This is a genomic window from Pseudomonas duriflava (assembly GCF_007830155.1).
Taxonomy (GTDB): domain Bacteria; phylum Pseudomonadota; class Gammaproteobacteria; order Pseudomonadales; family Pseudomonadaceae; genus Chryseomonas; species Chryseomonas duriflava.
Map to the genome: position 1 here is coordinate 1 of NZ_VLKY01000021.1, position 47,277 is coordinate 47,277.

At 53.4% G+C, this 47,277-nt stretch carries 60 protein-coding genes and 2 pseudogenes; 26 read left to right on the plus strand and 36 right to left on the minus strand.

Translation table 11 applies throughout. From position 1 onward, the window contains the following. Positions 1–58: 58 nt before the first annotated feature. Positions 59–526, plus strand: coding sequence for an Hsp20 family protein (locus IQ22_RS20390; RefSeq protein WP_145143353.1), 468 nt, complete (start codon positions 59–61; stop codon positions 524–526). A 168-nt stretch (positions 527–694) separates the two neighbouring features. Further along, positions 695–2,644, plus strand: coding sequence for an alkaline phosphatase D family protein (locus tag IQ22_RS20395; protein WP_145145449.1), 1,950 nt, complete (start codon positions 695–697; stop codon positions 2,642–2,644). On the opposite strand, the gene IQ22_RS20400 is transcribed toward IQ22_RS20395, so the two are convergent. From IQ22_RS20400 to IQ22_RS20410, 3 genes and pseudogenes are all read right to left on the minus strand, one after another. Next, positions 2,641–3,288, minus strand: coding sequence for a nucleoside/nucleotide kinase family protein (locus IQ22_RS20400; protein ID WP_145145451.1), 648 nt, complete (start codon positions 3,286–3,288; stop codon positions 2,641–2,643). The two genes, IQ22_RS20395 and IQ22_RS20400, sit on opposite strands and share 4 nt — an antisense overlap. A 348-nt stretch (positions 3,289–3,636) precedes the next feature. Further along, positions 3,637–4,593, minus strand: coding sequence for a cation diffusion facilitator family transporter (locus IQ22_RS20405; protein WP_145145453.1), 957 nt, complete (start codon positions 4,591–4,593; stop codon positions 3,637–3,639). 222 nt (positions 4,594–4,815) lie between these two features. Then, positions 4,816–5,539 (minus strand): annotated as a pseudogene (locus IQ22_RS20410) (IS5 family transposase); the annotation flags it as partial. Here IQ22_RS20410 and IQ22_RS20415 point away from each other — a divergent pair. Beyond that, positions 5,539–5,923: pseudogene (locus IQ22_RS20415) on the plus strand (dioxygenase family protein); the annotation flags it as partial. The pseudogenes IQ22_RS20410 and IQ22_RS20415 sit on opposite strands and share 1 nt — an antisense overlap. A 93-nt stretch (positions 5,924–6,016) precedes the next feature. Here the strand turns inward: IQ22_RS20415 and IQ22_RS20420 are convergent. From IQ22_RS20420 to IQ22_RS20445, 6 genes are read right to left on the minus strand one after another with little or no spacing between them, the layout of a single operon-like run. Next, positions 6,017–6,349, minus strand: a complete 333-nt coding sequence (locus IQ22_RS20420) for a Na+/H+ antiporter subunit G (RefSeq protein ID WP_145145455.1) — start codon at positions 6,347–6,349, stop codon at positions 6,017–6,019. A gap of 10 nt (positions 6,350–6,359) precedes the next feature. After that, positions 6,360–6,629 carry a K+/H+ antiporter subunit F gene (locus IQ22_RS20425; RefSeq protein ID WP_145145457.1) on the minus strand — a complete coding sequence of 90 codons (270 nt, stop codon included), beginning with the start codon at positions 6,627–6,629 and terminating at the stop codon, positions 6,360–6,362. Next, a complete protein-coding gene (locus IQ22_RS20430; RefSeq protein ID WP_145145459.1) occupies positions 6,614–7,111 on the minus strand; it encodes a Na+/H+ antiporter subunit E in 498 nt (165 codons plus the stop codon). Before IQ22_RS20430 ends, IQ22_RS20425 begins: the two co-directional genes overlap by 16 nt. Then, positions 7,108–8,610, minus strand: coding sequence for a monovalent cation/H+ antiporter subunit D (locus IQ22_RS20435; RefSeq protein ID WP_145145461.1), 1,503 nt, complete (start codon positions 8,608–8,610; stop codon positions 7,108–7,110). Before IQ22_RS20435 ends, IQ22_RS20430 begins: the two co-directional genes overlap by 4 nt. Further along, a complete protein-coding gene (locus IQ22_RS20440; protein WP_145145463.1) occupies positions 8,607–8,930 on the minus strand; it encodes a Na+/H+ antiporter subunit C in 324 nt (107 codons plus the stop codon). The genes IQ22_RS20435 and IQ22_RS20440 overlap by 4 nt, the downstream gene beginning before the upstream one ends. Next, a complete protein-coding gene (locus tag IQ22_RS20445) occupies positions 8,930–11,719 on the minus strand; it encodes a monovalent cation/H+ antiporter subunit A (RefSeq protein WP_145145465.1) in 2,790 nt (929 codons plus the stop codon). Before IQ22_RS20445 ends, IQ22_RS20440 begins: the two co-directional genes overlap by 1 nt. A 322-nt stretch (positions 11,720–12,041) precedes the next feature. Here IQ22_RS20445 and IQ22_RS20450 point away from each other — a divergent pair, with 322 nt between their 5' ends. Both IQ22_RS20450 and IQ22_RS20455 read left to right on the plus strand, forming a co-directional pair. Further along, positions 12,042–13,115: a metallophosphoesterase gene (locus IQ22_RS20450; RefSeq protein ID WP_145145467.1), complete on the plus strand. Its 1,074-nt coding sequence runs from the start codon at positions 12,042–12,044 to the stop codon at positions 13,113–13,115. Continuing rightward, positions 13,112–15,070, plus strand: coding sequence for an AAA family ATPase (locus tag IQ22_RS20455; RefSeq protein WP_145145469.1), 1,959 nt, complete (start codon positions 13,112–13,114; stop codon positions 15,068–15,070). The genes IQ22_RS20450 and IQ22_RS20455 overlap by 4 nt, the downstream gene beginning before the upstream one ends. A 101-nt stretch (positions 15,071–15,171) precedes the next feature. Here the strand turns inward: IQ22_RS20455 and IQ22_RS20460 are convergent, their stop codons facing one another. The 5 genes from IQ22_RS20460 to phbB all read right to left on the minus strand — a co-directional run bounded on the left by IQ22_RS20460 (position 15,172) and on the right by phbB (position 20,123). After that, on the minus strand, positions 15,172–15,384 hold the full coding sequence (locus tag IQ22_RS20460) for a hypothetical protein (RefSeq protein ID WP_145145471.1): 213 nt from the start codon (positions 15,382–15,384) through the stop codon (positions 15,172–15,174). Between the two features lie 32 nt (positions 15,385–15,416). Beyond that, positions 15,417–15,692 carry a hypothetical protein gene (locus tag IQ22_RS20465; RefSeq protein ID WP_145145473.1) on the minus strand — a complete coding sequence of 92 codons (276 nt, stop codon included), beginning with the start codon at positions 15,690–15,692 and terminating at the stop codon, positions 15,417–15,419. Between the two features lie 642 nt (positions 15,693–16,334). Further along, complete coding sequence (phaC, locus tag IQ22_RS20470; RefSeq protein WP_145145475.1) at positions 16,335–18,038, minus strand: class I poly(R)-hydroxyalkanoic acid synthase; 1,704 nt, start codon at positions 18,036–18,038, stop codon at positions 16,335–16,337. Positions 18,039–18,145: 107 nt separating this feature from the next. After that, positions 18,146–19,324, minus strand: a complete 1,179-nt coding sequence (locus IQ22_RS20475) for an acetyl-CoA C-acetyltransferase (RefSeq protein WP_145145477.1) — start codon at positions 19,322–19,324, stop codon at positions 18,146–18,148. A gap of 58 nt (positions 19,325–19,382) precedes the next feature. Next, on the minus strand, positions 19,383–20,123 hold the full coding sequence (phbB, locus tag IQ22_RS20480) for an acetoacetyl-CoA reductase (RefSeq protein WP_145145479.1): 741 nt from the start codon (positions 20,121–20,123) through the stop codon (positions 19,383–19,385). Positions 20,124–20,560: 437 nt separating this feature from the next. Here phbB and IQ22_RS20485 point away from each other — a divergent pair, with 437 nt between their 5' ends. Beyond that, entirely contained in the window at positions 20,561–21,688 is a 1,128-nt protein-coding gene (locus IQ22_RS20485) for an AraC family transcriptional regulator (RefSeq protein WP_145145481.1), read from the plus strand. A 42-nt stretch (positions 21,689–21,730) separates the two neighbouring features. Here the strand turns inward: IQ22_RS20485 and IQ22_RS20490 are convergent, their stop codons facing one another. Next, positions 21,731–24,574 (minus strand): DUF3141 domain-containing protein, encoded by a 2,844-nt coding sequence (locus IQ22_RS20490; protein WP_145145483.1) that lies wholly within the window; start codon positions 24,572–24,574, stop codon positions 21,731–21,733. 271 nt (positions 24,575–24,845) lie between these two features. Between IQ22_RS20490 and phaP the strand changes: the two genes are divergently transcribed. After that, the gene (phaP, locus tag IQ22_RS20495) at positions 24,846–25,409 is read left to right on the plus strand and encodes a phasin family protein (protein WP_145145484.1); all 564 of its coding nucleotides are present in this window, start codon (positions 24,846–24,848) and stop codon (positions 25,407–25,409) included. Positions 25,410–25,465: 56 nt separating this feature from the next. Here phaP and phaR read toward each other — a convergent pair whose 3' ends face one another. The 3 genes from phaR to IQ22_RS20510 all read right to left on the minus strand — a co-directional run bounded on the left by phaR (position 25,466) and on the right by IQ22_RS20510 (position 27,121). Next, positions 25,466–25,990 carry a polyhydroxyalkanoate synthesis repressor PhaR gene (gene phaR, locus IQ22_RS20500; protein ID WP_145145486.1) on the minus strand — a complete coding sequence of 175 codons (525 nt, stop codon included), beginning with the start codon at positions 25,988–25,990 and terminating at the stop codon, positions 25,466–25,468. Between the two features lie 353 nt (positions 25,991–26,343). Next, complete coding sequence (locus IQ22_RS20505) at positions 26,344–26,832, minus strand: hypothetical protein (protein ID WP_145145488.1); 489 nt, start codon at positions 26,830–26,832, stop codon at positions 26,344–26,346. 61 nt (positions 26,833–26,893) lie between these two features. Next, positions 26,894–27,121, minus strand: coding sequence for a carbon storage regulator (locus IQ22_RS20510; protein ID WP_145145490.1), 228 nt, complete (start codon positions 27,119–27,121; stop codon positions 26,894–26,896). A 243-nt stretch (positions 27,122–27,364) separates the two neighbouring features. Between IQ22_RS20510 and IQ22_RS23885 the strand changes: the two genes are divergently transcribed. Further along, positions 27,365–27,496, plus strand: a complete 132-nt coding sequence (locus IQ22_RS23885; protein ID WP_280177105.1) for a hypothetical protein — start codon at positions 27,365–27,367, stop codon at positions 27,494–27,496. A gap of 335 nt (positions 27,497–27,831) precedes the next feature. On the opposite strand, the gene IQ22_RS20515 is transcribed toward IQ22_RS23885, so the two are convergent. The 14 genes from IQ22_RS20515 to IQ22_RS20580 all read right to left on the minus strand — a co-directional run bounded on the left by IQ22_RS20515 (position 27,832) and on the right by IQ22_RS20580 (position 36,082). Beyond that, positions 27,832–29,007, minus strand: coding sequence for a site-specific integrase (locus tag IQ22_RS20515; RefSeq protein ID WP_145145492.1), 1,176 nt, complete (start codon positions 29,005–29,007; stop codon positions 27,832–27,834). 206 nt (positions 29,008–29,213) lie between these two features. Continuing rightward, positions 29,214–29,954 carry a hypothetical protein gene (locus IQ22_RS20525; protein ID WP_145145496.1) on the minus strand — a complete coding sequence of 247 codons (741 nt, stop codon included), beginning with the start codon at positions 29,952–29,954 and terminating at the stop codon, positions 29,214–29,216. A 2-nt stretch (positions 29,955–29,956) separates the two neighbouring features. Next, positions 29,957–30,214, minus strand: coding sequence for a hypothetical protein (locus IQ22_RS20530; protein WP_244309328.1), 258 nt, complete (start codon positions 30,212–30,214; stop codon positions 29,957–29,959). Between the two features lie 157 nt (positions 30,215–30,371). Next, positions 30,372–31,121, minus strand: a complete 750-nt coding sequence (locus IQ22_RS20535) for a hypothetical protein (protein WP_145145498.1) — start codon at positions 31,119–31,121, stop codon at positions 30,372–30,374. Next, positions 31,118–31,381, minus strand: coding sequence for a hypothetical protein (locus tag IQ22_RS20540; protein ID WP_145145500.1), 264 nt, complete (start codon positions 31,379–31,381; stop codon positions 31,118–31,120). The genes IQ22_RS20535 and IQ22_RS20540 overlap by 4 nt, the downstream gene beginning before the upstream one ends. Before the next feature lie 109 nt (positions 31,382–31,490). Further along, entirely contained in the window at positions 31,491–31,817 is a 327-nt protein-coding gene (locus tag IQ22_RS20545) for a phiTE_015 family protein (protein ID WP_145145502.1), read from the minus strand. 717 nt (positions 31,818–32,534) lie between these two features. Continuing rightward, complete coding sequence (locus IQ22_RS20550; RefSeq protein WP_145145504.1) at positions 32,535–33,032, minus strand: hypothetical protein; 498 nt, start codon at positions 33,030–33,032, stop codon at positions 32,535–32,537. A gap of 58 nt (positions 33,033–33,090) precedes the next feature. Continuing rightward, complete coding sequence (locus IQ22_RS20555) at positions 33,091–33,495, minus strand: single-stranded DNA-binding protein (RefSeq protein ID WP_145145506.1); 405 nt, start codon at positions 33,493–33,495, stop codon at positions 33,091–33,093. 27 nt (positions 33,496–33,522) lie between these two features. Beyond that, complete coding sequence (locus tag IQ22_RS20560) at positions 33,523–34,137, minus strand: ERF family protein (protein ID WP_145145508.1); 615 nt, start codon at positions 34,135–34,137, stop codon at positions 33,523–33,525. Positions 34,138–34,254: 117 nt separating this feature from the next. After that, positions 34,255–34,758, minus strand: coding sequence for a hypothetical protein (locus tag IQ22_RS20565; RefSeq protein ID WP_145145510.1), 504 nt, complete (start codon positions 34,756–34,758; stop codon positions 34,255–34,257). Next, the gene (locus tag IQ22_RS20570; RefSeq protein ID WP_145145512.1) at positions 34,755–34,970 is read right to left on the minus strand and encodes a hypothetical protein; all 216 of its coding nucleotides are present in this window, start codon (positions 34,968–34,970) and stop codon (positions 34,755–34,757) included. The genes IQ22_RS20565 and IQ22_RS20570 overlap by 4 nt, the downstream gene beginning before the upstream one ends. Then, positions 34,967–35,092 carry a hypothetical protein gene (locus tag IQ22_RS23890; RefSeq protein ID WP_280177106.1) on the minus strand — a complete coding sequence of 42 codons (126 nt, stop codon included), beginning with the start codon at positions 35,090–35,092 and terminating at the stop codon, positions 34,967–34,969. The genes IQ22_RS20570 and IQ22_RS23890 overlap by 4 nt, the downstream gene beginning before the upstream one ends. After that, positions 35,092–35,418: a hypothetical protein gene (locus IQ22_RS20575; RefSeq protein ID WP_145145514.1), complete on the minus strand. Its 327-nt coding sequence runs from the start codon at positions 35,416–35,418 to the stop codon at positions 35,092–35,094. Before IQ22_RS20575 ends, IQ22_RS23890 begins: the two co-directional genes overlap by 1 nt. A 370-nt stretch (positions 35,419–35,788) precedes the next feature. Then, positions 35,789–36,082, minus strand: a complete 294-nt coding sequence (locus IQ22_RS20580) for a hypothetical protein (RefSeq protein ID WP_145145516.1) — start codon at positions 36,080–36,082, stop codon at positions 35,789–35,791. Positions 36,083–36,288: 206 nt separating this feature from the next. Between IQ22_RS20580 and IQ22_RS20585 the strand changes: the two genes are divergently transcribed. Beyond that, positions 36,289–36,528 (plus strand): DUF1654 domain-containing protein, encoded by a 240-nt coding sequence (locus IQ22_RS20585; protein ID WP_145145518.1) that lies wholly within the window; start codon positions 36,289–36,291, stop codon positions 36,526–36,528. 93 nt (positions 36,529–36,621) lie between these two features. Here IQ22_RS20585 and IQ22_RS20590 read toward each other — a convergent pair whose 3' ends face one another. The 3 genes from IQ22_RS20590 to IQ22_RS20600 all read right to left on the minus strand — a co-directional run bounded on the left by IQ22_RS20590 (position 36,622) and on the right by IQ22_RS20600 (position 39,219). Further along, positions 36,622–37,188 (minus strand): hypothetical protein, encoded by a 567-nt coding sequence (locus IQ22_RS20590; protein WP_145145520.1) that lies wholly within the window; start codon positions 37,186–37,188, stop codon positions 36,622–36,624. 11 nt (positions 37,189–37,199) lie between these two features. Beyond that, entirely contained in the window at positions 37,200–38,192 is a 993-nt protein-coding gene (locus tag IQ22_RS20595; RefSeq protein ID WP_145145522.1) for a hypothetical protein, read from the minus strand. 127 nt (positions 38,193–38,319) lie between these two features. Beyond that, positions 38,320–39,219 carry a LexA family transcriptional regulator gene (locus tag IQ22_RS20600; RefSeq protein WP_145145554.1) on the minus strand — a complete coding sequence of 300 codons (900 nt, stop codon included), beginning with the start codon at positions 39,217–39,219 and terminating at the stop codon, positions 38,320–38,322. A gap of 104 nt (positions 39,220–39,323) precedes the next feature. Here IQ22_RS20600 and IQ22_RS20605 point away from each other — a divergent pair, with 104 nt between their 5' ends. The 14 genes from IQ22_RS20605 to IQ22_RS20665 all read left to right on the plus strand — a co-directional run bounded on the left by IQ22_RS20605 (position 39,324) and on the right by IQ22_RS20665 (position 44,824). After that, positions 39,324–39,527, plus strand: coding sequence for a Cro/CI family transcriptional regulator (locus tag IQ22_RS20605; RefSeq protein ID WP_145145524.1), 204 nt, complete (start codon positions 39,324–39,326; stop codon positions 39,525–39,527). Between the two features lie 23 nt (positions 39,528–39,550). After that, on the plus strand, positions 39,551–39,766 hold the full coding sequence (locus IQ22_RS20610) for a hypothetical protein (RefSeq protein ID WP_010794618.1): 216 nt from the start codon (positions 39,551–39,553) through the stop codon (positions 39,764–39,766). 19 nt (positions 39,767–39,785) lie between these two features. Next, complete coding sequence (locus IQ22_RS20615; protein WP_010794617.1) at positions 39,786–40,007, plus strand: hypothetical protein; 222 nt, start codon at positions 39,786–39,788, stop codon at positions 40,005–40,007. Positions 40,008–40,076: 69 nt separating this feature from the next. Next, the gene (locus tag IQ22_RS20620) at positions 40,077–40,892 is read left to right on the plus strand and encodes a replication protein (protein WP_145145526.1); all 816 of its coding nucleotides are present in this window, start codon (positions 40,077–40,079) and stop codon (positions 40,890–40,892) included. Further along, on the plus strand, positions 40,892–41,560 hold the full coding sequence (locus IQ22_RS20625; protein ID WP_145145528.1) for a replication protein P: 669 nt from the start codon (positions 40,892–40,894) through the stop codon (positions 41,558–41,560). The genes IQ22_RS20620 and IQ22_RS20625 overlap by 1 nt, the downstream gene beginning before the upstream one ends. Further along, positions 41,557–41,697 carry a hypothetical protein gene (locus IQ22_RS23225; RefSeq protein ID WP_158635469.1) on the plus strand — a complete coding sequence of 47 codons (141 nt, stop codon included), beginning with the start codon at positions 41,557–41,559 and terminating at the stop codon, positions 41,695–41,697. The genes IQ22_RS20625 and IQ22_RS23225 overlap by 4 nt, the downstream gene beginning before the upstream one ends. Next, entirely contained in the window at positions 41,694–41,891 is a 198-nt protein-coding gene (locus IQ22_RS20630; RefSeq protein ID WP_145145530.1) for a hypothetical protein, read from the plus strand. The genes IQ22_RS23225 and IQ22_RS20630 overlap by 4 nt, the downstream gene beginning before the upstream one ends. Beyond that, the gene (locus IQ22_RS20635; protein WP_145145532.1) at positions 41,888–42,592 is read left to right on the plus strand and encodes a DNA-methyltransferase; all 705 of its coding nucleotides are present in this window, start codon (positions 41,888–41,890) and stop codon (positions 42,590–42,592) included. The genes IQ22_RS20630 and IQ22_RS20635 overlap by 4 nt, the downstream gene beginning before the upstream one ends. Next, positions 42,589–42,780, plus strand: coding sequence for a hypothetical protein (locus IQ22_RS20640; protein WP_145145533.1), 192 nt, complete (start codon positions 42,589–42,591; stop codon positions 42,778–42,780). The genes IQ22_RS20635 and IQ22_RS20640 overlap by 4 nt, the downstream gene beginning before the upstream one ends. Further along, entirely contained in the window at positions 42,777–43,181 is a 405-nt protein-coding gene (locus tag IQ22_RS20645) for a recombination protein NinB (RefSeq protein ID WP_145145534.1), read from the plus strand. Before IQ22_RS20640 ends, IQ22_RS20645 begins: the two co-directional genes overlap by 4 nt. Next, complete coding sequence (locus IQ22_RS20650; RefSeq protein ID WP_145145536.1) at positions 43,178–43,480, plus strand: nuclease domain-containing protein; 303 nt, start codon at positions 43,178–43,180, stop codon at positions 43,478–43,480. Before IQ22_RS20645 ends, IQ22_RS20650 begins: the two co-directional genes overlap by 4 nt. Further along, complete coding sequence (locus tag IQ22_RS20655) at positions 43,477–43,761, plus strand: hypothetical protein (protein WP_145145538.1); 285 nt, start codon at positions 43,477–43,479, stop codon at positions 43,759–43,761. The genes IQ22_RS20650 and IQ22_RS20655 overlap by 4 nt, the downstream gene beginning before the upstream one ends. Continuing rightward, complete coding sequence (locus tag IQ22_RS20660; protein ID WP_145145540.1) at positions 43,758–44,114, plus strand: RusA family crossover junction endodeoxyribonuclease; 357 nt, start codon at positions 43,758–43,760, stop codon at positions 44,112–44,114. Before IQ22_RS20655 ends, IQ22_RS20660 begins: the two co-directional genes overlap by 4 nt. Continuing rightward, positions 44,105–44,824: a hypothetical protein gene (locus tag IQ22_RS20665; RefSeq protein ID WP_145145542.1), complete on the plus strand. Its 720-nt coding sequence runs from the start codon at positions 44,105–44,107 to the stop codon at positions 44,822–44,824. The genes IQ22_RS20660 and IQ22_RS20665 overlap by 10 nt, the downstream gene beginning before the upstream one ends. Before the next feature lie 243 nt (positions 44,825–45,067). Here IQ22_RS20665 and IQ22_RS20670 read toward each other — a convergent pair whose 3' ends face one another. After that, on the minus strand, positions 45,068–45,586 hold the full coding sequence (locus tag IQ22_RS20670; protein ID WP_145145544.1) for a hypothetical protein: 519 nt from the start codon (positions 45,584–45,586) through the stop codon (positions 45,068–45,070). 448 nt (positions 45,587–46,034) lie between these two features. Between IQ22_RS20670 and IQ22_RS20675 the strand changes: the two genes are divergently transcribed. From IQ22_RS20675 to IQ22_RS20685, 3 genes are read left to right on the plus strand one after another with little or no spacing between them, the layout of a single operon-like run. After that, positions 46,035–46,370, plus strand: a complete 336-nt coding sequence (locus tag IQ22_RS20675) for a hypothetical protein (protein ID WP_145145546.1) — start codon at positions 46,035–46,037, stop codon at positions 46,368–46,370. Beyond that, positions 46,363–46,689, plus strand: coding sequence for a hypothetical protein (locus IQ22_RS20680; protein ID WP_145145548.1), 327 nt, complete (start codon positions 46,363–46,365; stop codon positions 46,687–46,689). The genes IQ22_RS20675 and IQ22_RS20680 overlap by 8 nt, the downstream gene beginning before the upstream one ends. A gap of 8 nt (positions 46,690–46,697) precedes the next feature. Then, positions 46,698–47,183, plus strand: coding sequence for a glycoside hydrolase family 24 protein (locus IQ22_RS20685; RefSeq protein WP_145145550.1), 486 nt, complete (start codon positions 46,698–46,700; stop codon positions 47,181–47,183). Positions 47,184–47,277 lie beyond the last annotated feature (94 nt).

Consider the following 47,277-nt stretch of genomic DNA (forward strand, 5'->3'; position numbering starts at 1 on the left):
CGGGAGGCCGAAATCGGGTCCCGCCAGGAAAACTTGCTGACTCTCAGGAGATTTCATCATGACTAATTTATCCCTTGCTCCGCTGTTCCGTCATTCCATTGGATTCGACCGTTTCAACGATCTGTTCGAGGCTGCGTTGCGTAATGAATCGGGCAGCTCGTATCCACCCTACAACGTTGAAAAGCACGGCGATGACCAATACCGCATCGTGATTGCAGCCGCCGGCCTGCAGGAAGACGACCTTGAGCTCGAAGTCGAGCAGAGCGTGCTGACCGTACGGGGTGGCCGTCGTGAGAAGAACACCGACAGCGTGACCTATCTGCATCAAGGCATTGCCCAGCGTGCGTTCAAGCTGTCCTTCCGCTTGGCTGACCATATCGAAGTGAAGGGGGCCAGCCTGAAAAACGGCCTGCTGAGCGTGGATCTGGTTCGGCTTGTGCCGGAAGAAGCCAAGCCCAAGCGCATTGCCATCAATGGCCAGTCACCAGCAGACGAAAAGCCGGCCATCGAAGGTCAGGTGGCTTAAGCCGGTTGCGCAAACGCAGCAACAAAAAGGGCGCCTACGGGCGCCCTTTTTCATGGCAAGCACATTGAGTTTTCTGGAGAGGTCTCATGATTGTGTCGATTGCCTAGGCGCAGCTTTGCCAATGCCGGATACTCTAGGCGTTTTTTTATGTGAGTGATCTGCCTGGTGATGTCTCCTTCTATTGCTGACTCCGTACTTCCCGACGTGCTCGTAGGCCCTTTATTACGACGGGTAACCGCGGAGCGGTTGGTTATGTGGCTGGTGACAAGCAGGCCGCTTGCTATGACGCTGCGTCTTTTTCCTGGCGAGAGTCGTGAGCGGGTGCATGTGCTTGAGCCTGATACGGCGGCGTGCCGGGTTATCCAGGTAGGACGAAATGCCTTTTTTCATCTGATCGATGTCACGCTTGATACGGCACTGCCGCTGGATTGCCTGATCGGATATGACCTGCAAATCCCATCGGCAAGCGGAGCTGACCGCAGCATGGCCGAATGGGCGCCGTATCTGCTGTATCCAGGGCAGACTCATCCCTGTTTCGTAATCAAATCCCGGATTGATCGATTGCTGCATGGTTCCTGTCGCAAACCGCATAGTCGAGCGAGAGACGGCCTAGTCCGGGCGGATCAATGGCTGGCGGAGCAGGGCAATGCAGAGGCGCGCCCGGCCGTGCTGCTCATGACGGGTGACCAGATCTATGCAGATGATGTGGCTGGCCCGATGCTGGTGGCGATTCATGCGCTGATCAAACGACTCGGGTTGTACCAGGAGCGGTTTGACGGGGCCGTTGTTGAAGACAGCGAGGCCCTGGCCCAAGACCCGGCCAGCTATTACCGGCGCGAGAAGTTACTCCCAGCGTTCAAGTCCAACGAAGCCTTACGTGAACGTTTCTTTGGCGGTGTGGAAAAGCCGATCTTCACAACCAACAATGCCCATAATCATCTGGTAAGCCTGTCGGAAGTCCTGGCCATGTACCTGCTGGTATGGTCGCCTGTGCCCTGGACGCTTATTGAGCCCGTTCCGCCCGAGCTGGATGAGTCCTTGCGTGAGCGTTACTGCGAAGAGGCTGGTGTTCTGAAGGATTTCGTTCAGGGCTTGCCCTCGGTAGCACGAATATTGGCCAATGTGCCTACGCTCATGATTTTCGATGATCATGACGTTACGGATGACTGGAACCTGTCGGCCCTGTGGGAAAAGACTGTCTATGAACATCCATTTGCCCGGCGAATCGTTGGCAATACCTTGATTAGCTATACCCTGTGTCAGGGGTGGGGCAACCAGCCGGAGGCTTTTCAGGAGGTGCTCGAATCGCTGGCTGATCTATTTGAAACCGCCTGCTCGGACGGGGTTCTTGATTCTGGTCCGCAAGATGAGTTGATTGGGCGCTTGCAACACTTTCAACACTGGCATTACGAACTACCTACTTCACCTCCGCTGATCGTGCTGGATACCCGTACGCGACGCTGGCGTAGCGAGCGCCATCCGAGCCGACCCTCAGGGCTGATGGATTGGGAGGCACTCACGGAGTTTCAACAGGCGTTACTGGGGCATCGTGCTGCCATTGTTGTTTCGGCGCCGCCGATGTTTGGTGTCAAACTGATCGAGGCAGTACAGCGCATCTTTACCTGGTGTGGGCAGCCCCTGATGGTGGATGCTGAAAACTGGATGGCACATCCCGGCAGCGCCCACGTGCTGCTGCGAATCTTCAGGCACTCACGTACGCCAGGAAATTACGTAATCCTATCCGGCGATGTGCACTATTCCTTTGTCTATGACGTACGGATTCGTGACCAGGAAACGGGGCCGCGGATCTGGCAGATCACCAGCAGTGGGGTCAAGAACGAATTTCCCCCGCGCCTGCTGGAGTGGTTCGACCGCCTCAATCGCTGGCTTTATGCGCCATGGTCACCGTTGAACTGGTTCACCAAGCGGCGGCGGATGGAAGTATCTCCGTATCTGCCTGACCGTCGTGAGGCCGGGGAGCGATTGTGGAACGGTGCGGGCATGGGATTGGTGGAGCTGGACGAAAGCGGCTGCCCGATCACTATTCTCCAACTCAACGCCGATGGCTCGCCAGCGACCCGTTTTGTAGCGGATCAAAAGGTATTCAACGCGGACTAGTCTGACCAATTGATAATCCGGTCCGCGTGCTCCCGATAGGCGGCGATCAGGCGTGCGTTAGGCTCATCGGTGTGGTCGACCCATGCTTCGGCCGCTTCTTGGCTGCGCCCGAAACGTATGTGTCGGTTTACTAGCCGCGAGCGCCGCTGTTGATCGTCTACGGCTACATACCAGCATTCGTCGAACAGATCCTTGATGCCGGCCCAAGGGGCCTGATCGAGCAGCAGATAATTGCCCTCGCTAATCACCAGCGGCACCTCGGCCGGAACAAGGATGGATCCGGCAATAGCTTCTTCAATGTCGCGGTGGAAGGCTGGCGCATAGACCGTTTCAGCAGGGTGGGCCTGCCTGAGTCGCTTGAGCAAGGCACGATAGCCATGCGCATCGAAAGTGTCTGGTGCGCCTTTGCGGTCCGCACGACCGAGGCGGGCCAGTTCCCGGTTGGCCAGGTGGAAACCATCCATGGGCACAACAATGGCACGTTCGCCCAGGGAGGCGGCAAGCAATTCGGCTAGGGTGGACTTACCTGAGCCGGGAGGGCCTGCAATACCCAGCAGATGTCGTCTACCGTCTTGAATCAGGGCTTCGGCATGCTCGACCAAGTTTGGGGGAAGGGTCACTTGAGCGAGAAGAGGTTCAGGCATCGGGAGGCCTCCAAAAGGTTTCCTTAAATAGAGTAGTTAATGCCTTGGTAATGTCTGTGTTTTATCTGAAAAATTGGTTTATTAATCCGTCATGTCTTTTCTACAGAGATCATAGATGACAGGGCGCTATGAGTTGGATGCTCCCTATGGAACCGGATCGGTGATTGCTTGATGCGCAATGACATCTTCCGGGCGCTAGGTTGTAGCATTGGCCAGTAGGCACTTGTTTCAAGGCGCTCACTTGTAGCTTTGAGGTCATGATTTTCTGGTTGGCACAAAAGGGTGCTTTAGAAAATCCTTTCAGACAGCGCCTAGGGCCTTTTAGCTTCTAAAAGAATAGATGTGTGTTTACTCAGTCCATTCCGGATCAGTCGTAAAGATTATAGTAAGCCAACGATCCGGGCTTTCTCCCCCAATGGCTGCACCGATTTCATCTCTAATAAGATCCCATTCTTCGAGTCTTTTGGGGGCTAGGTTCTTGGAGACAATAAAAAAGAGTTCTATCTGTCGGCCTCTGCCCACCTTTGCGGTATAGGAGCGATAGGACAGAAACCCATACTTCTTTACGATGCGCTTGGCGATTAGGTCTACACGCTCTTGAAGTTCAGTTGGTGTGATAAGTAACACATCAATCAAGGCATGACGGATGGTGTTCAAAGGGATAGGTATGATGACCAGGCAGATAATAGCCAGAACAGCTGGATCCACATAGGGAGAGATCCAGGCTAGGGAAGTACCCTGCACCGCCCAGCCAATCGAAAAAGCAACCAGTAGTGCTGCGGTGATAAATGCTGACATCAGCCAGCCCTTGGCATCCAGGGCTATAAAATCAGATCCAAGCCTTTTATTTACATTGAAACCAAAGGAGGCCATGCCAATACAGATCGCAAGGTTTACAACGGAATAGAAAATTGCCTCGTCAAATTCAAGTTCTCTACCGCCGTTGAGCAGGCTTTGAACTGCACCAATCAAGGCATATACCGCAGCGCTACTCAATAGTGTTGCGCTCAGGCCAAGTACCATGGGCTCAAGATGCCAGAAGCCCATAGTGAACTTTTGGTTCAATCTGCTTCTTTGCGGGCCGATAGTACTGGAGGCTGCGATGAGGTTGGTAACCATCAAGGCGATGATCGTCATCCCTGCATCCAGTAGTGAATAAAACCCTTCGAAGGCAATGGCAAAGGACCCAGAGAGTAGGCCAAACGTGATGCCGAATAGGGCGACCAACAACGTGGCGACGATGGAAAGACGAAGAGCACCCTGTTCCGTATAGGTATCAAGATGCTCTGATACAGCGTGTTTCACCTGTTTTTCCTTATAGCTGTGCCACTTATCGAAGGTGCAATACCTTCATCATATTGCAGCCTAAGCCAACTCGGCGAGCGGCTGTGCTTTAAAGGTTTCATGACTCTCCCCGAGTTACGAAACGATTGAAGTGCCTATTATGTCTTTTTTCGAGAAGCTCACCCGTCGCTTCACTGCTGTGATTTCTCTGGTATGCATAAGTTAGAAATCTTTGCTCGGAGTTTAGGGTTTGTCTGAAAAGTCGGCACGCATGCATCGCTCGATACAGGCCAGCGTTACCATGGCCTTTAACCAACTGAACAGCCGCTCGATCACGTTACGCTGTTGATACTTGGGCCTATCAAACAGGCGAGGCAGACCTGGCCGGGGCTTGCGGTGCATTGTGCGCTGGGCAATCACCGGCGGCATACCGAAGCGGTCGCAATAGCGACGCAACCCTTCACTATCGTAGCCCTTGCCCGCAATCACTGTCCGGCAACGCTTGCGTGGTCTGCCCTGAGAGCCAGGAAGACGCACCTGATCCAGTAACAGGATAAAGTTGCGCGAGTCGGCCTGCTGACCAGGCGAGAGGGTAAAGCTCAGCGGATAACCATTGGCATCGCAGAGCAGGTGAATCTTGGTACCTAACCCACCCCGGCTGCGTCCCAGGCAGTGATCTACAGGTTCGTCCGGGCCCCTTTTTTCCGCCTCCTGCCGCGGCACGTGTAGCTCGAATGGTCGTGGAGTCCACCATCCAGGTATCCAGATCGATAAAGCCATCCTGGCGAAGCCGCAGATGCAGACGAGTCAATACGCGCTCAAACGTGCCGTCGTCCCGCCATTGGCGAAAACGCTGATAGACCGTTTTCCAAGGGCCGTAGCGTTCGGGTAGATCACGCCATTTGGCGCTGGAGCAAAGGATCCAGAAGATGCCATTGAGCATCTGTCGATCATCCTGGCAGGGACGGCACGCCACTGGTAGGGGCAATTGTCGATGTATGGCATGCCAACACGGCGGGTAACTACTCTTATTTCGACAGTACCCAATCGGACTACAACCTGCGCCGCCGTATCGAGACCGATGAGAACGGGCGTTATCGCTTTCGCAGCATCGTACCGTCCGGGTATGGCTGTCCGCCGGAGGGGCCGACTCAGCGACTACTCGATCAGTTGGGCCGGCAGGGCCAGCGTCCAGCACATATCCATTTTTATCGAAGACATTGATGCGGCCCGGCAGCGTGGGCTGGATACCGAGCGTTTCGCCGCGATTCAATTCGACTTTACTTTGAGTCCTACCGAGGAACTGCAGGCTCAGAAACGTGCGCAAAGGCTACGCGCCCTGGAAGCCTAAGCGTTATCCCGGCCGCACTTGTTGACTGTGCGGCCGGGATTTTCGTCTGCGGTATTTGTCTCCTGCTTCTGCTCGTTTGCTATCCCTTGACCGCTAAGGTTTCCACGGTTTTCCGCGTGTTCGCTCGATAAATCCCAGACGTTGTTGCATGGCGCTCTTGCACAGCATCTGCGCACTTACCGGGGCGGTGATAAACAGAAACAGGGGGATAAGAAATTCATGCAGACTCAAACCTTCATGCTGTGTAGTGAAGTACAGCATCGAGCCGATAACGGTACTGCCTACCCCTAACGTGGTGGCCTTGGTCGGGCCATGTAAACGCATGAAAAAATCCGGCAGGCGCAGCAGGCCAATGGAGCCGATCAAGGTAAAGAGGCTACCTACCAACAGGAGCAGACAGATGAGGCCTTCAAGCCAGGGATTCATGGGTATACCCTCATTCGATGATGTCGCCACGGGTCATGAACTTGGCCAGCACGACCGTCGTGATGAACCCCATGAGCGCAATGAGCAATGCCGCCTCGAAGAACAGGTTCGAATCGAGCCAGAGGCCGAACAGTACAATCAAGGCGATAGCGTTAATATTGATAGTATCTAGCGCCAGGATGCGGTCCGGCTGATGAGGCCCAATCAGGAGGCGGATAAACGTTAGCAGCACGGCGAGCGAACAGAGCGCAAGGCAAATAGGGATTACGATGGCGAGCATGGAAATATCTCCATCAGGGGTTTTTCATAGCGTGTCTTGATACTCTCGATAAGCGCATCGGGATCGTCTTCGTCCAGCGTATGAACCAGCACGCGGCGGCCATCTTCGCTAAGTTCGGCCGATACCGTGCCTGGCGTGAGCGTAATGATGCTCATGAGTAGCGTCAGGCCCATTTCCTGCCGAATATCCACCGGCACCTCAACAAAGACAGGATTGAGCCGGCGCACAGGGCCTAGTACCAACGCCGCCACCTGAACATTGGCCCAAAGCATGTCACCCGTGACGCGCAGTAGTAGCTTGGCCAACAGGAGCGGATGTCGAGGGCGTACGTCGGTAAACCACAAACCGCGACATACGCGCGGAATGGCCCAGCCCAGCAACCCTCCCATCAGCAGATTACCCAGACTAAGGCTGTTTGCCAGAAGCAGCCAGAGCAGGGTGAGTGCAAGACTGAGCAACGGATAGGGAAACAAGCGCTTCATGGGGGCGTCTCCTGTAGCACCGCCTCGATATACGCCCCGGGTGACATCATCTGTTCCGCTGCCTGGTCCAGGTAACGAGTGAGCGGCTTGGCTATCACAACTAGAATAACGCTACCGGACATTAAGAACGCGACGGCAAACACACGCCAGCCATCGACCTTCCGGTGTGTGGGTTCAACTGCTTGTGTACGCCAGAATACCGTGCTGCCTGCTCGGCTCAGGGCAATAATTAATCCCAGGCTGGATAACAAAAGGACGGGCCAGAGCCAACGAGCCTCAGGCAAAGTTGCAGATCTTAAAATCAAGACTTTGCCCAGAAAGCCCGACAGTGGTGGCAGACCTGCAATGGACACCGCACCAAAGAAAAACAGGCCACTCAGTAGTAGTGGCGCGTTGAGCGGTGGCCCTGCTACGAGGGCCGACCCAGTATCTCCCCGCTGGCGCGCCAGCAGATCGCTCAGCAGGAACAGACCGCCTGTAATCCAGGTGGTGTGGATAAGGTAATACAGACAGGCAGCGATGGATTCTGTACGACCCAGGGAAAGGCCTGCCAGCAGAAGCCCTACGGAGACCAGGACGAGATAGGCCACCAGCTCTTGCAATTGTTTGGCTGCCAGCGCGCCGACCGACCCAAGGGCCAACGTTGCCAAGGCCAAGGGCCACAGCAAGGGAGGTGCCAGCTGCGCCAGCTCGCCTGCCTCCGGGCCGAACAGCAAGGTATAGACCCGTAGGATTGAATAAACCCCCATCTTGGTCATAACGGCGAATAATGCCGCTACCGGTGCCGTGGCGCCGGCATACGCGCGTGGTAGCCAGAAATACAGGGGTAAAAGAGCCGCCTTCAAGGCGAATACGAGCAGCAGCAGGCCTCCAGCGGCAGCGATCAATGGTGCATCGACTGGGTTGACCTGGGTAATCCGGCGGGCCAGATCAGCCATGTTCAGCGTGCCGAGCAGACCATACAGTGTTCCGACCGCTATCAGAAAAAGCGACGAGCCCAGGAGATTGAGCAGGACATAGTGCAGGCCAGCGCTAGTCCGTTCCCGGCCGCTCCCGTGCAACAGCAGGGCATAGGAGGCGATCAGCAGGATTTCGAAGAAGACATAAAGGTTGAACAGGTCGCCGGTAAGGAAAGCTCCGTTAAGCCCTGCGATCTGAAACTGGAACAAGGCGTGGAAGTTGCGGCCCCGGGCGTCATCGCCACGGATGGCATAGATCATTGCCGCGCTGGCCAGCACGGCTGTAATCATTACCATGAGGGCGCTCAGCCGATCCAGCACCAGAACAATGCCGAAAGGGGCCGGCCAATCACCTAGCGCATAGGTTAAAAATTGGCCCTGCCCAGCCACGGCGATTAGCCAGGCGGAAAGTGGGAGTAGGAGCAGCGTGGCTGCTGTAGAGCAGACACGCTTGTGAGAAGAAGCCTTTTCGTTGAACAGCAGCAGGAATGCGCCGGTAAAGAGTGGCAATAGAATGGGCAGGACGAGCAGATGATTCATCGGTCCGCCCCGTCTACATGGTCGTTACCCAGCTCGCTCAGGGCCTTGATGGACAAGACGAGTACAAAGGCCGTCATGGCGAAGCTGATTACGATAGCTGTAAGTACTAGCGCCTGGGGCAGCGGGTCGGTGTAGTCTCTGTCCGGCCCGATAATGGTTGGTGCGCCGGTAATCAAGCGTCCCATGGCGAACAAAAACAGATTCACCGCATAGGTGATCAGAGTGATGCCCAGTACCACTGGGAAAGTACGGCCCCGCAACATGAGGTAGAGGCCACTGGTGGTTAGCACGCCAAGGGTAATGGCAAATAAAAGCTCCATTAGATCCGTTCCTTGTCTTGGGGGCGGCCGTTCAGGGCCAGATTCGCCAGGATAAGCAGTGAGGAACCTACTACGGTCAGGTAGACGCCAAGGTCGAACAGCATGGCGCTAGCCAACTCGATGTCACCTATCAGCGGGATTTCCACATGCGTAAATGCCGAGGTCAGGAAAGGCTTGCCAAACAGGGGTGCCACAAGCCCGGTGATGCCGGCAGTCAAAAGGCCAAAGCCAGCCAGGCGACGAAAATCCAGGGGAAGGCGAGCGGTTGTCCAGCGCAGGCCGCTAGCGATGTATTGCAGAATCAACGCGGCGGTGGTGATCAGCCCTGCAATAAAGCCGCCTCCAGGCAGGTTGTGACCCCGCATGAAGATAAATACCGAGACCAGTAGGGCCAGCGGCAATATCAACGTTGACACTACCCTGAGCATCAGGGGATGGCGATCGCGCACCCATGAATAACCTCCAAGGCCTTTTTCCGGCCGGGGTAGCGTCACGCCTTCCAGCATTGCGTAGATCGCCACACCGGTAATTGCCAGAACGCTGATCTCGCCCAGGGTATCGAAGCCACGGAAGTCGACGAGAATCACATTCACGACATTTCTTCCGCCCCCACCGGGCAGGCTGTTATCCAGGAAAAACGGAGAAATGCTTTCGTAGGGGCGTGTTAGTACGGCATAGGTCAGCACTGATACCAGAGCGCCACCACCACCGGCCAGGGCGAGATCTCGCAATCGCCGTAGCGCTGTAGACTCACGAGGGGTATGCCAGGGTAGGAAGAACAGGGCCAGAACGAGAAGAACGGCCGTTACCACCTCGACTGATAGTTGGGTTAGCGACAGGTCAGGGGCTGAAAAGCGCGCAAATAGCATTGCCACCATAAGACCCGCCACACTGCTCATGATAATGGCCTGTAGTCGGTGGCGGTGGGAGAGAGCCACCATAATCGCGGCAGCCATAAGAACCAACAGGCCTAGCGACGTTAGTGGGTCAAGTGGCGTCAGCGCGACGGGGCCCGTCCAGGTTTCGAGGCGCCACAGGGCACTGCCGGTTATCAGCAGAACACCCAATAGCATTAGCGCCAAGTAACGTTGCAATGAGCCGTTTTCAAGACGATCCGTGAACCAAACGGCCGAGCGCACCAGGCATTGCATTGTCCCCTCGAATACATCTCGCGCTTCAGCGTCAGGCAGTTTTTCGTAGAGGCGGAACAAAGGGCGGCTCAGGAAAAAGTAAACCAGCGTACCGCCGACCAGAGCTATCAGGCTCAGGAGCAGGGGCAGGTTGAAGCCATGCCAGATTTCCAGGCTGTATTCCGGCAGCGGTCTGCCTAGCGAGGCTCGGGCCGCCATGGCCAGCAGCTCGCTAACCGTCTGGCCTGGAAAAAGCCCTACAACTACGCACAGCAGGACCAAAATCTGTACGGGCAGTCGCATGTAGAAAGGCGGCTCATGCGGATGCTTGGGCAGGTCCTTAGGAGCTTCTCCGAAAAAGGTCTGATGAATGAAGCGGACGGAATAGGCCATCGTTAATAGATTGGCCAGGGTTGATACAGCCGGGATTATCCAATTGAAACGGCCTAGCAGCCCTTGGTTCAAAGTTTCGCTCAAGAACATTTCCTTGCTGAGGAAGCCATTGAGCAACGGCACCCCTGCCATAGAGAGCGAAGCCACAATAGCGAGCAGGGCCGTATGCGGCAGGAAGCGTTTCAGACCGCTCAACCGTCGCAGGTCACGGGTGCCGGTCTCATGGTCGATGATGCCGGCCGCCATGAACAAAGAAGCCTTGAACGTTGCGTGATTGATGGTATGAAAAATGGCAGCGACCGAACTCATGTCGGTATCCAGGCCAAACAGCAGAGTAATCAGTCCGAGATGGCTGATAGTCGAGTAGGCCAGTAGCCCTTTGAGGTCATGCTGGAACAGCGCCATGGCCGAACCCAGCAAGAGGGTGGTCAGCCCTGTCAGGCTGACGATGTAGAACCACCAGTCAGTACCTGCAATGGTAGGATAGAGGCGGGCGAGTAGAAAGATGCCAGCCTTGACCATGGTAGCCGAATGTAGATAGGCCGAAACCGGGGTAGGTGCTGCCATGGCGTGGGGCAGCCAGAAATGAAAGGGAAACTGCGCGGACTTGGTAAACGCGCCTAATAGAATCAGAATCAGCATCAACGGATAGAGAGGATGCTGAATGATAGTGGAGCCGGATACCAAGACCTGACTGAGTTCGAAACTGCCAGCGATGTGGCCTAGCAGCAGGACTCCTGCCAGCAAGGCTAGGCCGCCTCCTGCCGTGAAAGTCAGCGCCAGGCGCGCACCGCGCCGTGAATCCGAGCGGTGCGACCAGAAGCTGATCAGGAGAAACGAGGAAAGGCTCGTCATCTCCCAGAACACCAGCATCAATAATAGATTTTCTGAGAGTACGATGCCCAACATGGCGGACATGAATACCAGCAGATAGGCATAAAAGCGGCCCATGGCCTCTTCTGTCGAGAGGTAATAGCGGGAATAGAGAATGACCAACAGCCCTATGCCCAGAATCAGAAGAGCGAAAAGAAAGCTCAGGCCATCCAGACGCAGGCTCAGGTTCAACCCTAGGCTTTCCAGCCAGGGATAGGACACGATAATGGTTTGCTCTGCTTGCATCTCGCGAGTAAAAGACAGCAGGGTCAGCAGCGCGATCGCTGCGGGTAAAGCCGCTGCAAAGGCCGGCAGCCGACGGCCCCGCCGATCCAGCAGTACCGGCAAGAGGCTACCAAGCAGAGGTAGCGCAACGATCAGCGCCAATAGCATGCATCGCTCCCTTCAGTTGCAAAAAGACACTATGGGCTCGGACAAGCCTAGTCAGCGTTAGTGCGCCTTTTGTGTTATCGAGACGTTACAGATCGCTTACGCGTGTCTGGAAAGCGCTTTGCCACTTCTTTGATTTTCAGAGGGAGACCCCATTTATAGAGTCGGACACGGTTAGTCACTCAAACTCTTGCAGCTCACCAGCCGAGGCTGGATATCTCACGGCAATCCTGACTCAAAGCGTGATGAGCCGATATTTCAGTCGCCTTCAAACGCAGCCCCCGCATCGCAATGTTCGAGGGTTGCGTCCCGCCAGGAGCTCTCCATGACTTACGGCATCTGTTCTGATGTCCATCTGCATAACTGGAGCGCGTTTTCGCGTATCAACGAGTACGGTCTGAATAGCCGGCTCGTGCATATTCTCAATGAGATCCGTCTGGCTGCTGAAGCCACGAAGCGTGCTGGCGGTAAAACCTTGTATATCACTGGCGATCTGTTCCATGTGCGCGGCTCTGTTGCGCCAAGTGTCCTGAATCCCACTATCGATTTGTTTACTACGCTTACCCGTGAGCAGGGGCTGGTAGTACGCATTCTGGCTGGTAACCACGACCTCGAGTCGCGGGATAGTAATGCCCTGAGTAACGCTTGCGAGTCGCTTCGAACGATTCCGGGCATTGAGGTGATTTCCACTCCTGCACTGTTTCATGATGATCGCGTGGTCATGGTGCCCTGGTATGACCGGCTTGACGACGTGCGCCAACACATTGGGGAATGCCTTGCAGAGCTGGTCCATCAGAGCGAAGCCGTAAATGCCTGGACCCTAATGCTGCACGCGCCGGTAGATGATGTTATCGCAGGGCTGCCCAACCATGGTTTCCAGGCTGCCGAACTGGCCGCCTATGGGTTCAAGCAGGTGTTTTGTGGTCATTACCACAATCACAAGTATTTCCCGGGAGATGTCTTCAGTGTAGGCGCTACTACTCATCAGACCTGGAACGATGTCGGAACACGTGCGGGATACCTGATCGTTACTGATAGCGGTGTTGCCTTTCACCCCTCACAGGCGCCTCGCTATATGGATTTCGATATCTGCTGGGATGACGCGACCGCCGCTGAATACTGCCGGGGTAATTATGTTCGGCTTCGCTTGGGCGAGGCGACAAGCGACGAAATCAGCCATTACCGTTCTCGGTTGGAGGCGCTAGGTGCCCTCGGCACGTTTGTGCAGGCCATTCCCCTGGCGCGTAGTGCCGTCCCGTCACGACGTACCCAGGTAGCCAGTGCGCCTACACTGCGCGAGTCGATCAGCCAGTGGATCAGGGATCACAGTACCGAGGGTGAGGCACTCGAAGCGCTTTGCCATGACATCCTGACGGAGGCCGAGGCAATCCGCTTATGAAGATCCTCAGCCTGTCCATCAGCAACTTCATGGCAATCGGCCGCGTCGAGTCGCTTCCCCTTAACGACAAGGGGCTCGTGCTTGTCCAGGGCGAGAACCTTGACGATACCAGCCAGAGCAGCAACGGCGCTGGCAAATCGTCTATTACCGATGCGTTGTGCTGGGCGCTTTACGGAGAGACGGCGCGTCATGAGTCGGGCGATGGCATCGTCAACCGGACGGCGGGAAAAGGCACCGAAGTGGTTGTCGAGCTGCAGGAGGCCAGTGGCGATACCTACCGCATCAGTCGTTACCGTAAACACCGCATATTCAAAAATCAGTTGCGCCTGGAACAGCTCCATGAGGGCGGCTGGAAGGACCTGACCCGTGGCTCTGACAAGCTGACCCAGGTACTGGTAGACGCGGTGATCGGCTGCTCGCAAGACGTGTTTACCAGTGCCGTCTATATCGGTCAGGAGGCCATGCCGGACCTGCCAGGCATGACTGACCGTGCGCTCAAGTTACTGGTCGAGGAAGCTGCCGGTATTGATCAGCTACAAAAGGCCTATGACCTGACCCGGCAGCGGCTGAGCGAACGCAAGCTTGAGGTAGGCGAGCTGACCAGTCAGACCGAAGCCCTGCGGAGCGCGCAACACACCTTTGAGACAAATGTCGCAGCCGCCGAGCGTGATCGGGACGCCTGGGCGCATAGGCACAAGGCCGAGATAGCGTCGGCGAGGGACGCCTACGAGAGTGCGTTGCGCACCTTTGATCCTGACAAGGGTTTGCACTTGAAGACCCAACTTCAGGCGCAGGAAGCGCAGGGCCAGGCCATTCGCGACCGTATCGCCGCGTCGGACGAGGAGCGCCGGCAGGAGCGTATCCTGGCCAGTGCCCATCGCGAGGCGGAACTGGCGCTAGCTACTGCAGAACAGCGCATCAGGGATGAGCAGGCACGGTCGAAGCGGCTTCTCCACGCGCTTGAGCATGTTGACGATAAAGTCGGTACACGCTGCGCCGAGTGTGGTCATGTGATTGAGTCCAGCGACCTCAACGCGTCTCGCGAGGCAGCCCTGCGAGCAGCTCAGGCACAGACGGCAAAGGCCGATGCCTTGAAGATGGAGCTTGATACCTACCGTCAGGCCGTCCAGGCGGCAGAAGAGGCGCTGGCGGTTTATCGTGCCGGCATGACGGATGTGTCTGTCCAGAGCACTGCGCTAGGCCAGCTGGAGGCTGACCGCAACCGTCTTCAGGCTGAACAGCGCCGCTGGTGTGAGCAACAGGCCCACCTGCAGCATTTACAGGAACGGCTCGCACACCTTGAGGTGGCAACGAACCCCCATGAACCAGCCATTCTCCGAGCCCGGCAACAGCTGGAGCAGGTTCAGACACGTCTGAAAACCCTAAACGAACGGCAGGCTACGGGGCAGCGGCAGCTCGAGCTGACCGAAGAGGCCATTCGTGTTTTCGGTCCCGCTGGCGTTCGCGCCCATATTCTGGATAACGTCACGCCTTACCTAAATGCACGGACCGCGCATTACCTGTCCGCGTTAACGGATGGCAACATTACGGCCGTCTGGTCAACCCTTTCCCTGACCGCCAAGGGTGAACTGCGCGAGCGGTTTTCTATCGACGTCACAAGTGCTACAGGCGGTGAAACCTTCCGCAGTTTGTCCGGCGGGGAAAAGCGCAAGGTTCGTCTGGCTACAGCAATGGCTCTACAGGACCTTGTGGCCTCTCGTGCCACCAAACCCATCAAGCTGTTCATGGCCGATGAAATTGATCAAGCGCTGGATGAGGCCGGCCTTGAGCGGTTGATGTATCTGCTCGAAGAAAAGTCTCACGACAAGGGTACAGTGCTGGTGATCTCCCATTCCGACCTCAGAGACTGGATACGCAACAGCATTACTATCACTAAGAAAGGCGGCCAGGCCACGCTGGAGGCAGCCTGTTTGTTCATGTCGTCGGAGCGTTAGCCTGGAAAGGAGCGTATTTGTTTAAAACATAGACAAACAGGCATGTCATGAAAAAAGGCTTCGAATAATCGAAGCCTTTTCAGGAATACGGAGGGAAGCTTTTATTTCAATACGTGCAGCTCTGTAGTAGTGGAAACCATCCCCGAGTGCACCATCGACTGCGGCGCAGTGATGGAGGCAATGGCGGGGGCTTGAACGGCACAGCTACCGCTTTGGCAGGGATCATAAGCCCACCATACCACCGAGCCGAAAGCAGCCAGCCCAGCCCAGTTTATAGCGACGATCAGGTTTTTACGTACGTTGTTACCCATCATATTCTCTCCTTGAACATGCATGCTTGTTGTCATTAACAATAAGCGAAGCGCTGTTTTTGATTTTTTGAAACACTCATTGTCCAGTCAGTACCTTGCTTGACGGAGCGACTGCAAAAAGAAGGCACCTGTTTTAAGGGCCTTCTGGGGCAACCGTTTCGTCTTTTGAAATGCAGTGGATACTGACTTTGTTGCTCGTCATTCAAATGATTTTTTCGTGGCGTTTTCACAGGCCAGGCGTGAGCCAACTCCGGCATGGAAACGACAGGTTGCTTAGCAGCCGTAGAGACAACAATGAGTATCCAATGCATAGGCCTTCCTGCCTTGATTGAATCCTTGTTGTATCCCGGTGCACTACAACCGGGAAGACAATCACTCGTCGTTTCCCAGCACCTCGAACAAAACTATCGTATGGTAGCGCTGTGCTATGAGCGTACGGAATATATGGAGTTCCCGGCTATCCGAAAAACTGGCAGAAACTTTTAAAGCGTCAAAAAAAGTAAGAGACTCGATACAAATAGTTGAAAAACAACACTTTTTAAATCAGAAAAAGTTTTTGACGGGCACGCAAAAAACCTCCCGGCTTTTTCCAGCCGGGAGGTTTATCGGGTCATTACAGTGTAGGTACTAACGTGAAATAAAGTCGGCCATGCCGAACAGCGCGAGCAGCAGCCCATAGAAAAGTAGGGCGGCGCCAAAGCTGCGCCAGATGAGCAAGCGACGAAGTTGAGTACGTGTCATTAAAGCAGTCCTTGCTAGAAGTTGTACAACGAGCCTCGAAAACAGATTAAGCGGCTCGACCTCTGACACGGCAGCGATATTGAGCAACCCTGTGCCTGTGTCTATTCCTTAAGACCGGCACAATTTAAAAAAGCTGCATGACGCACAAGAAATAATTGAGCCATGTCACAAGACGATGGGCCAGTTAGCCAGCCCATCGTAAATTCTTTTACCTATCCTAGAACATAACGTCCTGGAGCAGGCTCAAGAACGGGGTATTCGCTGGACTTACCAACTTCAAGCGCAGTCCTTTGTTCCCCCGACCTGGGTGCCAGCCAGGCAAACCAATCCTGCCACCAACTGCCCGGTTTCTGCTCGGTACCAGCCAGCCAGGCATTAGAGTCATCAGGTGTTTCGTCATTGACCCAATAGTGACGTTTATTCTGCGCAGGGTGATTGATAACGCCGGCAATATGCCCTGAGGCGCCCAGCACGAAGCGACTCTCCCCTGAAAACAGCGCACTCCCTCGATAGACGCTGCCCCACGGTACGATGTGATCGTCCTGTGTGGCCAGCAGATAAGTTGACGTCGCGATCCTCTGAAGATCGAGCCGTACGCCACAGCATTCTAGTTCGCCGGATTTAAGATCGTTCTGCAGATAGGTATGCCGTAGATACCAGCAGAACATGGGTCCAGGGAGATTGGTGCTGTCATTGTTCCAGAACAGGAGGTCCAGAGCCCTGGGCTTATTGCCTTTCAGGTATTTGTCGACTGTGTAGTTCCACCAGAGATCGTTAGGGCGGAGCAGCGAAAACATGTTGGCCATGTCCTGGCCACGAAAGAGGCCGGTCGTACCGTTTTTCCCACCAATGGCGCTCTCGTGGTACGCCACTGTGGCTTCATCAATAAAGATGTCTATGACACCCGGATCGTCGTAATCAAGAAACGTTGCCAGTAGGGTCAGACTACTGGCGATATCAGGTTCACCACGAGCCGCCAGTACTGCCAGGGCGCAGGTCAACAGGGTGCCGCCGATGCAAAAGCCCACACAGTTTAACTGACGTGAGCCACTGATCGTCTGGGCGACCCGCATACCCTTGATGACAGCATCCTCGACAAAATTGTCCCAGGTCAGGTCTGCGCCGCTGTGGTCGAAATTGCGCCAGGACATGATGAATACAGCATGTCCCTGTTCAAGGGCGTAGCGGACCAGGGAGTTCTCTGGACGCAGGTCCATGATGTAATACTTATTGATAGCAGGCGGTGTGATGAACAGGGGGTGCCGATACTGCTCCTGGCTGCGTGGGCTGTAATGGATGAGTTGGAACAGGTCGTTTTCAAAGACGACATGACCCGGCGTAGTCGCCAAGTCGCGTCCGATCACGAAATCGCTCTTGTCGCACTGCCGCAGTTTGCCCTCCTGCAAGTCATTGGCTAGGTTAAGCATACCCAGAGCTAGACTGGCACCGCTGCTTTTTACCAGAGTATCCAGCGCGTCGGGGTTATAAGCCAGAAAGTTACTGGGTGCGGCCGCTGCAATAGCTTGCTCGATCAGGTAGCGCAGCCGTTGGCGAGGTTTCTTTTCATCCACAGGCAAGCTATCGATCAGGGCCAGCATGTAACGTGAATTAAGCAAGTAGAACGCGGCAAGAGAGCCAAAAGATGGCAGGCTCCAGTAATCACTGGCGAAACGCTTATCAGTAAAACTGAAGGGCTTTTGCATGAGCAACTGCAGGCCGAGCTGGTTCCATTCCTGCTGGTAGGCCGCCTGTATCTCTTCCAGGCGCTCGGTAGGAACTTCGAACCATTCTTCCTTGGCTTTGCCTGCAAACCAGGGAATGGTATTCATCCAGAGGCGCAATTGATGGACAGCAAAAGTGGCTACAAAAGGAGACTGGGCCGACCAGTAGCGTGTAAATGACTGCGCTTGATCCATGACGCATCCTGTGGGTTCGACAGATTGCAGGCTGATGATCTCATCGGCCTGCTGGAGAAGAGTTGCGGACGTGCCCTTCGGCACGTTCGCAGGAGGAGTAGCAGCGGTCACCGTTCTAGCGCGAGCGCGACTCCCTGGCCGCCGCCAATACATAAAGTAGCCAGCCCTTTATGCGCGTCGCGGCGGAGCATTTCATGCAGCAGCGTGACCAGGATACGACAGCCCGAGGCGCCAATCGGGTGGCCCAGCGCAATGGCGCCACCATTGACATTGACCTTGGCCGTATCCCAACCCAGCTCCTTATTAACGCTAAGCGCCTGCGCTGCAAACGCCTCGTTGGCCTCGATCAGATCCAGATTGCCTACAGTCCAGCCGGCTTTTTCCAGGCAGCGACGTGTCGCTGGGGCTGGACCAATACCCATGATGGCCGGGTCAACAGCTGCATTGGCATAAGCAGCGATACGGGCCAGTACCGGTAGCCCCAAGGCATCGGCCTTGGCCGCGCTCATCACAAGCACCGCAGCCGCGCCGTCATTAAGGCTCGAGGCATTGCCGGCCGTGACGCTACCATCCTTCTTGAAGGCTGGCTTAAGCAGGGCAAGGGCTTCGCGGGTTGTGTCCGCACGGGGTTGTTCATCGGTATCAAAAACGATTGGCTCGCCCTTGCGCTGTGGCAGCAGGACCGGCGTGATCTGGCTGCGGAAATAGCCCGCTTCGAGGGCGGCCACGGCTTTTTGTTGGGATGCTGCTGCGAACGTGTCCTGCTCCTCGCGGGTGATGCCATATTTCTCGACCAGGTTCTCGGCCGTGATACCCATGTGGTAGGCGTTGAAGGCATCCCACAGGCCGTCATGAACCATCGAGTCGACCAGCTCGGCATGACCCATGCGTAACCCAGTGCGGGCCTTGGGCAATACATACGGCGATAGGCTCATGTTTTCCATGCCACCTGCAATGATGACGTCGGCATCACCGCAGCGGATGGCCTGGGCGGCCAGATGCACAGCCTTAAGACCTGAGCCGCATACCTTGTTTAGCGTCATGGCGGGAACGCTAGCAGGCAGCCCCGCCTTGATTGCTGCCTGTCGGGCCGGATTCTGACCAGCGCCTGCCGTCAGCACCTGGCCCATAATAACCTCATCCACCTGCGTGGGATCCAGCTGGGTCTGCTGGAGGAGGGCACCAATCACATCGGCGCCCAGGTCAACCGCCGGGCGTGTGGATAATTCTCCCTGAAAGCTGCCGATGGCCGTTCGGGTAGCGGCCACGATTACAACGTCATGCATAAACACCTCTGCGAAGGAAATAAACTGATTGGATACGTCCTGTGTCTTCCAAGAGGGGTCATTGCATGTTCAGCCCGCCATTCATGGAAAAGTCGGCGCCTGTGGCATACGCAGCATCTTCCGAGGCCAACCAGGCTACCAGGCTGGCAATTTCTTCCGGGCGGCCCAGGCGACCTACTGGAATGCCGGCGGTAATCTGCGCCAATACTTCCGGGCGCATAGCGCCGGTCATTTCAGTAAGAATGTACCCGGGCGAAATGGTATTGACGGTAACGCCCTTGCTGGCAACTTCCCGAGCCAAAGCCATGGTGAAGCCATGAATGCCGGCCTTGGTAGCCGAGTAGTTGGTTTGGCCGAACTGCCCGCGCTGTCCATTGACGGATGAAATGTTAATGATGCGTCCCCAACCCTTGGCCAGCATGTCGTCGATTACCTGTTTGGACGCATTAAAGACCCCGTTTAGATTGGTATTGATAACCTCGTTCCACTGCTCCGGGGTGAGCTTGCGGAAACTGGCATCACGGGTAATGCCAGCGTTGTTGATGAGTACATCGATCGGTCCGACCCGCTCGCGTAACTCGGCAAAGGCGCGGGAGGTACTTTCCCAATCGGCTACATCATGCTCGCAGACATGGAATTCAAAGCCGTCTTCCTGTTGGGCCGCCAGCCATTCTTCCTTGCGTGAGGAGTTAGGGCGACAGCCCACCACCACGATGAAGTCTTCCTGATGCAGACGTCGGCTGATAGCAGCGCCAATCCCACCCATACCGCCGGTGATCAGTGCAATTCGTTTGCTCATAGGAATTTCCCTCTTGGTGAGAGGACGTCGGCACGTACCACGCCTATCCCATGGGGTGCCTGCGTCCGTGGTATGTGACGGTATGAATTCTGGCGATTAACGTCTGGATAAGAAGTACCCGACGACGCCATCGTACTGGCGAGGGGTGACAGCGCTGGTCATTCTTTGTTAACGATTCGTTCATAGAACTGCCTTGTCATCATTTAAGGCAGCAACTATGGTTTTGAAGGGAACACGTTTCCGCCGAAGCAACCGCCGGTGGAAAACGATGCCAAGCTCGCTGCGCGATGTGCTCCGGTTCACCGGAGGCGGCGTAACGAGGCGGTCTGGATGTAAGCAATCCCGAAAGACGTGATCGGAGGCAATGTTCGTACTGTTCGGGTACCGATCACTTCTCTATCGAGGCCTGTGGGCCATGAAAATAACGTGGTAGGGATATGTTCACAGTCAGCATTGGCTACGCACGCCTCATTGAAGAGACGCTTAAGGCAGAGGGTTTGGATGTGGGAGCCCTGCTTAAAGAAACAGGACTCAATCCGGGATTGTTCAACGATGCGGCTCGGTGTCGAGTGGCAGATCTTTCGCACATACTGATGAGAGCAGTAGCTCTGACGGGTGATCCCGGCATTGGTTTGAAAACCTATGAGCGGGTCCGGCCTGGCCTGTATGACGTGGTGGGACACCTCATGATGTCGAGTCCTACTTTGGCCTGTGCACTGGAGCGGTTTGTTCGATTCTTCACCTTGATTGACAATGGCGCGAAGCTTTTGCTGAGTACCGAAGGCAATGTCTGCCGCCTGTATGTTGGGCGCCACGGTGGAGAGCTCTTGTCGCGGCCTTTTCATGATGTAGAAACAGTCGCGCTGTTGGCCTATCTGCGCTGGTTGTGCGGAGATCCGCAATTCCGCCCTCTGCAAGTTCAATTCATGCAGGTGGAGCCCGCCGATACCTCGGGCTACCACAGTATCTTTCAATGTCCCATTCAGTTCGGAGCTGGATGCCATGTATTGGTGTTTAACCGTGCCGAACTTGATGTTCCGTTGAGTGCCGACGAAGCCTTGTTCAACTTGCATGAACGGTTCGCCGAGCAACGGTTGTATGAGCAGACCACCTGCTTGAGTGCCTGGCGGGTCCAGCAATTGATTCGTGAGCGTCTGATCGAGGGAGAACCCTCTATCGAAGAGATATCTGCGGCGTTGTATGTTAGCAAACGAACGTTGCAGCGCTGCTTGAAGCGGGAGGGAACTCAATTCAAGGATTTGCTTAACGGTGCGCGGCGGGAACAGGCGCATCTTTACCTGCGTCATTCCCAGTTTAGTTTGCAGAAAATTACGTACCTGCTGGGTTTTCACGAGCACAGTAGTTTCTTCCGAGCCTGTATGCGCTGGTTCGGAATGACGCCGGGGCAGTATCGTGCAGAAGCGTCTTCGTTATCCGATATACAGGCCAAAGCTGAGATTGAACCAGTCATCCGAACCGCATACGTGCCAAATCCAGCAGTGCTGGCTGATGGCCGATCAAGATCGTTACCCCATAGCGTCATCATAGGGAAAGCACTCCAGTAAGCGGTGCCCGCCTCCCAAGGAGGCGGGCACCTTTAGGTTTACTCAAGCATCCTGATTAGGCTTTTTCGGGCTACGGGCTCCGCTGGGCTTAGTTGATTTACGTGCTGAAGCGCCCAGTGCCGCTTTCTCAGGAGCATTGGCTGCCGTTTTGCTCTTGGCTGCTGGTTTTGGTGCGGCCTTGGCCGTAGACGGTTTGGGCTTTGGTGGTTCGGACGGCACCTTTGCGGAAGGAATTGTCTTGGTATCTACAGGCGATTTGGGTTCTGATGGTTCGGGTTGAGCCTCTGCCGAGGGGGCTGCTTTGGTATCCATAAACGACCTGGACTCTGGCGTTTCCGGCTGTACCTCTGAGGAAGGCCTTGCCTCGGTCTTGGGTTTTGGTACTTCAGGCGGAGCTTTTGCCGAAGCTGAATGAGCTGCGTCGGTATCTGTAGGCGGTTTAGGCTCCGATGCCTTAGGTTGAGCTGCTGCCGGGGGAGTTGCTTCAAGTGCTGAAACCGCTTCGCCCTGTTCCGGCTGAGCCTGGGGCAAGGCCTGCGGCGCTGGAGGAGTGGTTTCCTCCATGACGGTGGGTAATGGCGATAACGCAAGTTCTTTTGTTGGCTCAGAGGGGGAGGGCTCCGGCATAGACCAGCTGGGCGATGCCGGTAGCGGCTGTTCAAGCACGCTATGCAGCTCGGCCCACAGTTCCCTTACTGTACCTTCCGTACTGATCAGGTTTGGTTTCAGCTGGGCGGTCCGCTCCAAAACCTGCTGGCGCGATTGATTATCGGGTAGCAGGTGCGGCAAAGTGCGCAAACTCTCTTTAGGATAGGCAAATACGAGTAGATTCTGTACCCGTGCTATCTCGCGAATTGTCTTGATGTTTGGCATGTCTCCCTGGTCGACCAGGGCACGATAGTGATCGGCGAAGCGATCTACACTTTCTTTTTCAAGCGTTCCGGCGGCGCGTCCCAAGAGGAAGGCGATGCGCAGGCCCGCTTCGACCGATCCTCCTTTAGGTAACAACTGATGAAGGCGCTTCATTAGCTCCGGCTCGTGTTCAGCAGGCCGTGAGGTAGCTCTGACACCTGTAAGCAGGCCAAGCCAACCATAGAATCCATAGAAGCAGCTCTCCTGCCAGGCATCTCGCATATCACGAAACGTATCCAGGCTGTCTTCAATGCTGGTGGCGAACAGGTCCTGCCATGCCTTCAGTGGATTATCTGGTCGTGCTGGTCTCCTGTACTGTTGCGCTTGAGCGGCTGCATGGGGTAACCAGTGCAGGGCAGGGTTAGCGCTACTGAGTACGGTCTGGCGTAGGCGGAACGGGTGAGCTTTGCGTAAAAATTCAGCCAGGGGCTCGTTGATGGTCCGTTTTACAACCGGGCGCAAGAATAGGTCGTACAGGTTGTTATTAAGCTGGGATATGCGATTGACCAGACCAAAAGCCTGAAGATCACTGCTTTCGGCGGGATCAGGCAGATGAATGTCGGAGATCTGCCGAGGTTCGAAATGGAACTGGTAGCTCTCCTGCGGAGTGCCTGGGATCTCACTATCAATGATCATTTCATAGAGACCAGGGGGAAGCGCCATGATCTCGTCAAATGCATCAATCATATGCCGATGTTCACGCCGGGCTACCTTGCTGGAGACGAAAATGCCCAAATGGCCGATAGTGGCATGTCTTAGATAGACAATCGTCTTGCCTTCAGCACGCAGAGCTAAATCATTAGGGTAAATGTCGGCAATCCAATTCAACGCCTGCTGAGGCGGTGTGATGTTGTCGCCATCAGAGCAGAACACCACGATAGGCGCTTCGACACGGCGAAGATCCACATCAGGGTGTCGCTGGCTTTCATCGCCCGCCAGCCGATTACCGATGAACAATTCATCAACAATAACCTCGATTTCTTCAGCATTCAGAAGGGTAGGGCTACCCCACCAACGTTCGAAATCGAGAAAGCGGGCAGCCTCGGTATCGATATGGGAAAACAGGTTGTAATGCTTGCTCCAGAGTGTATTGGCCGGATCAAGCATTTCAAAGTTACTGACTAGCCAAGCCCCGTCGAAGCGACCGTTACCCAGGTCGCTACCGAAGCGGGTCATCCAGGCGCCGCCAAGCAACCCCCCCTGATAACGCATCGGGTTACGCCCATTAACACCGGCCCAGTAAGCCAGCGGAGCACCATTGATAACGACCAGGCCCGGAAGCTCCGGACGTGTAGCAGCCAATCCCATAATGGCCCAGCCCGCCTGACAGTTTCCGATCACGACCGGTTTGCTGGTATCGGGGTGCCGCTTGCGAACCAATTCGATGAAGCGAGCCTCTGCATCGGAAATATCCTGCAAGGTCTGCCCGGGCGCAGGAGAATGACTGAAGGCAACAAAATAAGTTGGATGACCGGCACGCAAGCTTTCGCCAATGATCGAGTCCTGCTTGAAGCCTCCGATTCCCGAGCCGTGGCCACCACGTGGGTCTATAACAATAACCGGAGGCTGCTCAGGATCGATTAACTGATCGGCTGGCGGCAGGATATGAAGTAGAGAGTAATTGACTGGGCGTGGAAGGTCTTTACCGTTGAGCAGTGTCTCGTACTCGAACTTCAAATGAACGGGATGCCCGCTGCGCTCATGCTCCTGGTTGTTATCGCCATGCTGGCGCAAGGTATCCCAGAACAGGAGGCTACGTTGTCCAAAATCAACAAGATACTCTTGCCAGTCAAGAGGAGTTGGCAGGCGTAGGCGGCCTTCATTTACAAAGGCCAGCTTACGGGCTTGGCGTGTCTTCAGCCCTTCAAAAATCACTTTTCCTTGCTCGCGCTGGAGATGTCTGAAGCGTTGCATCAAGCTGGCAAGAAAAATACTGTTGTTCTTTTGCAGTGCGGTAAACGATTGGCCATTCATAGCGACGTCTTCCGTTAAGGTGCGGCGTTGACCGGCATTTGGCAGAATTTAATAACGCCGGAATTCACGCAAACGTTGAACCGTTACATAGCATCCAGTAACGATGCGTTTTCATCTACTTTACCTTAGCAAATAATTATTGCACTGCAAAAATTGCATAACTTTTTTTGCAGTGCAATAATCAAAAATGTCTTTGCAAAACCGTACCTGACCAATTGATCGTTCAGCCAGCTTGCGCTTTTTGTGCAGGCCCTAGTGCAGGAGAGTCATCATGTCTTTTTTTGATCTGGAAAAACTGCAAAGCCTTCAAAAGGCGAACCTTGATGGATTGCAGCAGTTGAGCAGCAAGATGTACGACAGCGCAGAGGCGCTTGGCCGTTTGCAAATGAATACGCTGCGTGCCGCTGCCGATGACAATTACGAACGTGTCCGTAAGTTGATGACCGTTCGCGATCCACAGACGCTATTTGATGTACAGGAATATTTGCCTAAGCCCAACGAGCAGGCCGAACGTCTTCTCGACTTTAACCGGCAGGCTTACGATGTGTTTTCCCAGCTTCAGGTAGAAGTGACCAAAGTAATGGAGCATCAGCTCGAAACCAGTACCCAGCATATGCAGGGCCTGGTAGAGGACATGTTCAAGCATGTACCCACTGGCGCTGGCCCTGCCGTTTCGGCCTTTAAAACAGCGATGGAAACGGCCAGCAGTGCCTACGACACTATGCAAAAAACGACTAGACAAGCTACTGGCAGCGCTGCCAATAGCGCTGAAAATACCGTGAACACGGCTGCGCCTTTCAGTACACCTAATGATTTGGGTAAGCGCTCTGCGTAAGGGATTGGCTGCAACTAGCGTCATTATTCCTTTGTGGAGCTTAGAAGGCGATGACGTCAGAGTTTCTCGTCATCGCCTTCTTTCTTTTGTCCCTTTACAGCTGAAAAGCCGGAAAACAAGCCGAACATGTTCCGGGTATTGAGATAAAGCATCTTGGACTGTTCCAGATACTGCCGCATTAGGTTCTGCAAGACAGGCATTTGAGTTTGCATAAACTCGTTCCAGGCTTGAGATGACTGCACGCCGGCCTGTGTCTGTACTTCTACTACCGTCTGAATACTTTTCTCGAGATAACTGGCCAGTACGCCTTGGAACGGACCGTAAAAACGAATAATGCCCTTAAGCATTTCGCTGGAAAAAATAGGTTCTCCATCGCTTTCAGCCTCCTGAATGATCTGCAGGAGAATGCTGCGCGTAATATCTTCTCCGGTCCTGGCGTCCACGACCTTGAAAGGTTCTTCCTTGATAACCAGTTGGCGTATGTCCGTAAGCGTAATATGACTGCTGGTGCGCGTGTCATATAAACGTCGATTAGGGTATTTCTTAATCAGGCGGATGTCGTTCCGGCCAGAGACAGACATACAGAACTCTCATGTAAAGCAAAGAATTGATGGTAACCCCAAACCCTATGGACTGTCTGGCCATTCGATCTTTCTGCTTCAGCTAGTTTCTGAAAAGACTTGCGCAGGAGCTAGCTCCGTTGCCATGCCTGATCCGCAGTTAAAGTAAGGAAGGTTTGGCTCTGTTATCCATGGAAATGGATAAGGATTGCTCGCGTAACGGATCCATTGATAAAAATGTCACACGAGTAATCTTTCATGGATGAAGACCGCTAACTGCTCCGCTCGGGGTATAAATCTGTAAAGACTTCATCCGTTGCAGCTATACAGGTTGGACAAGCCCCCATAGCAAAGGTTATGCAGTCATCATCTCATTAATTTGTAGCGTCGAGCACACGCTGAATACCCTGACGATCATCTGCGGAAAGAGTGCCCCGCACATCACATGCCCTGAATTCCACACGTTTGGCCGCCACAATGCGCTCAAGACTTTCACGGCTAACCGACGTGCTGAAGTCCTCTCCGTAAATTTCTCGAAAGGTGTTCAGCTTGTAACGGCCATCCAACGCGGGAAAGGGGTCTCCATCAACAGTCCAGCGGCTCGAAAAGCAGCCAGGAAACCGGGCGCTTTTGCCTGAGCTGGACAGTTTGGCCGTATAGAAGGTGTTTTTATTCCCGGAGCTGGTCTCGGATTGGTTAGCTAGCAGGGAAAACGTAAGGTCATCTGCTGAAGGCTCGCCTGTCCAAACGACGGAACGGCGCTCCCGAAAGGTATCGGTTTCGTCCGTGAGTTCACCTGCATAAGTCTGCATTGTTAGTGAAACCAGGCAGCCTGCCAGTCCTGTCATCCATGTTTTGTTCATAAGCACTTACTCTTGTTACGTTTGCTACCAGGCCTCGAACGTTATGAGGCCTGGCCTAAGCCTATTGCCCGTTCGGCTCAGAACGAGGAACGTTGATAAGCTCCTCGCGCATGATTTTAATCGCATCGGGGGCATCGATACGAACCTTGGCGGCCCCAAATTTGGCTTGGGAAATGCTAATCGAAATCCCACTGTTTCGTAGTGCTTCAATCAATTGCTGTTCGTCTGCACCGTCTTGAACGGAAAGAATGATTTTTTCGCCTTCATGGCGGGTAAGTACAAGACCCATATAGCTTCCTTGCAAGTAAGTAGAAAAATTCAAACCGTGTAGCAGCCTAACGTATTCACTCGTGTAATGCTGTCTTTTCCTTGCAAATTCTAGGTGAACTAGACAATCAGGCAGAAGAGGTGTGTGAAAGAAGAGGTTAAAAAGGAAAGATTATACTGACGCAGCCCTTTGGCCCGGCTATCAGTTACCTAGAACATTTATGGCTTTTCCTGCTCAAATTTTCAACCAAGAGGAGAAACCAGTATGAACAATGAAGAGAACCTTCCAGAAAAGAACAACGTATCAACAGAGAACGAGTCCGCCCAAGCGCCTAAGCCAGACCATGAGCCTTCTATTGAGGAGACCATTGGAGTTGGTGATAGCCCGTTGGGCTGATTGACTTGATCTGGGAAGGCCCGCCTTTAGCGGGCTTTTTGATGCGCTGTGGCTTACCGGCATCAGAATCCGATAAACCGTCTACTAGCCTTGCTCGGCACAGGTTCAGTGCTACAAACAGTGATTAAAAGGCTAATAAAAAAGGCTGTTGAACAGGTCAGGAACTGATCGACTAGACAGTACCTATAACAACCTTTTCAACAGCCTCTGGCGTTGAAACCCGTAGGTTTCCGCCTTTGCTTGGTGGAGGCGGGGGGATTTGAACCCCCGGCATAGCGGCGTATTTAGTGGCTTGTAGCGGGATGGTTGTTGAAATGTTGCTGAAACTGCTGTTTTTAGGCTGTTTTCGAGCCCTGTGCACTTTGAACAGGAGAACCAAATTTTTCTACGGCTAACCTGCCAGAAGTGTCGTTTTCTGTTGGTATCCAGCGGCCATATACGCGAGCGATCATTGTCCAATCTTTATGTCCCATCTGTTTAGCTACCCACATCGGATGCTCACCCGCTGACAGCATCATCGAGGCATACGTGTGCCGGGTCTGGTAGGGGTTCCGATACCGCACCTTCGCCTTCCTGATGGTCGGCATCCAGAATGACTTCCTGATTGCCTGATCACCTTCAAACGGTTTGCCATACCTCGGGTCGTGGAAGATCGCTTTCCCTTCTATATATGTATGCGCCTTCTGGTCTTGCAATGCAGCAAGTGCCAGGGGGAGCAACTTCACACTACGGATGCCGCTGGATGTTTTTGGCAGCTCCGCTTCCTTGGCCGCCATGGTCAATCCCCTCGATATCCTTACTTCCCCGCGCAGCCAGTCCACATCTCCCCACTCCAAAGCAACCAGCTCACTTGTCCGCAGGCCCGTCCATAGGGCGAACTGAAGGAAGTTGCGGTATTGCCCGGTAGCTGCGGCTAATAGCTCCCGCTGTTCGTCCGGTGAGAACGGGTCAATATCGTCTACGGTCTTGGGCTTTTCTTTGACTGAATATGTCCAGCCAGCCAGAGGATTGGTCTCGATCAGTTCATCATCAACCGCATCCGACAGCGCCGACCGCAGACACGACTGCACGTTAGCCAAGCGCTTGTTTGAAGCATCCATGCCCGACAAGGCATCCCGTACTGATTTGCGGGTAATAGATAGAAGGGGGGTGGGCCCAAGCTTTGGGATGAGAACGCCGTTCACGATCTTACGGTAGCCATCAATCGTGGAGGCCTTCAGCGCCTTTTCTTTTCGCTCAAGCCATGACTCTAGATAAGTAGATAGGGGAATCTGGCCGGTCTTGTAGCCGACCTTGGCGGTTCGCTTGGAATGGGGGAAGGTTGCAGCGTAATCAAACGTCCCGTTATAGATGGCGAGTTCGATGGCGGCCTTGTGCTGCTCGGCACGCTTCAGGTTAGCGGGGCTGGGCTCAAGCGGGATGCGCTCCCGGCATTGCTCACCTTCATACTGGAAGCTGATTTCAATGCTAGTCTTTGAAGCGGCACGCACGCCGCTGCGCTTTCTACCCATTCGTTATAACCCTCAACGTCGATCAATACTCTTCCATCGGGCGCATGAGTCCACACCTGACCTTTCGGCCAAGTGCCGTCCGCTACCTTGGTTCTGATTGCGGCCTCACTATAGCCGCTTTCAGCCGAAAACTGTTTGACGGTCTTGAATCTGACCATAGCAATGCCTCCTGCAGGGCAGGTGTATATAAAGGAAGGGGTAGGGGGTTACGCTGTTGCCCAGAGTGATTCAAGATCCATTTGCTCTTCCGGCATCCATACTGGGGAGCTCTGATGTATTTCTATACGTCGTGCAATGACTTCAGCTCGTTGGCCTGCTGTAGGAGCTGGATACATGCCGAACCTACTGATGGAGCCTCCATTGACTGCAGCGTTAGTGCTGTCGGCTGATGCGAAAGGTAATCGTGAAAAGATCGCAGGATCTAGCATTCTCAATCCGTGAAGCTTGCAGATAGGACGGCCGCGCTCATCACATATGGCCGCCATCGCCTGATTCATGCGCTTCCACCATGCATCCGTTCCAGGGGTAGACCATTGACCTGAACTGCCGAACGCCACGGTTTTCCATGATTTAGCTAAATTCTGGAGACGCTCAACCGACTCATGCAAATGCCATACAGGCACGCCAGGAAGATAGGAAGGCCATTTAGCCAGCAGCTTGTCATTGTCTGCCTCAGTGCCTTCGATGACATCAGGTATCAAGGCCCAGTCAAAGCCGGGATGCCTGTACCACTCTTCGACCCATTCGATGTAGCCAGCTACGTCGAGCGTTCCGCCTTTGCGCCAAATGCTGAAAGCTCCGTTATCAAATACGAAGGACTGGCAGTTTTCGGCAACAATCGCCATATCATCACGGCGCGGGAAAGGGACAAGCGCATGGCGACCAAGCAGGAAATGATTTTTGTCTTGCAGCGTGCCACCAATCGGCGTGCCGTGATACGGGATCATTGTTAACTCCTGATCGTCTCTACTTCGACGCCCTGGTGAGTAGCTACCATTCGATGATCGCCACCGAACCTACGGTGCAACTCATCCGCGATAGCCTCGTGGTATCCCTTTTTGATCAATGCTGTAGCCGTCCTGATGTGCTCAACCATGAGCATTTCAGGGGTTTTTATCTCCAGCTTGTAGATGATCTGTTCTGCATCTGACGGGCATGTAGCTACGAATGTATGCCGGTAAATGTTGATTGCCCTTGCTGCAGGCATGGCTTCTCCTATCCCGCCAATGGCAGGGGAATAAATAATAAAGGGGGTTAGATCAGCAGGCTATGCGCCTACCATTGAATGCCCATCGTTGGGTCGTAGCAGAGCACTACGGCAATCCCGAACGCGATAAGCCCAAGCCAGGAGAGGTCTTCAGAGGTCATGGCTTGTCACCGTGGCGGGCCATCTCGTCGTCAATACAGGCGTCTAGCACGTCAGGGTCTTGAAACGTGAGAGCCCATGCCGTCGCAGGTTGCGCCCAGCCAGTCACGGAAAGCACCATAATGCCTCGCTCTGTCTCGCCATTGTCACGCAGCCAGCGATACCGCTCGGCGTCAGCCTTCAGCGCATCGCACTCGGCTATTGTTTCGTCCAGTTGCCTATCCAGTTCGTTGCTTTCCATTGCGTACTGATTGCGGCGGTTGACTTCACACTGTAGCGAGCGCTTTTCCACTTCCAGCGCGTTGCTCAGCCGCTCCACTTCCTCCCTTAAGCGCTCAATCCTCTCCCGCATAACATCCGCACGGTGCTTGCCAAGCTCATTAACCTCAGCCGACTGCTGAACCCACTCGGTTTTGTCGCTCCACTCCATGTACGCGGCTTCGAATTGCCTCAACCGCTCTACTTCTACCTGTAGCTTCTCGTTCTCGGCTTGGAGTTCAGCAAGATTTGCGGGGTGGGTATAAACTGGCGTCCATCCTTTGTGGGCGGTTCCACTCACGCTTCCGGTCTTGCTTATCCAGCAGGCAGGCTCAGCCGGTGCGATACAAGCGGCGCGTGCTGCCTCAATTCCAGCCTGATAGGCATTTTCTGCGAGCATCCACTTGTCTTCACGTAGAACAGCCTGTCTCCCTTCTTCAAGAGATAGGAACCATTGGTTTAATGTTGGCAGCTTTGGTTGATCACTCATTTCAGCACCTCATCAATCAGGTCTACGGCTGAATCCAGATCCTCCCACGTGCCGTATCCCGGCGAGTTGGTGACGGCAGTACGTACGCCTCGGAGTGCGTCTTCCAGCTCCTTTATGCGTTCGCAGAGGGCTAGGACGTTGTGCGGATTGGCTAACAAGCAGAACTCTTTCTCTAGCGCAGTCAGTCCTACACGCGGGTCGTATGGGCCCTCTGCATATGCAGCCTTCGCCTTCTCAATCAATCCATCGATATCAATCATGTCCGGCACCTCACAGTAAACATCACAAACGGCAACATGAATGCCCATACCGGAGACTGGTAGAGGGCAAGGTAGGCGGTCATTGTGATGAGGAAAGCGTTAAGGGGGATCATGGCTGAACCTCGATGCCAGCGGCTTCAAGCGCTTTTATGCATTCTTGACGGTATTCCTCACGGTATTTAACGCCCTCGTCTATATCGTCAGGCCAGCTAATACCTACATCAGGCAATTCCACCGACAGCGCAGCGCGAGAGGCTTGCCATCCTTCCCAATGCTGTTGCGTTCTCTGAGGCTGATAGCCTTCACCGTCCCGCTTAAGTGCTATTTCTCGAACAATGAATTCGGCTGTGCCCTGAGAGAGATCGGGCTTTTGCTCGGTAAGCCTCGCCACGCCTTCACGCACAACCCAAGCTTCAAACTCTTCACGACTACTCATGCCGGTCTCCATATCGATCTATTCCTAAAGGTCGCGCCTGCCTGATGCATACACCGGCCTCCCTTGATCGGAGCCAGTTCGACGGCATCAGCTTTCTTATCTTCAATCGTGATCTGGTAAATCTCACCGGAAGGCACATGTAACCAGCGGTCTACACGTCCGGTACTGCGGGATTTCATGGGGATTACCTAGGCGGCTTTGTCAGCCGTTGAGATCAGTCGTAGCCAGCGGCCTTGCTTGTGTTCGAATCGCTCTGGCCGGGTGAACTGGCGTCTTGCTGTGATGCCGCAATGGGTGCAGCGGATAGTGCAGGCGCTTGCGAATAGCCATGAGTGCTGACAAGTCATGCCGGAAGACCCTCACGCATTGCTTTGGCTAGGCACTTTCTAAGCCAGCTAGATGAGATACCCAAGCCTTCAGAAATATGCCGCCAGTGGTATCCCTCACAATGCAGCTCATAAGCTAAAACGAGATCTTCTTTCTTAACGCTCGACACATATCTCCGGTAATCGCCTCTTACTTTCCGGTGGATAGTGCCACGAAGCCTTGCGCGCTTGACGGAGACCCTAAGGCGCTCCGGATCTACATCGTTTCCTAATTGGCGCGCTATGAGCTTCCAGCAGATATCGCCTTGAGTGTTTAACTTATAAGCCTGAACAATCTGATCATTAGTGAAGTTTGGGGATGTCATATCCGCCTCCTACTGCTGGGCGAAGTTCAATAACGTTTGGCGAATTTAAGGCCGTGTTCCTTGCCGATGTCGCTCATGTACTCCGCTGTGATCCCTAGCTCCCGGGCGACGGCAGCAATGTGCAGGTGAAGCAAGGGCTTGGCTTTCTCAGCTAGGGCAGCGCGACGAGCTTTAGCCTTGGCTTGCATGGCAAGTGTTCCGGTCTTCAGCTGTTCCAAGGATTGCCGCTTAACGCTCACGGCTGATGGCTTTCTTGGCTTAGGTTCAGGCTTCGGCTTACTCTTCCTGATCAGCTCTGCTTGCTCGGCTGCCAGCTTCTCCCTAGCTGCATTGATCTCTTCGCGCCTACTCGTTCGGGGCGAGCCGGGAAGCTTGAAGCTGTCGCGGATACTGGGTGAGCGGCTTATCTGTGGCCGTTCAATGACGTCTACTGTCCCGCCTTGGGCAAAGAACTCATCCTTGAGAGTGTCCAGCATTATCTGGTCATTCATGCGGGCTTGAATTGCTGTGTAATCAACGAACATAAAGCACCTGTAAAAAAGGCGCCTCATGTGCGCCTTTACTGCTTAGTTGGGAGGGTCACTAGAAGGGGATTGAATCGTCGAAGTCTTCATACGACTGGGTAGTCAGTGCGGGCTGCTGTGCTGGCTTGGCCTGCTGGCCTTGCGGCGCGCTACCTACTAGCTTGATCTGGCTGATTCGGCCCGTTAGCTTCACACCCTGGCTGCCGTCGCCTTTGGTGAACATCTCGACATGGGCATCATCTGCCACGAAGTAGACCTGTTGGCCCTTCGGCAAGTAAGGCGCTAAGGCTTCGGCCTGCTTGCCCCATAGCGTTGCGTCTACCCACTGAGTAGGACGCTTACCGTCATTACCCTTGCGGCCGTAATCACAGGCAATGGCTAGGTTCAGAACGGCGTCACCGCTGGGGGTATAGCGCAGTTCGCTATCACGACCGATACGGCCGACATCGATTAGTTGAGGCATCGTGTTTCCTTGGGTTGATGGGGAGCCTTATGCGGCATCCCCTTGGGCTTGCTTCTTGATGTAGTCCATGGCCCCGGCAAACTTCTCCAGAGGCAGTTGGCTAAGGTCTTTAATCTTGGAGAGCTTGCAGAAATCTTCATCGCTCATGCCGGCTGCTAAGAGGGCATTAGAAAGAGCCCTGTGCTCAGCCTCACCTATCCGCGGCTTTGGTGCGGGAACGCTTTCTGGCTGGCTTCTCGCACTGGCTGGCTGACGATAAGGCTGCATTGCTGCTTCACCATCGTCATCTTCAGGCGCGATACCGCAGGCAGCCATTAGGCTAAAGCGCCTTGCATAGGTCAGTGCGGAGCCGTAACCCTGTGGGTCTTGCTTCTGGGCGGGCACATGGAATATGCCTCCGCTCATCTTCTCGCCTGACTCGTGGATGAACAGGGTTTCGACTGTCACGCCTTTGTCGTCAGGGTGGGTGACTTGCAGTAGGCCGATGCCATTGCTGTTCAGGGCATCAATTACCGCCTCGATGCAGTTATCCAGACGCGCATATTTCGAACGAAACGCCGGGTTGACGCTGGTCTTGAGGGCAGGGCCAAAGGCCATCTGAGCCTTCACGAAAGCCGCGAAGATCTTGGTTTGTTCAGACATGATTTCTCCAGACAGCCACCGTGCATGGCTGCATATAGGGGAAGAGGGGTTAGGCTGTGATGTGACCGGCTATGCCAATCGCTATAATGATGAGGGTGTAGAAAAGAAGGCCGTGGATCATGACTTTGCATCCGGCAGACGGCACCCGGCGTCGTACAGCTTTGCGGCAATGCTCCAGGGGTTAGCAGAGGGCATATCAGGTTCAATCACGGATGCCATTTCCTTTACATGTCTTACGCGCTCTTCCGCTGCGATCTGTTCGGGGGTGCGGATGGGTCGGAACTGAAAGCGATCAATAAAATCTGCTATCTCTTCCTCTTCAGCGCCCATCACAGCGACTTGTTCACCAATGAATAGCACTTCACCTTTTACCCAGCACAAATGCTCATTGTTCCTAAACTCACACACCGTCCCTACAGGCGGCAGACCATCTTCCGGCCCGTTCCAGACTAGGGATGTTGGGCGGGGCACTAGCTGCTTATCCGGGAAATTGCTTTCACGCCAACCGTTATAAGCGCTATCCCAATAAAACACGGCATCGCCTTCCAGCTTGTAATAGAGGCCCGAAAACTTTGAGTAGTGGGTAGTCCCTTCTGGGGCTTTGCTCCAATCGATACTCATGCTGCACCTCTCAAACCTTCGCCGCCCAATCGCTGCCAGTACTGATCAAACACGTGCTCGCTGATCTCTCCGCGCTTGAACGCAAACAGGAGCGCACTAACGGCGATCTGACGCCCTACATAGGTAGTCTTGGCTACCAGTCGATCAAGGATCGCTTTTGCTTCCTGCTCACGCTTGGCAAGCGCAGTCTGTAGCTGTTCAGTAAAGTTCATGCGGCCTTCTCCTTGGCTTCGATACGTTTCTGATTAGCTTTCGCCTCATCCAGTAAGGCGCCGTTGCGATAGAGTCGGGCTCGCAGCTCTGCGAACGCTTCGGTAAAGGATTGCTTGTCCATTACGCTCTCCTTGGCTGGCCGATCATCTTGGCCATACGGTCTATGGTTTCGTTGATACGGGCCTGCCGCTGCTTGGCCCTGACTTCTGGGGGATAGTCGTGAAACGCCTTCATGCGCTCCTGGTACGCTGCTTCACGCTCAGCCTGTCGTGCTTTGCGTAGCTTTGCGGTGCCGTCCAGCTCATCGGCACGCTGCTCAAGCATTTCTGCTGCCCGAATCTCTGGCTCACTGGATACGCTCCGATCAGCCATTGCTGCCTGCCAGCGAATAGCCAGCGCCTTGTCGCGTAGCTCTTGAGCCCGCAAATGCACGTCATAGTCCGTCATGGTCTGTACTCGTGATGAGCGCACATAGGGCAGCCAGCTCCCGCCTGTTGAGGTGAATGAGAACTGACTGGCTTATGTGTGCTGGGGAGGGAGGTTGTACTGGTGTTGATCCGGCCGGTGCTGATCTCCGGCTTGGTAGCGTCGCCGCGCTAGGATTTACCTAGCACTACCCGGTCCTTGGCGCATCAGCCTGCGCATTCGGATCAACCCACTACAACCTGAAGCCATACCCCTCCGTAGAGGGGCAGGGAGGGCCATACCGGACGCTTCTCAGCGATGGCAGGGATGCCAGCAGGTGCTGACCAAGAGGGGGATTTATGGGCAATAAAAAACCCGCTCAGTGGCGGGTTTCGTTCAATCACTCGCGCTGTCAGTCATTGTTTTGAGATTTACTCACTACAGCGGATGACAGGTCTCTTAAGGCATCCTGTAACGCATTCCTTAAATATTCCTCAATAGGAACTCCGGCTTCTTTAGCCAGCTCAACAGCTGCGGCGTATGTTTCATCGTCTAGCTTTAGCGTTAACGGCTTTCCACTCTCACTCATATATTGATCTCCTGCATTCCAAAGCGCCCTCTTGGAAGGCGCTTCAGTAATGCTCTCATAAAGAACTTGGTTCCAGTCGGTCTCGCTGAACGAATCATTGCGAGGCTGGGGGATCATTTCGCTGTCCCGGCTATCCGGCGTTCGGATCGTGTGGCCCTTGTTAGGGCCAGAAGCGTCAAGCGCTTCGATGGAGCAAAGTTAACCATCGGTTTGTTTATCGGTCAATACCATCGGTTAATTATTTTTGCGTAGAGGCACCTTGCTATCAGTGCTTTAGATGAGATACTGTTCTTTTATCCAGTATTTAAGAATGGAGTTATGTAATGCCGAAGGCCGCTAGCCCAGTAGTTTCAGCCCAGGAGCGACTAGCAATCAGGATCTCGAACATGATCAATACGCCGAAAGCTCAAATGCAGCGGCGCGTAGTGATCCATAGACTGGATAGCGAGCCAGACGAGGCATGGGAAGGGGTGTTGGAAATGCTCAGGGAGACGCATGGACTAGAAATGATTTCTAGTGATGAGGATACGATAACGCTGGGATGGCGGTATGAGCTCGGATAACACTTGGATCGTAAATAAGGAAAAGATGGGTTTTTGTATGAAAAATTTAAATCAGCCTAAATAATGTAGGCTGATTTAAAGTGTCACTATCTATTACTCATGTAGCTTGTGGCCTAAATAATATAGTCCCCAAAAGGTTGCTAGTATTAACTGAAAAAACATAATTGCATAAATCAGTATAGAGGAGCAGATGAGGTAGAATCCAAAATTAATTTGATTTAACGTGTATTTGGATATGTCTATTCCGTAGCTTGTTAAAAATACGGAGAAGATGATTAGGACAATACTTTGGGCTGTAAGAAACGCAAATAGCATTGCGAGAAATCTTCTTCTGGTTAATCCCACCCAATTTTCTATTCCGCCATCCCTGACTATTACTTTTGGGGTCGGCTCAGGTAGCGCTTCGTCAATATCAGACCTTCCAAAAGTAGCTATAGCTGCTAGCGCTGCAATATAAAAGCCAGGAAGAGACTGTATAAAAGATAGTAATGCCTGTATAGCGCCGCCAGTCTTAATTATGTTAAGGATATCGCTGAAGTAATATGCGGAAGAAAAAGAAATTAATGCAAGGATTATCGGGTAAAGCCAGTCTACTACCCATTTATAAGGATGCCTAATTGAAAGGTAACTAAAAGGCCTAACCAATTGTCCTATAATCATTTTGAGGCACCTTATATATAGCTAACCATTTTCTTTATGATAAGCTCTTGTATCTCATCAAAGCTATTTGTTTTTATTAAACCCATATTGAGTGAGTGCTTCTTCACGTATGCTTCAGGAGCCTCAAGTATCCCGGTGTCCGAGAGCATGGTAGCGTCTTTCGTGTCGCCAGATTCTGTGACAAACTTCAGACGTATCTGCTTGTATTCTTGGTGCTGCTTGGTGATTGTATTTCTTATGCCGCGTAAGGCAGACATCGTATCGCCTATAAGATCAGCGCTAGGCTCAAGTGTTACAGTACGCTTTCTCTCTTTGACGAAGCCGCGTTCATCCCATGTTGCCCCAACGCCTGAGTAACTAACTAACTCAACAGAAGATAACTGACCGTTTTCTAAGTCTTTAACAAACTGGTCTGATGGGTGCCCTCGAAAAGTCACGTCATGTATATGATGAACCATCAAAGGATCGCCGTTTTTATCTACTGCTCTGTTAATATTAGGAATTTTGTAATTGTCTGCTAACTGTTTTTTGCAGTGCCGGATAATATGACCAATATAAGAATGTATTGTTGTGGCGTTTAGTCCTGATCCATATGCACTCTCGAATATGCACAAATACTGATTTTTTCCAATATATGCGTCAAGAAAAAGGATAATGTGAGCAGAGTATTCGCCACCGTGGTCGTTGGGTTTTTTATGTACTATGCGGCTTTTTGTCGTTGGGTCACTTGATACTGAATCTGGTGCAGACGGATCGCTCCTGTTGATAAGGAATATGGCTCTGTCCTTTTCCAGGCGGAAATCCTGTATGTAATTACTAGGCGAGTTGGCTGTGTATCCTTTGTGCAAAAAGTTGTCGCCTGCCAAGTAAAGATGAGATATATGAGATGCTATGTCTCTAAGTGATTTAGGGTGTGTGGAAAAGTCCGCTGTATTTCCTTTTGCCCGGCTTTGTCCTTTTGCAGAAAGTATGATGTCGTAAAAATATACTGTTCTTTTAGCCATTATATAAATCGCAGACTTATGGTTGGGTGTATAGTTATTTGCGTATTGCCAGTTTTCTGTTCAAAGATAACTCGCTTTTGCAAAGGATTTATAATTTCAAAACGCATGCAGTATTCATCATGCCTAATCAAACTCTATGAGCATTCCAAACTAGAAGCACGCGCGCTTGGATAAAAGTTTCATCCCGACGAATTGGTTTGTCTTTATGGAGTGGATTGTCTGAGATCATCTCAAAATGTTCAGAATCAGCGATCTCTAGGCGCTTGATGTAGAGCAGGCCTTGCCAGGAGAAGAGGTAGATACCGTCTCCAGTGAATTCACGCACACTGGCATCCACAATCAATGGATCCCGATGTCTAATGGTCGGCTCCATCGATTGTCCCCAGCCAGTAACGATCTTGAGGTGGTTCGGGTCGTCATAAGTCACCCCTAGCTCACGTAGGTGTGACTCGCTTACCCTCACATCTCTTAGGATCTCCGCGTAATCGGATGCGATCTGTCCGCCACCCATAGCAGCACGGACGTCGTAATGAGCAATATGGATCTCATCGCCAACCAGGCCGGGATTGATGATGTTGGCACTAATCACATCGCCAGATACAAGTTTGGTTTCCGCTGTCTCGGTTACAGCATCAGCAATCCGCTGTCTGGCCTCTTCTGAAAGATTTTTTCCATGCTTTGCCAGCATCTGGCTTACCAGATCAGCAGCTGAAGTAGCCTCCTGAGGTTCTTCTGGCTCTTCCAGGCCAGACCTCATTGCGGCAGACATTGCCCCTATTTCCTGAGCAAGTCTCGGGCTGAAATCAGCTACGTCTACCTGTAAAGCTTTAGCCAGAATCGCAGCAAATTTCGCGTTCAGCGGATTCAGGCCTTTGAAATAAAGGTTTACAGCAGGCGCAGACATGCCTGCCATTTCAGCCAGTTTCTTTTGGCTGAGCTTCAAGGGGCCTTTCTTTTTAAGGAAAAGCTCATGTGCCGCTTGGCATTCGGCCAATCGGTCGGGAGGAAGAGCACGCTTTTTGTTCATGGGCGCGATCATAAACCAATGGTTAAAAACTGGAAGAAACCATCGGTATTGCAAAAAAGCTAACCGATGGTTAATATTCTGGTATCTACACCAGAGGCACGACCATGAAAGAAAGCACTCTCGAATCCTTTGTGGCCGCGAAAGGACAGTCCGAAGCTGCAAGGCTTCTACGAGTGACCCCTCCGGCAATTCACAAAGCTATTTCTACCAAGCGGGACATCCGTGTTCTTGAGCTTCCCGATGGAAGTTTTCGAGCCGTTGAGTCACGCCCATTTCCATCCCAATCACCCAAATTTCAAGCCGCTTAACTGGCATCAGGAGCAGTACCAGCATGAGCTACGCAAACCCCGCAGACCGCCGTGACAACAGGCACAAGGTCAGCCTCAACAGCACGTTGAACAAAATCATCACTAAGTCAGCCGCTCGCGCTCGTAAGCAGAACGCCACCTTCTTGCTTGAGCTGATTGAGTGGGCAATCGAGAACGGCGCCGTTGAAGAAATCGTCGGTAACGACCTGTTGAGAGCCGACGAGTCTAGCGTGGCCTGAAGGGCCATAAGGGGCCCAAATGCTGTGCTTTGAAGACTTGAAGCCGGAAGCAAGAGCAGAGGTTGAGCGCTTGATGACGGCGAAAGGACAGAGCCTCGATGAGGCAATAGAAGAAATAGTAACAAGCGGGATAGCAATGGGCGGCCTGACCTTTGCGGGTCGTCCCAAAGCCAAGGTAACGCAGATCTTAGGACCACCCAAGGAGGTGGGCCAAAGAAGGGACAAAAAAGATACGAATTAGCCCTTTTACGGGCAAGAAAAAGCCGGTGGCTAGACCGGCTTCCTCAGTACCTCAAGTTCGAGACGAAGTATGAATAACGTAATCCAGCTTAGCAAGTCCCAGGGGTTTACCCGAATGGACAACGACCTATACGAAGCCCTGATTGGGGCTGACTTGTCCGGTCGTGAGCTTCGGGTAGCACTGGCTATCCACCGACTCACTATCGGCTTCAACACTCAAACGTCCCGTATTGCTGCTTCGGTTATCGCCAAGCTATCAGGCATTCATGCGGACAACGTATCCCGAATCATCTCTGAGCTTCTTCGTCAGCGTGTCATTTTCCGTACTGGTGGTAGCCGTAGTCCTATCGGTATCAGCCCAGTTTCTGAGTGGAAAATTGATGCTCAAAACGACGATAAATCGAATCTGACGAAATCCTGCGAAACTGTCGTATTTGACAGGTCGAGACTGTCGAAAACGACAGACTATAAAGACAGTAAAGACATAACTAACTCTAACGAGTTAGTAACGCCCGCAAAGTCATCGGTGATTTCAAAGCCGAAAGCCAAGACGGCAAAGCCAGCAACAGGCATCAAAAAACTCTTGGCTGATAACCCGCACGGCGCATCAGAAAAAATCCTCACTGAATACCTCGCTCTTCGCAAAGCTAAGCGCGCACCTATCACCGATACCGTGTGGGCTTCGATCAACACCGAGCTTGGAATCCTGGCCAGTCATGGACTATCCGCCGATGAATCCCTAGCGGTTGCAATCAAGGCGGCGTGGCAGGGTTTTGAGAGCGAGTGGGTATTAAACCGTATGCGCCGGTCAGCGCCTCTTGTTCGCCAATCCAATGAGCCCGACTTCGATAGCGTCGAGTGGGCTAATGATCTTGGAGAGTGGTGATGAAAAATGTTGTGGACATTACCAAGAGCCTGCCTGCGGTCATGGGAAAGGCGAAGCCTGAAGAAATTAAGCCAGCCCCGGCATTCATCGACGAAAAGAGCGCCCGCGTTGTGAACTCTCTCTTCCGTGAACTTCAGTCCATCTTTCCAGCGTGGCGTCAGGCTTGGCCCACTGACAAGGCACTGGATCACGCCAAGGCAACATGGACCAAGGGCTTTCGTGATGCCGGAATCACGAGCATAGAACAGATCAAGTTCGGTATTCAGGCCTGTCGGAGTCTGGGTACTGACTTTGCTCCAAGCGTTGGCAAATTTATCCAGATGTGCCAGCCAACGGCCGAGATGCTTGGCTTGCCATCTGCTGAAAAAGCCTATGCCGAGGCCTGCCGCAATGCTCACCCATCTGCTGACCGTCATTGGACCCATGCAGCCGTGATGCATGCCACCAACGAAACTGGCTTCTACAACCTGAACACGCTTAAGGAAGACGAGAGCCGCAAGCTTTTCATGCGCAACTACGAGATAGCCTGCCGCATGGTTGAAAAAGGTGAGCCGCTGAAGGAGATCCCGAAGGCGCTTCCAGCTGAGGTCAAGACGCCTGCTAACCCATCCATTGCACTGGCCGAGCTTAAGAAGATGCGCGAGATGGTTAGGGGAGGCCGGGCATGAGCAAGTTTATAGACAGCTTCCCTCTTATTACCGTCATTTGCTCGACGCTTCTACTGGTGTTCGTTGCTTTTAACCTGGGTGCAGACCTAGGTGCAATCAGATATGCCGCGACCCATAAGTGTGAGGTCCAGCCATGAACTGGAAGCAAGACGGCAAGTACGCCCTACGAGGCGAGCATGGCTACCAAATCGGCAAGTACATCGTAGATGGCAAGCCTCGCTATATAGCTTGGCTAGGCATGGAAGCTCTAGGTGAGCGCTGCGACACCGTGCAAGAGGCGAAGGAGCGCTGTGAGCGTCATCTGCAGATCATGGGGAGGGAAGCGGCATGAGCACGGTAATCAAGAGAGTAATAGGTGACGCTACCTTGTACTTGGGAGACTGCCTTGAGGTTCTTCCAATGCTTAGCGGTGTAGATGCGCTAATCACTGACCCCCCGTATGGAATTAATGAAAACAGTAAAAAGGTTGCCAGCCGCTCTAATACAGCCAAAGCCAAAGACTATGGCGTTTTTGATTGGGACAAGTCTGCCCCAACTGCAGAACTGATTGAGCTTATGCGCAGCAAGGCCAAGTGGCATGCCCTATTTGGAGGTAACTACTTTGACCTTCCGGCTACTAGCTGCTGGCTCGTTTGGGACAAGTTAAACACCGGTGATTTTGCGGACTGCGAATTAGCTTGGACCAATTGGCCTAAAGCCGTTCGGCGTATTCAGTGGCGTTGGAATGGGATGATTCGGCAGGGAAATGAAGAAAGATTCCACCCAACTCAAAAGCCACTGGCTGTTATGAAATGGGTAATCGATCTGTGCCCCTCAGCTCAAACAGTTCTAGATCCGTTCATGGGGTCAGGGACTACTGGTGTAGCAGCTATCCAGATGGGGCGGAAATTCATCGGGATAGAGCGAGATGAAAGGTACTTCGAAACGGCATGCAAGCGGATTGAAGAAGCTATGCGTCAGGTGGATATGTTCACGTGCCAAGCCCAAGAGTCGCCTGTAACGAATGATCTTTTCTCGGAGGGGGTCGCATGAGGACCTACACCTTCACCCTAGACCAGCTCAGAGAGTTTGCAGAAAGCCTGTTCGATGACGGCTACCGCTGCGCCTCTACTGTGAGCGAGCAGGGCGACCCCATGGACGTGTTCAGGACCGAGGCCTATTACCACACTCGCTGCCGTGAAGTGGAGCATCGTCTGTTCAGCGTGGGAGGTAAGCAATGACTAGGCCTTCATTCCCGTTGCGTAACGAAATGGACCGTCAGCGCGCTATCGCTCTGCTGCAAAAGGTTGATTTGTCAGCTGGCTGGACATGGAGCCTGAAGGAAGAGGCGCGTACAGACGCCCAGAACAGACGTATGTGGGCCATGTTGCGTGACATCTCTCGTCAGGTTGAGTGGTACGGCCAAAAGCTAGACGACACCGATTGGAAGCACATCTTCAGCGCCTCGGTACAAAAACAGCGTGCAGTCCCCGGCCTGGATGGTGGGTTCGTCGTGCTGGGCATCTCAACCAGCAAGCAAAGCAAGAAGTGGTTTAACGACATGTTTGAAGTAATGGAAGCCTTCGCCGCTGAGCATGGTGTGAGATTTACCACGGCTAACTATTGGGGGATCGCAGCTTGAAGATCGTATCCAAGAAACTGCGCGATTCAGCTCGGGACCAAGACTGCACTCTGCGCCTGGACGGGTGCCGCTTCAGTCCAGAGTTTACGGTGCTTTGCCACCTTCCAGTGGGCATGAAAGGGGTGGGCCTAAAGTCGCCTGACCTGTTTGCTGTATTTGGCTGTGACCATTGCCATGCGGTCATCGATGGGCGCGCCCAAGGGCATTACACCGAAGCGGATCTTCTCCGTGCGCTGGCTGAAACACAAATGATCTGGGTTCGCATGGGCCTATTGAAGATCCAAGGAGTAGCAGCATGACAGGGATCATTATCGACAACCGTAAGCCCACCGCCGTGGTAGTCACCCATGACGGTAAGAAGACGTTCGACACCTTTGCCGAGGCCTGTGCCTATGCCGACGAGATACGCGACAAGCGCATCCTGGTATGGCCGGACGATCAGACTTCGTTCCCCTTCGTCAATGCCTTCAATGAAGAGCGCATGGACCGTATAGGGCAGAACGGGCCAGATGGCTTGGCATACGATGGCGTTGGCAAGGAATGGCTAGAGCAGTACGGCTTGCTTGGAGACGCCAAATGACAACCCTCACGCTTCCTTGGCCGCCAAGCAATAACACCTACTACCGCAGGGTAGGGGCTAAGACGCTTATCAGTGAGAAGGGACGGCAGTACGCCAAGACGGTCTCCCAGCTCTGCCTGATATCCAAGGTTGCCAAGCGTGAAGGACGGCTGCAGGTGGTTATTACTGCCTGCCCACCTGATCGCCGGAAGCGTGACCTGGACAATCTTCTTAAAGGACTACTCGACGCGCTGACCCATGGCGGCGCCTGGCAGGACGACAGCCAGATCGATGATTTACGAATAGTACGCGGACCTATTCAGGTCGGCGGCACGGTATCGATTGAAATAGCGGAGATAACCCAATGCGCCTGAATGACCTGAAATCTGCTCGCACTGCCTGGCATCAGGCGTATTACAACGAATCTCACAGCACGACAGCACACACTGAGACCGTCGCCACCTTAGGCATGGTCTTTGGTGGCGGATGGACAGAAAAGAAGTTTCGAGAGATCGGGCCAGACGGCAAGCAAATCACCTTTAGCCAGTGGGTGTGGGTAGATAAGCCCATGGATACCCGTGTAGCGAAGCGTAAGAGCACAGGCGTAGCGATAGAGGGTGCCCTGCGTGGACGTATTCAGAGCGCAATCGGAACGCTCCCAGCGCATCTGAGAGCGTTTGGCAGCTTTATGTATAACCCGGTCAGCTATGACGATACAGATATTGCCGAAGCCGCCTCAGAAGTCGTGTTTCGGTTGGCCTATATGAAAGGCGAGCGGATGTATGCCAAGAAGATGGAGAAGGCCCGGTATGTAGCTGCTGGAGTGCTTCGCCGGTATCGCCAACGGCACCAGGGCGGGCAGAGTGAGGGAGTCGATCAGATAGGTACCTATCACAGTCTGGATAAGCCGGAGTTCTTTCGTTCTTGGGTGCTAGATGAGTACGGGGTAAAGCTAGATCCGCGCAACTGGGATCGGGAGTGGGAAGGGTTTATTCAGGCTTGTTTCGATGTCTGCAATGACTTGGATAAGGATGCTTTGTCGCCTGTGGCCCGTTGCATTGGGCTGATAAAAGAGGCTGCGTAAGATCCGATAAAATGCAATGTTATAATGTTTGACAAAATGTGCGGGAGGAGATACGATCTTTCCAAGATGTGATGAATCACTCAAAAGAAAGCCCCGCTATGTTTCGGGGCTTTTTTGTGTACGATTGATTTTTATCTGTCGGGCATGATCATGAAGTGGAAGCTGCAGGGTGTGAATTTCCGTTGTATGTATGCAGCTGCTGTATGTGTTGGGGTCATGACTGTTGATGCCGACTACACATATCTATGGGGTGGGGCGGCCGTTATCTTCGTTTGTCTTGGCCTCTTGTCTGCCCGAATTGTTAAGAGTGGAAGATAGGTTCTTATTCATGCCTTCCATAAGCTCATGGATTTGCTGTGTGGTGTATAGCTTTGCTTGGCTCAGTATGTGTTGACGCTGCTCTTCTTCAAGCTCCTGCTTAAGCTTGGCTTGTACTTCTTTGTCGCCCCGTTTAAGTAGAAAGCTGGTGTAATCAAGAAGAGCTTTGCCATACATGACCACGTTGAAAAACGATAAGCTGAAGTCTACGACCTCTAGTCTCGTAGGCTGGCCGCTTGAAGTGGCAAAGATAAACATTCTGAAGGAGAACCAAGCGATGACAATCACCATCACGGTGATGAGGGCTGTCTTGGCAATCCAGCTTATTACCATTGCCCTTTCAGCTGCTGTTGCCCTTGCCACAGCAAACATGAGCCCTACTAATGCAATGGTAATGCTGATGAATGGCGTAACAACGCTTGTTGTATGGCTAACGCTTTCCATAGTTAAAACTTCCCGTGAGGTAGATCGGTCGCACGAAAAGCCTATGGGAAATGCGTCACGCTGAGAAGCGCACGCCGCCTGGTTATCCAGGCACCGATTTAACGAGCCTCGCCAAGTGCGGGGCTTTTTATGACTAAAGCTTTAATAGCTCCTGCCGATAGCCCGTATCCAGGCGGTTGCCTCCTCTCCCGCTTGGCATTTATGGGGCTGCAGGATGCAGCTGCTGTAATCCCTACTTTAAGCCCAGCCTAACCGCTGGGTTTTTTTATGCCCAAATTTCCTGCAGTCCAAGCGCACACCCCACCGGGATTAGCTGCCTTGAGTGGTCAGGAATCGACAGGTCTGGATTGGCTGATGCCGGTCGCCTGTTTCATCAACGTCGCGAGACGTAGAGCGCTGGTCGACGCACTGACCACCTAATTCAAGCCCATCAACCGGAGAGGGCCAGATGTTCGAGTCCTTACCAACCGACCTTAAGGGCTGGCTAGGCTGGGTCGGTATGGCCGTTGTCACTGCCATCGTTTATTTCCCCAAGGTATGGGGAGAGAGGCGAGGTGATAACAAGGAAATCGACCGCCTATCAGCCGCACTATCTGAAGAACGCCAGGGCAGAAAGGATGCCGAAGCGAAAATACAGGAGTTGATGCTGCGTTTCTTTGAGCAGAACGCCACCAATGCGCGATTAGAAGAGCAGATGAAGCACTTGGGTGAGCAGAACGAAGAGCTCAGACAAGAAATCTCCCAGCTACGCGCAGAACTCCAGCAGGTACGCGGAAATGCCTGATTCAATGGCAAGAGAACAATCAAAGACCCGTCGCGCATGGGATAACCATGGTAGCTGGCTGTTGTTATTTATCGTTGCCATCTCGTGCTTTATGGGTGGCAGTACGTTCAATGCATCCAGTACCGGCCAGACGATCAAGATCATTACTGATTCGTACGAACGTCAGGATGCCGCTCGGATAGCCCGTATCCGTGAACTCACCGATCAGAACCTTGCGTTGACCAAGCAAGTGAGTGATCTAGCCCATACCACAGCAATGAAAGCTGACGAAGCAGCAGAAAAGGCTTCCAAGGCGCTCGATAAAGTCGCACCCCAGTAGAGGAACGTATGCCGCGTATCACCGCACAACAAGCAGGCGGTGAGAACGTCTGCGCCTTTTTGGATACCCTGGCTGCAAGTGAGATTGGCCCAAAGATGCTGGCCTTGTCTGACGACGGCTATAACGTTCTTGTAGGCTCCATGCCAAACAAGATGCTCCTGATGCGGGATTATTCGGATCATCCGAATGTTTACAATCAGGCAACCAACTCCACGGCTGCCGGTCGCTATCAAATCCTGTATCGCTACTGGCCCCACTATAAGGCTCTGCTCAAGCTGCCGGACTTCGGCCCGATCAGTCAGGACCTGTACGCCATCCAGCAATTCAGGGAGCAAAGGGCTCTTGATGACATCAAGGCCGGACGCTTCGCCTCTGCAATCGCTAAATGCCGAAATATCTGGGCAAGCCTTCCGGGCGCCGGGTACGGACAGCATGAGCACAACATTGACCACCTGCTAGCGGCCTTTGTGAAGGCTGGAGGCAAGGTAGCGTGACCATCATTCCTGAAGTCCTGATTAAGTGGGCACTGGCTATCGCTATAGCGCTTGGCTGCCTGTTTGGGGCTTACCGATATGGAGTGAACACCAC

What these genes read in the sequence shown, in the direction of transcription:
- IQ22_RS20390 (WP_145143353.1), top strand. Translation starts at nt 59, where the DNA reads ATGACTAATTTATCCCTTGCTCCGCTGTTCCGTCATTCCATTGGATTC.
- IQ22_RS20395 (WP_145145449.1), top strand. Translation starts at nt 695, where the DNA reads ATGTCTCCTTCTATTGCTGACTCCGTACTTCCCGACGTGCTCGTAGGC.
- IQ22_RS20400 (WP_145145451.1), bottom strand. Translation starts at nt 3,288, where the DNA reads ATGCCTGAACCTCTTCTCGCTCAAGTGACCCTTCCCCCAAACTTGGTC.
- IQ22_RS20420 (WP_145145455.1), bottom strand. Translation starts at nt 6,349, where the DNA reads ATGAATCCCTGGCTTGAAGGCCTCATCTGTCTGCTCCTGTTGGTAGGT.
- IQ22_RS20425 (WP_145145457.1), bottom strand. Translation starts at nt 6,629, where the DNA reads ATGCTCGCCATCGTAATCCCTATTTGCCTTGCGCTCTGTTCGCTCGCC.
- IQ22_RS20430 (WP_145145459.1), bottom strand. Translation starts at nt 7,111, where the DNA reads ATGAAGCGCTTGTTTCCCTATCCGTTGCTCAGTCTTGCACTCACCCTG.
- IQ22_RS20435 (WP_145145461.1), bottom strand. Translation starts at nt 8,610, where the DNA reads ATGAATCATCTGCTCGTCCTGCCCATTCTATTGCCACTCTTTACCGGC.
- IQ22_RS20440 (WP_145145463.1), bottom strand. Translation starts at nt 8,930, where the DNA reads ATGGAGCTTTTATTTGCCATTACCCTTGGCGTGCTAACCACCAGTGGC.
- IQ22_RS20445 (WP_145145465.1), bottom strand. Translation starts at nt 11,719, where the DNA reads ATGCTATTGGCGCTGATCGTTGCGCTACCTCTGCTTGGTAGCCTCTTG.
- IQ22_RS20450 (WP_145145467.1), top strand. Translation starts at nt 12,042, where the DNA reads ATGACTTACGGCATCTGTTCTGATGTCCATCTGCATAACTGGAGCGCG.
- IQ22_RS20455 (WP_145145469.1), top strand. Translation starts at nt 13,112, where the DNA reads ATGAAGATCCTCAGCCTGTCCATCAGCAACTTCATGGCAATCGGCCGC.
- IQ22_RS20460 (WP_145145471.1), bottom strand. Translation starts at nt 15,384, where the DNA reads ATGATGGGTAACAACGTACGTAAAAACCTGATCGTCGCTATAAACTGG.
- IQ22_RS20465 (WP_145145473.1), bottom strand. Translation starts at nt 15,692, where the DNA reads ATGCATTGGATACTCATTGTTGTCTCTACGGCTGCTAAGCAACCTGTC.
- phaC (WP_145145475.1), bottom strand. Translation starts at nt 18,038, where the DNA reads ATGGATCAAGCGCAGTCATTTACACGCTACTGGTCGGCCCAGTCTCCT.
- IQ22_RS20475 (WP_145145477.1), bottom strand. Translation starts at nt 19,324, where the DNA reads ATGCATGACGTTGTAATCGTGGCCGCTACCCGAACGGCCATCGGCAGC.
- phbB (WP_145145479.1), bottom strand. Translation starts at nt 20,123, where the DNA reads ATGAGCAAACGAATTGCACTGATCACCGGCGGTATGGGTGGGATTGGC.
- IQ22_RS20485 (WP_145145481.1), top strand. Translation starts at nt 20,561, where the DNA reads ATGTTCACAGTCAGCATTGGCTACGCACGCCTCATTGAAGAGACGCTT.
- IQ22_RS20490 (WP_145145483.1), bottom strand. Translation starts at nt 24,574, where the DNA reads ATGAATGGCCAATCGTTTACCGCACTGCAAAAGAACAACAGTATTTTT.
- phaP (WP_145145484.1), top strand. Translation starts at nt 24,846, where the DNA reads ATGTCTTTTTTTGATCTGGAAAAACTGCAAAGCCTTCAAAAGGCGAAC.
- phaR (WP_145145486.1), bottom strand. Translation starts at nt 25,990, where the DNA reads ATGTCTGTCTCTGGCCGGAACGACATCCGCCTGATTAAGAAATACCCT.
- IQ22_RS20505 (WP_145145488.1), bottom strand. Translation starts at nt 26,832, where the DNA reads ATGAACAAAACATGGATGACAGGACTGGCAGGCTGCCTGGTTTCACTA.
- IQ22_RS20510 (WP_145145490.1), bottom strand. Translation starts at nt 27,121, where the DNA reads ATGGGTCTTGTACTTACCCGCCATGAAGGCGAAAAAATCATTCTTTCC.
- IQ22_RS23885 (WP_280177105.1), top strand. Translation starts at nt 27,365, where the DNA reads ATGAACAATGAAGAGAACCTTCCAGAAAAGAACAACGTATCAACAGAG.
- IQ22_RS20515 (WP_145145492.1), bottom strand. Translation starts at nt 29,007, where the DNA reads ATGGGTAGAAAGCGCAGCGGCGTGCGTGCCGCTTCAAAGACTAGCATT.
- IQ22_RS20525 (WP_145145496.1), bottom strand. Translation starts at nt 29,954, where the DNA reads ATGATCCCGTATCACGGCACGCCGATTGGTGGCACGCTGCAAGACAAA.
- IQ22_RS20530 (WP_244309328.1), bottom strand. Translation starts at nt 30,214, where the DNA reads ATGCCTGCAGCAAGGGCAATCAACATTTACCGGCATACATTCGTAGCT.
- IQ22_RS20535 (WP_145145498.1), bottom strand. Translation starts at nt 31,121, where the DNA reads ATGAGTGATCAACCAAAGCTGCCAACATTAAACCAATGGTTCCTATCT.
- IQ22_RS20540 (WP_145145500.1), bottom strand. Translation starts at nt 31,381, where the DNA reads ATGATTGATATCGATGGATTGATTGAGAAGGCGAAGGCTGCATATGCA.
- IQ22_RS20545 (WP_145145502.1), bottom strand. Translation starts at nt 31,817, where the DNA reads ATGAGTAGTCGTGAAGAGTTTGAAGCTTGGGTTGTGCGTGAAGGCGTG.
- IQ22_RS20550 (WP_145145504.1), bottom strand. Translation starts at nt 33,032, where the DNA reads ATGTTCGTTGATTACACAGCAATTCAAGCCCGCATGAATGACCAGATA.
- IQ22_RS20555 (WP_145145506.1), bottom strand. Translation starts at nt 33,495, where the DNA reads ATGCCTCAACTAATCGATGTCGGCCGTATCGGTCGTGATAGCGAACTG.
- IQ22_RS20560 (WP_145145508.1), bottom strand. Translation starts at nt 34,137, where the DNA reads ATGTCTGAACAAACCAAGATCTTCGCGGCTTTCGTGAAGGCTCAGATG.
- IQ22_RS20565 (WP_145145510.1), bottom strand. Translation starts at nt 34,758, where the DNA reads ATGAGTATCGATTGGAGCAAAGCCCCAGAAGGGACTACCCACTACTCA.
- IQ22_RS20570 (WP_145145512.1), bottom strand. Translation starts at nt 34,970, where the DNA reads ATGAACTTTACTGAACAGCTACAGACTGCGCTTGCCAAGCGTGAGCAG.
- IQ22_RS23890 (WP_280177106.1), bottom strand. Translation starts at nt 35,092, where the DNA reads ATGGACAAGCAATCCTTTACCGAAGCGTTCGCAGAGCTGCGAGCCCGA.
- IQ22_RS20575 (WP_145145514.1), bottom strand. Translation starts at nt 35,418, where the DNA reads ATGACGGACTATGACGTGCATTTGCGGGCTCAAGAGCTACGCGACAAG.
- IQ22_RS20580 (WP_145145516.1), bottom strand. Translation starts at nt 36,082, where the DNA reads ATGATCCCCCAGCCTCGCAATGATTCGTTCAGCGAGACCGACTGGAAC.
- IQ22_RS20585 (WP_145145518.1), top strand. Translation starts at nt 36,289, where the DNA reads ATGCCGAAGGCCGCTAGCCCAGTAGTTTCAGCCCAGGAGCGACTAGCA.
- IQ22_RS20590 (WP_145145520.1), bottom strand. Translation starts at nt 37,188, where the DNA reads ATGATTATAGGACAATTGGTTAGGCCTTTTAGTTACCTTTCAATTAGG.
- IQ22_RS20595 (WP_145145522.1), bottom strand. Translation starts at nt 38,192, where the DNA reads ATGGCTAAAAGAACAGTATATTTTTACGACATCATACTTTCTGCAAAA.
- IQ22_RS20600 (WP_145145554.1), bottom strand. Translation starts at nt 39,219, where the DNA reads ATGAACAAAAAGCGTGCTCTTCCTCCCGACCGATTGGCCGAATGCCAA.
- IQ22_RS20605 (WP_145145524.1), top strand. Translation starts at nt 39,324, where the DNA reads ATGAAAGAAAGCACTCTCGAATCCTTTGTGGCCGCGAAAGGACAGTCC.
- IQ22_RS20610 (WP_010794618.1), top strand. Translation starts at nt 39,551, where the DNA reads ATGAGCTACGCAAACCCCGCAGACCGCCGTGACAACAGGCACAAGGTC.
- IQ22_RS20615 (WP_010794617.1), top strand. Translation starts at nt 39,786, where the DNA reads ATGCTGTGCTTTGAAGACTTGAAGCCGGAAGCAAGAGCAGAGGTTGAG.
- IQ22_RS20620 (WP_145145526.1), top strand. Translation starts at nt 40,077, where the DNA reads ATGAATAACGTAATCCAGCTTAGCAAGTCCCAGGGGTTTACCCGAATG.
- IQ22_RS20625 (WP_145145528.1), top strand. Translation starts at nt 40,892, where the DNA reads ATGAAAAATGTTGTGGACATTACCAAGAGCCTGCCTGCGGTCATGGGA.
- IQ22_RS23225 (WP_158635469.1), top strand. Translation starts at nt 41,557, where the DNA reads ATGAGCAAGTTTATAGACAGCTTCCCTCTTATTACCGTCATTTGCTCG.
- IQ22_RS20630 (WP_145145530.1), top strand. Translation starts at nt 41,694, where the DNA reads ATGAACTGGAAGCAAGACGGCAAGTACGCCCTACGAGGCGAGCATGGC.
- IQ22_RS20635 (WP_145145532.1), top strand. Translation starts at nt 41,888, where the DNA reads ATGAGCACGGTAATCAAGAGAGTAATAGGTGACGCTACCTTGTACTTG.
- IQ22_RS20640 (WP_145145533.1), top strand. Translation starts at nt 42,589, where the DNA reads ATGAGGACCTACACCTTCACCCTAGACCAGCTCAGAGAGTTTGCAGAA.
- IQ22_RS20645 (WP_145145534.1), top strand. Translation starts at nt 42,777, where the DNA reads ATGACTAGGCCTTCATTCCCGTTGCGTAACGAAATGGACCGTCAGCGC.
- IQ22_RS20655 (WP_145145538.1), top strand. Translation starts at nt 43,477, where the DNA reads ATGACAGGGATCATTATCGACAACCGTAAGCCCACCGCCGTGGTAGTC.
- IQ22_RS20660 (WP_145145540.1), top strand. Translation starts at nt 43,758, where the DNA reads ATGACAACCCTCACGCTTCCTTGGCCGCCAAGCAATAACACCTACTAC.
- IQ22_RS20665 (WP_145145542.1), top strand. Translation starts at nt 44,105, where the DNA reads ATGCGCCTGAATGACCTGAAATCTGCTCGCACTGCCTGGCATCAGGCG.
- IQ22_RS20670 (WP_145145544.1), bottom strand. Translation starts at nt 45,586, where the DNA reads ATGGAAAGCGTTAGCCATACAACAAGCGTTGTTACGCCATTCATCAGC.
- IQ22_RS20675 (WP_145145546.1), top strand. Translation starts at nt 46,035, where the DNA reads ATGTTCGAGTCCTTACCAACCGACCTTAAGGGCTGGCTAGGCTGGGTC.
- IQ22_RS20680 (WP_145145548.1), top strand. Translation starts at nt 46,363, where the DNA reads ATGCCTGATTCAATGGCAAGAGAACAATCAAAGACCCGTCGCGCATGG.
- IQ22_RS20685 (WP_145145550.1), top strand. Translation starts at nt 46,698, where the DNA reads ATGCCGCGTATCACCGCACAACAAGCAGGCGGTGAGAACGTCTGCGCC.